At 63.9% G+C, this 53,933-nt stretch carries 59 protein-coding genes and 1 pseudogene (1 of these 60 running past the window's edge); 40 read left to right on the top strand and 20 right to left on the bottom strand.

Translation table 11 applies throughout. The features are described from left to right. The 10 genes from AC2FM3_RS06485 to smpB form a co-directional block, all read left to right on the top strand. Positions 1-60, top strand: partial view of an MFS transporter gene (locus AC2FM3_RS06485; RefSeq protein WP_496680046.1) — the end only. Its footprint begins 1,308 nt before the window's first position; the window shows 60 of its 1,368 coding nt (coding positions 1,309-1,368); its start codon lies off the left edge, out of view; its stop codon occupies positions 58-60. Continuing rightward, positions 57-920, top strand: coding sequence for a penicillin-insensitive murein endopeptidase (gene mepA / locus AC2FM3_RS06480; protein WP_496680045.1), 864 nt, complete (start codon positions 57-59; stop codon positions 918-920). Before AC2FM3_RS06485 ends, mepA begins: the two co-directional genes overlap by 4 nt. Further along, entirely contained in the window at positions 893-1,777 is an 885-nt protein-coding gene (locus AC2FM3_RS06475) for an esterase-like activity of phytase family protein (protein ID WP_496680044.1), read from the top strand. The genes mepA and AC2FM3_RS06475 overlap by 28 nt, the downstream gene beginning before the upstream one ends. Before the next feature lie 91 nt (positions 1,778-1,868). After that, the gene (locus AC2FM3_RS06470; RefSeq protein ID WP_496680043.1) at positions 1,869-2,513 is read left to right on the top strand and encodes a queuosine precursor transporter; all 645 of its coding nucleotides are present in this window, start codon (positions 1,869-1,871) and stop codon (positions 2,511-2,513) included. 263 nt (positions 2,514-2,776) lie between these two features. Beyond that, positions 2,777-3,196 (top strand): alternative ribosome rescue aminoacyl-tRNA hydrolase ArfB, encoded by a 420-nt coding sequence (gene arfB / locus AC2FM3_RS06465; RefSeq protein WP_496680041.1) that lies wholly within the window; start codon positions 2,777-2,779, stop codon positions 3,194-3,196. A gap of 60 nt (positions 3,197-3,256) precedes the next feature. Then, a complete protein-coding gene (locus AC2FM3_RS06460; protein WP_496680039.1) occupies positions 3,257-4,003 on the top strand; it encodes an SDR family oxidoreductase in 747 nt (248 codons plus the stop codon). A gap of 81 nt (positions 4,004-4,084) precedes the next feature. Further along, entirely contained in the window at positions 4,085-5,098 is a 1,014-nt protein-coding gene (locus tag AC2FM3_RS06455; RefSeq protein WP_496680037.1) for a P1 family peptidase, read from the top strand. A 111-nt stretch (positions 5,099-5,209) separates the two neighbouring features. Continuing rightward, positions 5,210-5,623 carry a c-type cytochrome gene (locus AC2FM3_RS06450; protein ID WP_496680036.1) on the top strand — a complete coding sequence of 138 codons (414 nt, stop codon included), beginning with the start codon at positions 5,210-5,212 and terminating at the stop codon, positions 5,621-5,623. A 187-nt stretch (positions 5,624-5,810) separates the two neighbouring features. After that, a complete protein-coding gene (gene idi / locus AC2FM3_RS06445) occupies positions 5,811-6,353 on the top strand; it encodes an isopentenyl-diphosphate Delta-isomerase (protein WP_093964071.1) in 543 nt (180 codons plus the stop codon). Between the two features lie 47 nt (positions 6,354-6,400). Next, positions 6,401-6,883, top strand: coding sequence for an SsrA-binding protein SmpB (gene smpB / locus AC2FM3_RS06440; RefSeq protein ID WP_496680035.1), 483 nt, complete (start codon positions 6,401-6,403; stop codon positions 6,881-6,883). Positions 6,884-6,911: 28 nt separating this feature from the next. Here the strand turns inward: smpB and glpK are convergent, their stop codons facing one another. The 3 genes from glpK to panB all read right to left on the bottom strand — a co-directional run bounded on the left by glpK (position 6,912) and on the right by panB (position 10,149). After that, positions 6,912-8,390, bottom strand: a complete 1,479-nt coding sequence (gene glpK, locus AC2FM3_RS06435; RefSeq protein ID WP_496680033.1) for a glycerol kinase GlpK — start codon at positions 8,388-8,390, stop codon at positions 6,912-6,914. A gap of 71 nt (positions 8,391-8,461) precedes the next feature. After that, the gene (gene panC / locus AC2FM3_RS06430; protein WP_496680032.1) at positions 8,462-9,313 is read right to left on the bottom strand and encodes a pantoate--beta-alanine ligase; all 852 of its coding nucleotides are present in this window, start codon (positions 9,311-9,313) and stop codon (positions 8,462-8,464) included. Further along, positions 9,310-10,149, bottom strand: a complete 840-nt coding sequence (panB, locus tag AC2FM3_RS06425; protein ID WP_496680030.1) for a 3-methyl-2-oxobutanoate hydroxymethyltransferase — start codon at positions 10,147-10,149, stop codon at positions 9,310-9,312. The genes panC and panB overlap by 4 nt, the downstream gene beginning before the upstream one ends. 172 nt (positions 10,150-10,321) lie before the next feature. On the opposite strand from panB, the gene AC2FM3_RS06420 reads away from it, so the two are divergent. The 6 genes from AC2FM3_RS06420 to AC2FM3_RS06395 all read left to right on the top strand — a co-directional run bounded on the left by AC2FM3_RS06420 (position 10,322) and on the right by AC2FM3_RS06395 (position 17,831). Continuing rightward, entirely contained in the window at positions 10,322-11,809 is a 1,488-nt protein-coding gene (locus tag AC2FM3_RS06420; RefSeq protein WP_496680029.1) for an ABC transporter substrate-binding protein, read from the top strand. A 61-nt stretch (positions 11,810-11,870) separates the two neighbouring features. Continuing rightward, a complete protein-coding gene (locus AC2FM3_RS06415; RefSeq protein WP_496680028.1) occupies positions 11,871-12,956 on the top strand; it encodes a ligand-gated ion channel in 1,086 nt (361 codons plus the stop codon). Positions 12,957-12,996: 40 nt separating this feature from the next. Next, positions 12,997-13,944, top strand: a complete 948-nt coding sequence (locus AC2FM3_RS06410) for an ABC transporter permease (RefSeq protein ID WP_496680147.1) — start codon at positions 12,997-12,999, stop codon at positions 13,942-13,944. Next, complete coding sequence (locus tag AC2FM3_RS06405) at positions 13,941-14,756, top strand: ABC transporter permease (RefSeq protein ID WP_496680027.1); 816 nt, start codon at positions 13,941-13,943, stop codon at positions 14,754-14,756. Before AC2FM3_RS06410 ends, AC2FM3_RS06405 begins: the two co-directional genes overlap by 4 nt. Continuing rightward, on the top strand, positions 14,753-16,351 hold the full coding sequence (locus AC2FM3_RS06400; RefSeq protein WP_496680026.1) for an ABC transporter ATP-binding protein: 1,599 nt from the start codon (positions 14,753-14,755) through the stop codon (positions 16,349-16,351). Before AC2FM3_RS06405 ends, AC2FM3_RS06400 begins: the two co-directional genes overlap by 4 nt. A gap of 34 nt (positions 16,352-16,385) precedes the next feature. Continuing rightward, positions 16,386-17,831 carry an aldehyde dehydrogenase family protein gene (locus AC2FM3_RS06395; RefSeq protein ID WP_496680025.1) on the top strand — a complete coding sequence of 482 codons (1,446 nt, stop codon included), beginning with the start codon at positions 16,386-16,388 and terminating at the stop codon, positions 17,829-17,831. Between the two features lie 6 nt (positions 17,832-17,837). Here AC2FM3_RS06395 and pncB read toward each other — a convergent pair whose 3' ends face one another. Continuing rightward, positions 17,838-19,130: a nicotinate phosphoribosyltransferase gene (gene pncB, locus AC2FM3_RS06390; protein ID WP_496680024.1), complete on the bottom strand. Its 1,293-nt coding sequence runs from the start codon at positions 19,128-19,130 to the stop codon at positions 17,838-17,840. A 166-nt stretch (positions 19,131-19,296) separates the two neighbouring features. Here pncB and AC2FM3_RS06385 point away from each other — a divergent pair, with 166 nt between their 5' ends. Beyond that, positions 19,297-19,827 carry a hypothetical protein gene (locus AC2FM3_RS06385; RefSeq protein ID WP_496680023.1) on the top strand — a complete coding sequence of 177 codons (531 nt, stop codon included), beginning with the start codon at positions 19,297-19,299 and terminating at the stop codon, positions 19,825-19,827. Here AC2FM3_RS06385 and pncA read toward each other — a convergent pair whose 3' ends face one another. After that, the gene (pncA, locus tag AC2FM3_RS06380) at positions 19,828-20,421 is read right to left on the bottom strand and encodes a bifunctional nicotinamidase/pyrazinamidase (protein ID WP_496680022.1); all 594 of its coding nucleotides are present in this window, start codon (positions 20,419-20,421) and stop codon (positions 19,828-19,830) included. Positions 20,422-20,517: 96 nt separating this feature from the next. Between pncA and trhO the strand changes: the two genes are divergently transcribed. Both trhO and AC2FM3_RS06370 read left to right on the top strand, forming a co-directional pair. After that, the gene (gene trhO, locus AC2FM3_RS06375; protein WP_496680021.1) at positions 20,518-21,423 is read left to right on the top strand and encodes an oxygen-dependent tRNA uridine(34) hydroxylase TrhO; all 906 of its coding nucleotides are present in this window, start codon (positions 20,518-20,520) and stop codon (positions 21,421-21,423) included. 74 nt (positions 21,424-21,497) lie between these two features. Further along, positions 21,498-22,010 (top strand): potassium channel family protein, encoded by a 513-nt coding sequence (locus tag AC2FM3_RS06370; protein WP_496680019.1) that lies wholly within the window; start codon positions 21,498-21,500, stop codon positions 22,008-22,010. Positions 22,011-22,013: 3 nt separating this feature from the next. Here the strand turns inward: AC2FM3_RS06370 and AC2FM3_RS06365 are convergent, their stop codons facing one another. Next, a complete protein-coding gene (locus tag AC2FM3_RS06365; RefSeq protein ID WP_496680018.1) occupies positions 22,014-22,343 on the bottom strand; it encodes a hypothetical protein in 330 nt (109 codons plus the stop codon). A 190-nt stretch (positions 22,344-22,533) separates the two neighbouring features. Between AC2FM3_RS06365 and betB the strand changes: the two genes are divergently transcribed. The 3 genes from betB to AC2FM3_RS06350 all read left to right on the top strand — a co-directional run bounded on the left by betB (position 22,534) and on the right by AC2FM3_RS06350 (position 27,920). After that, complete coding sequence (betB, locus tag AC2FM3_RS06360; RefSeq protein ID WP_496680016.1) at positions 22,534-23,988, top strand: betaine-aldehyde dehydrogenase; 1,455 nt, start codon at positions 22,534-22,536, stop codon at positions 23,986-23,988. 141 nt (positions 23,989-24,129) lie between these two features. Next, on the top strand, positions 24,130-26,574 hold the full coding sequence (locus tag AC2FM3_RS06355) for a GcvT family protein (protein WP_496680015.1): 2,445 nt from the start codon (positions 24,130-24,132) through the stop codon (positions 26,572-26,574). After that, positions 26,571-27,920, top strand: coding sequence for an MmgE/PrpD family protein (locus AC2FM3_RS06350; protein ID WP_496680013.1), 1,350 nt, complete (start codon positions 26,571-26,573; stop codon positions 27,918-27,920). The genes AC2FM3_RS06355 and AC2FM3_RS06350 overlap by 4 nt, the downstream gene beginning before the upstream one ends. An 18-nt stretch (positions 27,921-27,938) precedes the next feature. Here AC2FM3_RS06350 and thpR read toward each other — a convergent pair whose 3' ends face one another. The 6 genes from thpR to AC2FM3_RS06320 all read right to left on the bottom strand — a co-directional run bounded on the left by thpR (position 27,939) and on the right by AC2FM3_RS06320 (position 33,326). Continuing rightward, the gene (thpR, locus tag AC2FM3_RS06345; RefSeq protein ID WP_496680012.1) at positions 27,939-28,454 is read right to left on the bottom strand and encodes an RNA 2',3'-cyclic phosphodiesterase; all 516 of its coding nucleotides are present in this window, start codon (positions 28,452-28,454) and stop codon (positions 27,939-27,941) included. A 125-nt stretch (positions 28,455-28,579) separates the two neighbouring features. Then, positions 28,580-30,730, bottom strand: coding sequence for a coiled-coil domain-containing protein (locus AC2FM3_RS06340; RefSeq protein ID WP_496680011.1), 2,151 nt, complete (start codon positions 30,728-30,730; stop codon positions 28,580-28,582). After that, on the bottom strand, positions 30,727-31,596 hold the full coding sequence (gene motA, locus AC2FM3_RS06335) for a flagellar motor stator protein MotA (protein ID WP_496680009.1): 870 nt from the start codon (positions 31,594-31,596) through the stop codon (positions 30,727-30,729). The genes AC2FM3_RS06340 and motA overlap by 4 nt, the downstream gene beginning before the upstream one ends. A 45-nt stretch (positions 31,597-31,641) precedes the next feature. Then, positions 31,642-32,220: a MotE family protein gene (locus AC2FM3_RS06330; protein ID WP_496680008.1), complete on the bottom strand. Its 579-nt coding sequence runs from the start codon at positions 32,218-32,220 to the stop codon at positions 31,642-31,644. After that, on the bottom strand, positions 32,217-32,828 hold the full coding sequence (locus AC2FM3_RS06325) for a hypothetical protein (protein WP_496680007.1): 612 nt from the start codon (positions 32,826-32,828) through the stop codon (positions 32,217-32,219). Before AC2FM3_RS06325 ends, AC2FM3_RS06330 begins: the two co-directional genes overlap by 4 nt. A gap of 9 nt (positions 32,829-32,837) precedes the next feature. Continuing rightward, entirely contained in the window at positions 32,838-33,326 is a 489-nt protein-coding gene (locus AC2FM3_RS06320) for a flagellar basal body-associated FliL family protein (RefSeq protein ID WP_496680006.1), read from the bottom strand. 119 nt (positions 33,327-33,445) lie between these two features. Here AC2FM3_RS06320 and fliF point away from each other — a divergent pair, with 119 nt between their 5' ends. The 4 genes from fliF to fliP are packed head-to-tail and all read left to right on the top strand — an operon-like array spanning position 33,446 to position 36,642. Further along, complete coding sequence (fliF, locus tag AC2FM3_RS06315; protein ID WP_496680004.1) at positions 33,446-35,038, top strand: flagellar basal-body MS-ring/collar protein FliF; 1,593 nt, start codon at positions 33,446-33,448, stop codon at positions 35,036-35,038. After that, positions 35,038-35,634: a FliH/SctL family protein gene (locus tag AC2FM3_RS06310; protein WP_496680002.1), complete on the top strand. Its 597-nt coding sequence runs from the start codon at positions 35,038-35,040 to the stop codon at positions 35,632-35,634. Before fliF ends, AC2FM3_RS06310 begins: the two co-directional genes overlap by 1 nt. Continuing rightward, entirely contained in the window at positions 35,627-35,914 is a 288-nt protein-coding gene (locus tag AC2FM3_RS06305) for a FliM/FliN family flagellar motor switch protein (RefSeq protein WP_490361532.1), read from the top strand. Before AC2FM3_RS06310 ends, AC2FM3_RS06305 begins: the two co-directional genes overlap by 8 nt. Beyond that, the gene (gene fliP / locus AC2FM3_RS06300) at positions 35,911-36,642 is read left to right on the top strand and encodes a flagellar type III secretion system pore protein FliP (RefSeq protein WP_496680000.1); all 732 of its coding nucleotides are present in this window, start codon (positions 35,911-35,913) and stop codon (positions 36,640-36,642) included. Before AC2FM3_RS06305 ends, fliP begins: the two co-directional genes overlap by 4 nt. 9 nt (positions 36,643-36,651) lie before the next feature. Here fliP and AC2FM3_RS06295 read toward each other — a convergent pair whose 3' ends face one another. Together AC2FM3_RS06295 and AC2FM3_RS06290 are read right to left on the bottom strand one after the other, a co-directional pair. Beyond that, positions 36,652-38,091, bottom strand: coding sequence for a sensor histidine kinase (locus AC2FM3_RS06295; RefSeq protein ID WP_496679999.1), 1,440 nt, complete (start codon positions 38,089-38,091; stop codon positions 36,652-36,654). After that, positions 38,088-38,825, bottom strand: a complete 738-nt coding sequence (locus tag AC2FM3_RS06290; RefSeq protein ID WP_496679997.1) for a response regulator transcription factor — start codon at positions 38,823-38,825, stop codon at positions 38,088-38,090. The genes AC2FM3_RS06295 and AC2FM3_RS06290 overlap by 4 nt, the downstream gene beginning before the upstream one ends. Positions 38,826-39,046: 221 nt before the next feature. Between AC2FM3_RS06290 and AC2FM3_RS06285 the strand changes: the two genes are divergently transcribed. The 4 genes from AC2FM3_RS06285 to AC2FM3_RS06270 are packed head-to-tail and all read left to right on the top strand — an operon-like array spanning position 39,047 to position 43,209. Beyond that, a complete protein-coding gene (locus AC2FM3_RS06285) occupies positions 39,047-40,291 on the top strand; it encodes an ABC transporter substrate-binding protein (protein ID WP_496679995.1) in 1,245 nt (414 codons plus the stop codon). A gap of 58 nt (positions 40,292-40,349) precedes the next feature. Next, the gene (locus AC2FM3_RS06280) at positions 40,350-41,222 is read left to right on the top strand and encodes a carbohydrate ABC transporter permease (RefSeq protein WP_496679993.1); all 873 of its coding nucleotides are present in this window, start codon (positions 40,350-40,352) and stop codon (positions 41,220-41,222) included. Continuing rightward, a complete protein-coding gene (locus AC2FM3_RS06275) occupies positions 41,215-42,108 on the top strand; it encodes a carbohydrate ABC transporter permease (protein WP_496679991.1) in 894 nt (297 codons plus the stop codon). Before AC2FM3_RS06280 ends, AC2FM3_RS06275 begins: the two co-directional genes overlap by 8 nt. Before the next feature lie 3 nt (positions 42,109-42,111). Then, on the top strand, positions 42,112-43,209 hold the full coding sequence (locus AC2FM3_RS06270; protein WP_496679989.1) for an ABC transporter ATP-binding protein: 1,098 nt from the start codon (positions 42,112-42,114) through the stop codon (positions 43,207-43,209). A 71-nt stretch (positions 43,210-43,280) separates the two neighbouring features. Here AC2FM3_RS06270 and AC2FM3_RS06265 read toward each other — a convergent pair whose 3' ends face one another. After that, positions 43,281-43,889 carry an MlaC/ttg2D family ABC transporter substrate-binding protein gene (locus tag AC2FM3_RS06265; RefSeq protein WP_496679988.1) on the bottom strand — a complete coding sequence of 203 codons (609 nt, stop codon included), beginning with the start codon at positions 43,887-43,889 and terminating at the stop codon, positions 43,281-43,283. After that, on the bottom strand, positions 43,879-44,706 hold the full coding sequence (locus AC2FM3_RS06260) for an MlaA family lipoprotein (RefSeq protein ID WP_496679987.1): 828 nt from the start codon (positions 44,704-44,706) through the stop codon (positions 43,879-43,881). Before AC2FM3_RS06260 ends, AC2FM3_RS06265 begins: the two co-directional genes overlap by 11 nt. Positions 44,707-44,990: 284 nt before the next feature. Between AC2FM3_RS06260 and AC2FM3_RS06255 the strand changes: the two genes are divergently transcribed. The 4 genes from AC2FM3_RS06255 to AC2FM3_RS06240 are packed head-to-tail and all read left to right on the top strand — an operon-like array spanning position 44,991 to position 47,736. After that, a complete protein-coding gene (locus tag AC2FM3_RS06255; protein ID WP_496679985.1) occupies positions 44,991-45,446 on the top strand; it encodes a RidA family protein in 456 nt (151 codons plus the stop codon). Then, complete coding sequence (locus tag AC2FM3_RS06250; RefSeq protein ID WP_496679984.1) at positions 45,443-46,210, top strand: glycerophosphodiester phosphodiesterase family protein; 768 nt, start codon at positions 45,443-45,445, stop codon at positions 46,208-46,210. Before AC2FM3_RS06255 ends, AC2FM3_RS06250 begins: the two co-directional genes overlap by 4 nt. 48 nt (positions 46,211-46,258) lie before the next feature. Next, positions 46,259-47,446 carry a GNAT family N-acetyltransferase gene (locus AC2FM3_RS06245; RefSeq protein ID WP_496679982.1) on the top strand — a complete coding sequence of 396 codons (1,188 nt, stop codon included), beginning with the start codon at positions 46,259-46,261 and terminating at the stop codon, positions 47,444-47,446. After that, entirely contained in the window at positions 47,443-47,736 is a 294-nt protein-coding gene (locus AC2FM3_RS06240; protein ID WP_496679980.1) for a 4a-hydroxytetrahydrobiopterin dehydratase, read from the top strand. The genes AC2FM3_RS06245 and AC2FM3_RS06240 overlap by 4 nt, the downstream gene beginning before the upstream one ends. On the opposite strand, the gene AC2FM3_RS06235 is transcribed toward AC2FM3_RS06240, so the two are convergent. Together AC2FM3_RS06235 and AC2FM3_RS06230 are read right to left on the bottom strand one after the other, a co-directional pair. Then, entirely contained in the window at positions 47,733-48,053 is a 321-nt protein-coding gene (locus tag AC2FM3_RS06235; protein ID WP_496679979.1) for a hypothetical protein, read from the bottom strand. The genes AC2FM3_RS06240 and AC2FM3_RS06235 overlap by 4 nt on opposite strands. 77 nt (positions 48,054-48,130) lie before the next feature. Continuing rightward, a complete protein-coding gene (locus tag AC2FM3_RS06230) occupies positions 48,131-48,616 on the bottom strand; it encodes a peroxiredoxin (protein ID WP_496680145.1) in 486 nt (161 codons plus the stop codon). Positions 48,617-48,715: 99 nt separating this feature from the next. On the opposite strand from AC2FM3_RS06230, the gene AC2FM3_RS06225 reads away from it, so the two are divergent. Genes AC2FM3_RS06225 through AC2FM3_RS06215 form a run of 3 tightly spaced genes read left to right on the top strand, consistent with a single transcriptional unit; the run spans position 48,716 to position 50,699 of the window. Beyond that, positions 48,716-49,927: an NAD(P)/FAD-dependent oxidoreductase gene (locus AC2FM3_RS06225; RefSeq protein WP_496679977.1), complete on the top strand. Its 1,212-nt coding sequence runs from the start codon at positions 48,716-48,718 to the stop codon at positions 49,925-49,927. Beyond that, positions 49,924-50,475: a 16S rRNA (guanine(966)-N(2))-methyltransferase RsmD gene (gene rsmD, locus AC2FM3_RS06220; protein WP_496679975.1), complete on the top strand. Its 552-nt coding sequence runs from the start codon at positions 49,924-49,926 to the stop codon at positions 50,473-50,475. Before AC2FM3_RS06225 ends, rsmD begins: the two co-directional genes overlap by 4 nt. A 47-nt stretch (positions 50,476-50,522) precedes the next feature. After that, positions 50,523-50,699: a hypothetical protein gene (locus tag AC2FM3_RS06215; protein WP_496679973.1), complete on the top strand. Its 177-nt coding sequence runs from the start codon at positions 50,523-50,525 to the stop codon at positions 50,697-50,699. On the opposite strand, the gene map is transcribed toward AC2FM3_RS06215, so the two are convergent. Together map and sfsA are read right to left on the bottom strand one after the other, a co-directional pair. Then, complete coding sequence (gene map / locus AC2FM3_RS06210) at positions 50,693-51,499, bottom strand: type I methionyl aminopeptidase (protein ID WP_496679971.1); 807 nt, start codon at positions 51,497-51,499, stop codon at positions 50,693-50,695. The genes AC2FM3_RS06215 and map overlap by 7 nt on opposite strands. Positions 51,500-51,583: 84 nt before the next feature. After that, positions 51,584-52,276: a DNA/RNA nuclease SfsA gene (gene sfsA / locus AC2FM3_RS06205; protein ID WP_496679970.1), complete on the bottom strand. Its 693-nt coding sequence runs from the start codon at positions 52,274-52,276 to the stop codon at positions 51,584-51,586. A gap of 50 nt (positions 52,277-52,326) precedes the next feature. Between sfsA and AC2FM3_RS06200 the strand changes: the two genes are divergently transcribed. The 3 genes and pseudogenes from AC2FM3_RS06200 to AC2FM3_RS06190 all read left to right on the top strand — a co-directional run. After that, on the top strand, positions 52,327-53,049 hold the full coding sequence (locus AC2FM3_RS06200; protein ID WP_496679968.1) for a competence/damage-inducible protein A: 723 nt from the start codon (positions 52,327-52,329) through the stop codon (positions 53,047-53,049). Then, the gene (locus AC2FM3_RS06195) at positions 53,046-53,756 is read left to right on the top strand and encodes a GNAT family N-acetyltransferase (RefSeq protein ID WP_496679967.1); all 711 of its coding nucleotides are present in this window, start codon (positions 53,046-53,048) and stop codon (positions 53,754-53,756) included. The genes AC2FM3_RS06200 and AC2FM3_RS06195 overlap by 4 nt, the downstream gene beginning before the upstream one ends. Positions 53,757-53,787: 31 nt before the next feature. Then, positions 53,788-53,933 (top strand): annotated as a pseudogene (locus tag AC2FM3_RS06190) (peroxidase-related enzyme); the annotation flags it as partial.

Raw genomic sequence — 53,933 nt, 5'->3', positions numbered from 1 at the left:
TTTATTCTGGGATTGTTCCTAATGCGCTGGGTCAAACCGGAAGGGGATCAGAGCAGATGATTTCATTACGTTTTTTGGTATTTTTGGCAGGAATTGCGCTAGCCGGGGCGGCCGGGGCCCAACCGCTGGCCAAGCAGTTGTTCGGGGCTCAGAAGTACAGTTCGCAACAAAAACCGGCCGCTTTCGGCAGTTATTCGCGCGGATGCGCGGCCGGATCTGTGCAACTGCCCGAGACCGGACCCACCTGGCAGGCGATGCGTCTGTCGCGCAACCGCAACTGGGGCCATCCGCAATCCATCGACTTCGTGCAGGACCTCAGCCGTTTTGCGGCAAAGCAACCGGGATGGAACGGGCTGTATATCGGGGATATCAGCCAGCCGCGGGGCGGGCCGATGACCTCGGGCCACCGCAGCCACCAGCTGGGCCTGGACATCGACATTTGGATGCTGCCCGGTGACAACATGCGCCTGTCGCGCAAGGCGCGCGAGAATATCTCGTCAATCTCCTTGCGCCGCGCGAACGGCGCCTATGTGAATGGCAACTGGACAAAACAGCACCACGCCATCCTGCGCGAGGCGGCCAAGGACAAACGCGTGGCCCGCATTTTCGTGTTTCCGGGTGCCAAGGTGCAGATGTGCAAGGACGAGACCGGCAACCGTGCCTATCTGCGCAAGATTCGACCCTGGTGGGGGCATCATTATCACTTCCACGTTCGGCTGAACTGCCCGCGCGGTTCGCGCGGTTGCGTCAATCAGGATCCGCCTCCCAAGGGCGACGGCTGCGCTGAGGCCGAACAGTGGGTGCGCAACATCTTGAACCCGCCGCCGCCCGACCCCAACGCGCCACCACCGAAGAAACGGCGTGAATATGTTCTGGCGGATCTGCCCCAGCAATGCGCCGCCGTCTTGCAGTCCAACTGATCGCCAGCCTGTTTCTGGCCGGTTCCGCCTGGGCGGTCGAAGTCAAATCGGCCGAATATCTGGGCAGCTTTGCATGGCGCGCCAGCCATGACTGGTTCGGCGGTTTCTCTGCCATCCATGTCTCGGAGGATGGGCAGCAGGCCTGGGTGCTGAGCGACCGGGCCATGCTGGTATCGGCCCGCCTCGACCGGGATGGCGATCGGATCGCCGGGGTGCGCATCGTGTCTCATGACCCGCTGAAGTCCAGCCGCGGGCGGGCGCTGCGCGGCGGTGTCGGCGATTCCGAGGGTCTGGCGCTGGCGCCCGACGATAGCTTCTACATCTCGTTCGAAGGTGTGCATCGCGTGGCCCACTACGCAACGCCAAAGGCCCGCGGCCGCGTTCTGCCGCGACCTGCTGAGTTCGACGGGCTGGAGCGGAACGGTTCGTTCGAAGGGCTGGCCATCGACGCGCAGGGCCGCCTGTACACGATGCCCGAGAAAAGCCGCACGGCAAATGGCGACATCCCGGTCTATCGTTGGAACGGGCGCGCCTGGTCCGCGCCCTTCGTCCTGACGCAACGGGGCCGCTTTCTTCCGGTGGCCGCCGATTTCGGCCCTGACGGGCGGTTCTACGTGCTGGAACGCGCGGTGGCTCTGATCGGGTTCCGGTCGCGGCTGCGTCGATGGCAGGTCGACGGTGATACACCCACGGCCGAAGAAACCCTGTTTCAGACGGAAACCGGAACCCATGACAACCTCGAGGGGCTGTCCGTCTGGCGCGACGGGCAGGGGCGGTTGCGGGCCACGATGATCTCGGACGACAATTTTCTGGCCCTGCAGCGCACCGAACTGGTCGAATATCTGCTGCCGGATTGACATGGGCCGATCCCGGGTCTAGAAGCGCGGCTTGCCTTGGGAAACCCCCGGGGCCAAGTCGCCGCTACCTTGTCAAAACGGGCATCAGAACATGCAACGCAGCTTTATCCCCGGCATTCTTGCCATGGCCGCCATCGTCGTGGCCTCGAACATCCTGGTCCAGTTCCTGATCTTTGACGGGCTGCTGACCTGGGGTGCCTTCACCTATCCGCTGGCCTTTCTGGTCACCGACATCATGAACCGCGTCTATGGCGCGGGTCCGGCCCGCAAGGTCGTGTTTGCCGGCTTCGTCACCGGCGTGATCTGCTCGCTGATCGGCAGCCAGATCATGCTGCAGGGCGACGGGTTTACCTACGCCGCCGTGCCGTTGCGCATCGCCGTGGCTTCGGGAACCGCGTTCCTGATCGCGCAGCTGACCGACGTCACCGTGTTCAACGCCATGCGCGAAGGCCGCTGGTGGCGCGCGCCGTTGGTGTCCACACTGGTCGGATCGGCGCTGGATACCGCGATCTTCTTCACCATCGCCTTCTCGGCCTCGGTGACCTTCTTCGGTGCCGAAGCGGATGCGGCCATCAACTGGGCGTGGGAGCCCGTGCCCTTCATGCTGTCGGGCCCCGAGGCGCCCCTGTGGGTGACGCTGGCCTTTGCCGACTGGCTGGTGAAGCTGTCGCTGGCCCTGGTCGCGCTGATCCCCTTCAAGGTGATCGTCGCGCGCCTGACCGCACAGCCCGCGTAAAAAAACGCTTTGAGAATGGCACAAGTTGTGTCACCATCCTTTTCAACCGCAACAGATAGAAAAGGAGGTGATCCAGTGTCGAGAAAGAGATTGGAGAGAGGTGTCGGAACAACCGGGGGGACCGCCTGCTAGGGCAGCCCTTGGCGGAGCGCGCGCTCCGGCTGGTCGATTGATCTAACCGACCCGACCTCCTGAACTTTCGAAGGGCCGTCCCGCCGGGGCGGCCCTTTCTGTTTTCGGGTGACGCCTGTAAGGTCACGCCCATGCTGCGCATCACCGATGATATAACCCTGTACGATTGGGAAATGACCGAGAGCTTCATCCGCGCCTCGGGTCCCGGTGGGCAGAACGTCAACAAGGTCTCGACTGCGGTCGAGCTGAGGTTCGAGGCCGCGCGCTCGCCCTCGCTGCCCGACCCGGTCAAGGCGCGGCTGAGACGGCTGGCCGGGCGGCGCTGGACCAAGGATGGCGCGATCATCATCCAATGCAACGAGACCCGCAGCCAGGCCCGCAACCGCGAGATCGCCCGCGCCCGTCTGGCCGAGTTGATCGGCAAGGCGCTGGTCAAACCCAAGCGACGGATCGCGACGAAACCCACCTACGGCTCGGTCAAGCGCCGGCTGGCGGCAAAGAAGGCCCGGTCCGACGTCAAGGCGCTGCGCGGCAAGGTGGCGGAAGATTGATCTGGCATCTTTCTCTGCCGTTGCTAGTCTGACCGCGACAGGCGGCAGGGAGGCAAGGCCATGAGGCTGGAGGGAAAAACCGCAATCGTGACCGGCGGCGCATCCGGGTTCGGGGCCGGGATCGTGCAGAAATTCCTGACCGAGGGCGCACGGGTGATGATCGCCGACATCAACGGGGATGCCGCGCGTCACATGGCGGGAACGCTGGGTCCACTGGCCGATCACCGCCAGGTGGATGTCTCCGATGGCGACTCGGTCCAGGCGATGGCGGATGCGGCGCTGGGACTCTACGGCCATCTGGACATCCTGGTGAACAATGCCGGTGTGACCCACCTGCCGACGCCGCTGGAGGAGGTCAGCGAAGAAGATTTCGACCGCGTCTATCTTGTGAACATGAAGTCGGTCTTTCTGACCGCGCGGACGCTGGTGCCGCATATGAAATCGCGCGGGTCGGGGGCGATCCTGAACGTCGCCTCGACCGCCGGATTGTCGCCGCGCCCGAACCTGAACTGGTACAACGCCTCAAAGGGCTGGATGATCACCGCGACCAAGACCATGGCGGTCGAGCTGGCCCCGTCCGGTGTGCGCGTGAATGCGATCTGCCCGGTGGCGGGGGAAACGCCGCTTTTGAAATCCTTCATGGGCGAGGACACGCCCGAAATCCGCGCCAGGTTCCTGTCGACCATCCCGTTGGGCCGGTTCTCGACCCCGCTGGACATGGGCAACGCCGCCTGTTTCCTGTGCTCGGACGAGGCCAGCATGATCACCGGCGCCGCGCTTGAGGTGGACGGCGGCCGCTGCATCTGACGCCCCTTCATCTGGCCCAAAATATCCCCGCCGGAGGCAGCGCGCACCGGCGCGCTTTCCCGCAGTAAAGGACAAACCCAAATGACCCCCGGACCCAGAAACCTGATCACCGACATACCCGGCCTGCTGGTGGGCAACGCTCAGGACGCGGCCCTGAAATCGGGTGTCACCGTCCTGACCGGAGATCAGCCCCTGCGGGCCTCGGTGCATGTGATGGGGGGCGCCCCCGGCACGCGCGAGACCGATCTGCTGGCGGCCGACAAAACCGTCGATCGCGTGGATGCGATCGTGCTTTCGGGTGGCTCGGCCTTCGGGCTGGATGCCTGTTCGGGCGTGATGGACGGGCTGCATGCCCAAGGTCGTGGGTTTCAGGTAGGGTCGGCCGTGGTGCCGATCGTACCCGGTGCGATTCTGTTCGACCTTCTGAACGGCGGCGACAAGGCGTGGGGTGAAAACCCGTACCGCGCTTTGGGCCGGGCCGCATTTGACGCCGCAGCGGACACGTTCGATCTGGGCAGCGCCGGGGCCGGAACCGGCGCGCTGACGGCCATGTGCAAGGGCGGGCTGGGCTCGGCCTCGGCGATTTTGCCGGGCGGCGTGACCGTGGGTGCGCTGGTTGCGGCCAACCCGTTGGGCAGCGTCACCACCCCGAGCGACCAGCATTTTTGGGCCGCCCCGTTCGAGATCGGGGCCGAGTTCGGCGGGCTGGGGCCGGATGCGGCGTCCGGTCTGGGGGTTCCCGCGCCCAGCCGCAAGGCCCGGGCAATGGGCCATCCCCCGCCCGACAAGGCCAACACGACCATCGCCATCGTCGCCACTGATGCGGCCCTGACCAAACCGCAGTGCCAGCGCATGGCTGTGGCCGCCCATGACGGTATCGCCCGCGCCATCCTGCCCGCCCACACGCCGGGCGACGGTGACTTGGTGTTCGGCGTCAGCACGGGGCGGACCCCTTCGGCCGATGTTGATCTGGCTCTGCTGGGCCACGCCGCTGCCCTGTGCCTGACCCGCGCCATAGCGCGCGCGGTCTACCATGCGAAACCGGCGCCGGGCGACCTTCTGCCGTGCTGGTCGGACCTGAAAAGCACGCCTTGAAAATAGCCCTTTCGAATGCGTCAGGTCACCGCCGCGCGTCAAATTGCGCATTGACTTCGCGCGGGTTTGATACTGGTTAAAGGGCAGCCAATTCTTATCGGAGCAACGCCAATGAAACGTATCATCGCGACTGCCATCGTCGGCCTGCTGGCCGTGCCGGCCCTGGCCGAAGGCGACGCCGAAGCCGGCGCCAAGACCTTCAACAAGTGCAAGTCCTGCCACATGATCGCAACACCCGAGGGCGAGACGATCGTCAAGGGCGGCAAGACCGGGCCGAACCTGTACGGTATCGCGGGCCGTACCGCCGGCGCCGAGGAAGGCTTCAAATACGGCGCCAGCCTGGTTGCGGCCGGTGAAAAAGGCCTGGTCTGGGACGAGGAAAGCTTCGTCGCCTATGTTCAGGACCCCAAGGCGTTCCTGAAAGATTACCTGGGTGAAACCTCGGCCAAGTCGAAGATGACCTTCAAGTTGAAAAAGGGTGGCGAAGACGTCTTTGCCTATCTGCAAAGCGTTTCGGCCGAATAAGCCGCACTTGCCAAAAAACCGGAACAAGTACAAAAGGCCGCAGCCCTGCGGCCTTTCGTGCGCTTGATTGAAACGTCGATCATCGCCAGATTCGTCGCAGACCAACAACGCTGCGCCCGACCCGCCAGCGCATCGCGCCCAGTCGCCGATGCCGCCAGAGCGACGCAGTCACATCAGGAGAGGACAGATGGGAATCATGATCCCGGCTTGGGTTCATGGCGAGCTGACACCCGTGGACAAGCTGGAAGCCCACGAAAAGGGGCTCAAGCACAAGGCGGTCTCGGTCTTCGTCGTGCGGGGCACCGAGATTCTGATGCAGCGTCGCGCGCTGGGCAAATATCACACGCCCGGCCTGTGGGCGAATACCTGTTGCACCCATCCCGACTGGGACGAAAACTCCTCGGACTGCGCCGTACGCCGTCTGCGTGAGGAGTTGGGCATCACCGGGCTGTATCCTGAATACCGGCACCGGCTGGAATATCATGCGGATGTCGGAAACGGGATGGTCGAGAACGAGGTCGTGGACGTGTTCTTGGCGCATGTGCGCGGGCCGCTGAAGATCGAGCCCAATCCCGACGAGGTGATGGAGATCCGCTGGATCGACTATCACGATCTGCTGGCCGAAGTGCGCCGTCATCCCGAACGGTTCACCCCGTGGCTGAAGATCTACCTGCACAACCACGCTGACACGATCTTTGGCCCCGACCTGATCATCTCGGCCAAATCCTAACGCGCCCATCTTGCAAGGGCTGACGAAGCCGCATACATCACGGCGTCATGGCCAAGCAAAAGCAGAAGACAGACCCCAATTACAAGGTGATCGCCGAAAACCGGCGGGCCCGCTTTGATTACGCGATCGAAGAGGATATCGAGTGCGGCATCGTGCTGGAAGGGTCCGAGGTCAAGTCTCTGCGCGCGGGCGGGGCGAACATCGCCGAAAGTTATGCCGCTGTCGAGGATGGCGAACTGTGGTTGATCAACAGCTACATCGCGCCATACGAGCAGGCCAAGGCGTTCAAGCACGACGAGCGCCGCCGGCGCAAGTTGCTGGTCTCCCGCAAGGAACTGTCGAACCTGTGGGCCGCCACCCAGCGCAAGGGCATGACGCTGGTGCCGCTGGTTCTGTATTTCAACCACAAGGGCCGGGCCAAACTGAAGATCGGCATCGCCAAGGGCAAGAAGATCCACGACAAGCGCGAAACTCAGGCCAAGCGCGACTGGTCGCGCCAGAAACAGCGTCTGCTGAAGGATCACGGCTGACCCGGGCTGCGCCGCGGGTCAGAGTGGATCAGAACGCCATGGTGGCCTGCACCGCCCGTTTCCAGCGCGCATAGGCCGCTTCGCGGTCAGCCTCGGGCAGGATCGGTTCGAACCGTTGGTCCAGCGCCCAGGTGTCGGCAAATCCGGCCTGATCGGGATAGATCCCGGCCTTCATCCCCGCCAGCCAGGCCGCGCCCAGCGCCGTGGTTTCCTGCATGACCGGCCGGTCGACCGGCGCGCCCAGGATGTCCGACAAACCTTGCATCGCCCAGTCGGACGCGCTCATCCCGCCATCGACCCGCAGGATCACGTCCGCGTCGGCGCCCCAATCGCCCTGCATCGCGTGCCACAGGTCGCGGGTCTGGAAGGCGATACTTTCCAGCGTGGCCCGTGCGATCTCGGCCCGACCCGAGTTGCGGGTCAGACCGAACATGGCGCCGCGGCAGTCGGGCTTCCAATAGGGCGCACCCAGCCCGGTGAAGGCGGGCACCAGCACGACATGCTGGTTGGGGTCGGACTGCGCGGCCAGTTCGCCGCTTTGCGGGGCCGAGTCGATGATCTGCAGCGCGTCGCGCAGCCACTGCACCGCCGCGCCCGCGATGAAGATCGAGCCTTCCAGCGCATAGGTCCGCTGACCGTCCAGCTGATAGGCGATGGTGGTCAGCAGGCGGTTTTTCGACTCCACCGTCTGCGTGCCGGTGTTCAGCAGCGCAAAACAGCCCGTGCCATAAGTGGATTTCATCATGCCCGGCTGGAAACAGGCCTGCCCGATCGTGGCGGCCTGCTGGTCACCGGCCACGCCCAGAATCGGGATCGCCCCGCCAAACAGGCTGGTCTGGCCGAAATCGGCCGCGCAGTCGTGCACCTCGGGCAGCATCGACAGCGGCACGTCCAGAAGATCGCAGATCTCGGCGCTCCAGTTGCCCTTGTGGATGTCGAACAACAGGGTGCGCGCGGCGTTGGTGGCGTCGGTGGCGTGGACGCGGCCCTCGGTCAGGCGCCAGATCAGGAAACTGTCGATGGTGCCGAACAGCAGCTCGCGCGCCTCCGCCCGGTCGCGCGCGCCGGGTACGGTGTCCAGTATCCACTTGACCTTGGTGCCCGAGAAATACGGGTCGAGCAGCAGGCCGGTTTGGGCGGTCACGTCATCCTCGCAGCCCGCGTCGCGGAACCGCCGGCAGATCTCGGCGGTGCGGCGGTCCTGCCAGACGATGGCGTTGTGGATGGCCTTGCCGGTCGTCTTGTCCCAGACCACGGTGGTTTCGCGCTGGTTGGTGATGCCGATCCCGGCGATTTGGTCGGCCGAGGCACCGACCTCGTCCATCACCTGCCGGCAGACGTTCAGGACGCTGTCCCAGATTTCCTCGGGGTCGTGCTCGACCCAGCCTTCCTGCGGGAAATACTGGGTGAATTCCTGTTGTGCGGTGCCCACGCGCTGCATCTGCGCGTCGAACAGGATCGCGCGCGAGGACGTGGTGCCCTGATCGATTGCCAGAATATAGGTCATGCCCGTGCTCCCCCTGTCGTCATTTTCAGGGGACATTAGGCGATTGGTCAGGGCCGTTCCAGACCCCAGTTTCAGGCCACCGGCACGTCGATATTGTCGATCAGGCGCACGCCCTCCAGCCAAGCGGTGGCGAACAGGCGCGCGGGGCGGGTGGCGGCGGTCAGCGGCGTAAGCGTTTCGGAGCAGCGCAGGTCGATATACTCCACTTCGGAAAAGCCTGCCGCCAGCAGCGTGTCGCGGGCCGGCCCCACCAGATCCGCGAACGCGGCGCCCTGCGCCAGTTGCCCGGCCATGTCCTGCATCACCGCATGCATCCGCGCCCCGGTCACCAGCCCCTGGTCCGACAGACGCAGGTTGCGTGAGGACATCGCCAGCCCCGAGGGCTCGCGCACGGTGGGGCAACCGATCACTTCGATCGGGATGTCCAGATCGCGGGCCATGCGGCGCACGACCATCAACTGCTGATAGTCCTTTTCGCCGAAATAGGCTCGGTCCGCCTGCGTCTGCAGGAACAGTTTCGCCACGACGGTCGCCACGCCGTCGAAATGTCCGGGGCGGAATTCGCCCTCCATCACGTCGGTGAGGCCGGCGACGGACACAGTGGTGGCGAATCCGTCGGGATAGATCTGGTCCGGGTCGGGGACATAGATCGCGTCGACCCCCAGCGGCGCCAGCTTGGCCGCGTCGTCCTGCTCGGTGCGGGGGTACTTGGCCAGATCCTCGGGATTGTTGAACTGTTTGGGGTTGACGAAGATCGTCACGATCACCCGGTCGCAATCGGCCCGCGCCGCCTGAGCCAGCGACAGGTGCCCCTGATGCAGCGCGCCCATGGTGGGCACCACGCCGATGGTCTGGCCTGCCCGGCACCAGGCCTGGGTCATGGCGCGCAGGTCCGGCAGGGTGCGCAGGATGGGCGCGGTCATGCCTTGCCCCCCTTGGCGGGAGCCTGATCGGCAAACACATGCTCGGCTGCGGGGAAGGTGCGGGCGCGCACCTCGGCGGCGTATTCTGCAATGGCGGCCTCGGCCAGCGGGCCCAGATCGGCATAGCGTTTGACGAATTTCGGCTTGAATGCGGTGAAGAAGCCCAGCATGTCATCGACCACCAGGATCTGACCGTCACAGCCCGCCGAGGCGCCGATGCCAATGGTGGGAATGGGCACCTCGGCGGTGATCCGGTCGGCAAGACCCTGAGGAACCTTCTCGAGCACGACGGAAAACGCCCCGGCCTCGGCCACGGCGCGGGCGTCGGCCAGCACCGCCTCGGCCTGTTCGTCGCGGCCCTGCACCTTGTAGCCGCCCAGCGTGTTGATCGACTGCGGCGTCAGACCCACATGCGCCATCACCGGGATGCCGCGCTTGACGAGAAAGCGGATGGTCTCGGCCATCTCGACCCCGCCTTCCAGCTTGACCGCGCCCGCCCCGGTTTCGGCCATCAACCGGGCCGCGTTGCGGAAGGCCTGCGCGGGACCTTCCTCGTAGCTGGCAAAAGGCATGTCGATGACCATCATCGCCTTCTCCAGCCCGCGGGCGACGGCCTGGCCGTGCAGGATCATCATCTCCATCGTCACGCCAAGGGTCGAGGTCAGCCCATGCAGCACCATGCCGACGCTGTCGCCCACCAGGACGAAATCGCAATGGGCATCCATCAGCCGTGCCATCGGTGTCGTGTAAGCGGTCAGGCTGACCAGTGGCTCGCCGCCCTTTCTTGCTCGGATATCCTCGGCGTTCGGGGCTTTCTTGCGGGCTGTCGCGCTCATCTCGGGTCCTGTGGACAAGTCATGTTGCAGCGCGGCATAGCAGAGAGCGTCTCCGTTTTCAAAGACCGGTTGCGCCAACAATTCCTTGATTGACCTGAGGTTTGGGGGAACAGTGATTGCAGGCGGCCGCGAAATACCGGGCTGCGACGTAAGCATAGGGGAGGGAATTTTCATGACGAAATCAAGGTATCGCGCCTTTGCGTCCGCCTTGGCGGTGGGCGCCAGCCTGTTTGCGACCCAGGGCTGGGCGCAGTCGGACATCACCATCGCCATGCAGCTGGAGCCGCCGCATCTGGACCCGACCAGCGCCGCCGCGCAGGCCATCGACTCGGTGGTCTATGCGAACGTGTTCCAGGGTCTGACCCGCTTCATGGGGGATGGCTCGATCGTGCCGTCGCTGGCCGAAAGCTGGGACATCTCCGAGGACGGCAAGACCTACACCTTCAAGCTGCACAATGGCGTGACCTTTCACGATGGCACCACGATGGATGCCGAGGACGTGAAGTTCAGCCTCGACCGCGCCACCGCCGAGGATAGCGCCAATGCGCAGAAGGCCCTGTTCGCCGGGATCGAGTCCGTCGAGGCCGTGGACCCGCTAACCGTCAAGATCACCCTGACGGAACCGAACGGCAATTTCCTGTTCAACCTGGCGTGGGGCGACGCGGTGATCGTGGCGCCGGAAAGCATCGAGAACATCAAGACCAACCCGATCGGCACCGGCCCCTACACCTTTGCCGAATGGGTGCAGGGCGATCGCGTCGTCTTGCAGCGCAACCCCGATTACTGGGGCGAGCAGCCGGCGCTGGAAAAGGCGACCTTCAAGTTCATCTCGGACCCGACCGCCGCCTTTGCCGCCGTGATGGCCGAGGACGTGGACGTGTTCACCGGCTTCCCGGCCCCCGAAAACCTGCCGCAATTCGAGGCCGATCCGCGGTTCCAGGTGCTGGTCGGCTCGACCGAGGGCGAAACGATCCTGTCCACCAACAACAAGCGGCCACCGTTCGACGATGTTCGCGTGCGCAAGGCACTGGCCCATGCCATCGACCGGCAGGCCATCATCGACGGCGCGATGTTCGGCTACGGCACCCCGATCGGCACCCATTTCGCGCCGCACCACCCGGCCTATGTCGACCTGACCGGCAACTCGGCTTATGACCCAGAACAGTCCACGGCCCTGCTGGCCGAGGCAGGGTTCCCGGACGGGTTCGAGACCACCCTGCACCTGCCGCCGCCTTCCTATGCACGGCGCGGGGGCGAGATCATCGCCGCGCAGCTGGCCGAAGTCGGCATCAAGGCCGAGATCATCAACGTCGAATGGGCGCAGTGGCTGGAAAGCGCGTTCAAGGGCAAGGATTACGGCCTGACCATCGTCAGTCATACCGAGCCGATGGATATCGGCATCTATGCCCGGCCGGACTACTATTTCCAGTATGACAATCCCGAGTTCCAGAAGCTGATGGAAACGCTCAACGCCACGACCGACGAGGCCAAGCGGACCGAGTTGCTGCAGCAGGCGCAGCGGATCATCGCCGAGGATTACGTCAACGGATACCTGTTCCAGCTGGCGGCGCTGAGCGTGGCCAAGGCCGGCGTCAAGGGCCTGTGGGTCAATGCGCCGACGGCGGCGACGGACCTTGCCGCGATTTCCTGGTCCGAGTGACCGCAAAGGCAGGAGGCCCGGGTGCCCGGGCCTCCGCATTCACCCCAAGGTGCTGGTCCGCATGTATTTTTTGCGCCTTTCGCGTATTCTGATCTTCAACTTCGCCCTGCTGCTCGCCGGGCTGTTCCATTCGCCCGGTCCGGCCGGCGCCCAGGATCTGTTGTCCGAAGGCTTTGCGACAAAGGTGGAAATCCCCGACGAACCCTTGCAGGTGGGCATCGGAATCAAGATCGACCAGATCACCGGCGTCGATCAGAAGGCCGAAAACTATGGCGCCGTGGTGGTCATTCGTGGCGAATGGAAAGATCCGGCACTGGCCTTCGATCCGGAAGAAAGAGGGCGAGAGGTTCTGGTGGTCGATCCCAAGAAGCTTGCCGATTACGCGACCACGACCATCGGCACCGTCATTCCCGTCTTCGTCGTCCAGAACCAGCAGTCCAACCGCTGGATCCACGAATCCGTGGCCGCGGTCCATAGCGACGGCCGGGTCATCTATATTGAGAAATCTTCCCTGACGTTGCAGGCACCCCATTTCAACTTTCTGAAATACCCGTTCGACACCCAGGAGTTCCACTTCAAGGTGGAATCGATCCTGCCGTCTGAATTCGTGTCCTTCGTGCCGCTACGCGAATTTTCGGGGCTGGGGGATCAGCTGGGAGAGGAAGAGTGGATCCTTGGCAACGACAGGATGGAGAAGAACCACGTCATCGGCGTATCGGGGCGGATCAGCGACCAGGTGGATCTGGTCTTCGAGGGCAAGCGGCACCTGACCTATTACATCATCCGGGTCTTCCTACCGATGCTGGTTCTGATCACCGTCAGCTGGGCTTTGTTCTTTCTGGATGAATACCGCAAGCGGATCGAGATGTCCGGGGCCAACCTGCTGGTTTTCATCGCCTTCAACTGGGCGATCTCGGCCGACCTGCCCAAACTGGGGTATCTCACCTTCGTCGACTTCATCCTGCAGTGGATGTTTTTGGTCACGGGCGCGATCATTGTCTTCAACGTGGTGCTGCGAAAGATCAAGATTTCGGGGCGCGACGACCTCGCCCGCAAACTCGACAATTACGTTATCAAGTGGATCTATCCGCTGGGCTATGCCGCGATCGTGGGCTGGGCGGTTTATGCCTATCTGCTAGCATCTTAGGCGCTGGACCCAGGGCAAAACCGCGCCTAACGTGGCACTGATGCTTCGCTATGCGTTCAAACGCCTGATTTCGCTGGTTCTCAGCCTTGCGGTCGCCTCGGTGGTCATCTTCGCGGTGATCGAGGTGGCACCCGGCGATCCGGCATCCTTCATGCTGGGGGTGAACGCGCAGCCCGACACGCTGGCGGCCTTGCGCGCCGAGCTTGGCCTGGATGTGCCCAAGATCGAGCGCTATTTCACTTGGGTCGGCGGGATGCTGACCGGCGATTTCGGCACCTCCTACACCTACCGCACACCGGTTTCGACCATGATCGCGGACCGGATGTGGGTGTCTCTGCCGCTGGCGCTCTATGCGCTCACGCTGTCGACGGCCATCGCCTTTCCGGCGGGCATCTATGCGGCCTCGCGGCGCGGCCGGCCCGGGGACATCGCGGTGATGGGCGCCACCCAGCTGGGCATCGCGGTGCCGAATTTCTGGTTCGCGATGATGCTGGTGCTGGTCTTTGCGATCAATCTGCGCCTGTTCAACGCGGGCGGCTTTGCCGGGTGGGAAAACGGCATCTGGACCGGCCTGCATTCGCTGACTCTGCCGGCCATCGCGCTGGCACTGCCGCAGGCGGCGATCCTGGCGCGGGTGATGCGCTCGGCCCTGCTGGACATACTAGGCGAGGATTTCATGCGCACTGCCCGCGCCAAGGGCCTCAGCCGCCGTCAGGCGCTGTGGCGGCACGGGGTGCGCAACGCGCTGATCCCGGTGCTGACGATCATCGGGCTGCAGTTTTCCTTCCTGCTGGCCGGGGCGATCATCATCGAACAGGTCTTCTACCTGCCCGGTCTCGGGCGGCTGGTGTTTCAGGCGATCTCGTCGCGCGACCTGATCGTGGTCGAGTCGGTGGTCATGCTGCTTGTCTTCGCGGTCATCACCGTCAATTTCCTGGTCGATCTGGCCTATGCCGCCGTCGATCCCCGGCTGAGGAGCCGCACATGAGCCGCAACCTGATCCTCGGCGCATGCCTGTCGTCTCTGGTGGTTCTCGCAGCGCTCGTTTCCTTTGTCTGGACGCCCTATGACCACGCCGCACTGAACATTCCTGACAAGCTGCAACAACCCAACGCGCAGCACTGGTTCGGCACCGATCATTTCGGGCGCGATCTGTTCTCGATGATCATGGTGGGCGCGCGCACCTCTATCGCGGTGGCGCTGGTGGCGGTGGGCATCGGCATGGCGCTGGGCGTGCCGCTGGGCCTGACGGCGGCGGCGCGCAAGGGGTCTTGGCTGGACGAGCTGATCATGCGCGGCAACGATCTGGTCTTTGCCTTTCCCTCGCTGGTCATCGCCATCCTGATCACCGCCGTCTTCGGCGCGGGCGCGATCAACGCGATCATCGCGATCGGCATCTTCAACATCCCCGTCTTTGCCCGCATCACCCGCGGCGCGGCCCTGTCCCTGTGGGAGCGCGAGTTTATCCTGGCGGCCCGTGTCGCGGGCAAGGGCGCGGCGCGGATCTCGGCCGAGCACATCCTGCCCAACGTCGCCAACCTTTTGATCGTGCAGGGCACCATTCAGTTCTCTCTGGGTATTCTGGCCGAGGCGGGTCTGTCCTATGTCGGTCTGGGCGCGCAGCCTCCCACGCCCAGCTGGGGCCGGATGCTGGCCGACGCGCAGACAATGGTCAGTTTTGCCCCGCATTTGGCTCTGATTCCGGGGCTGGCGATCATCGTCACGGTGCTGGGGCTGAACCTGATGGGTGACGGGCTGCGCGACTGGCTCGACCCCCGCATCCGGGTGGCGCGCGCATGAGCTTGCTGGAAATCCATAACCTGTCGCTGTCGATCCACGCCGTCGGCATCCTCAAGGACGTAAGCCTGTCCGTCGATCCCGGACAGATCGTGGCCGTCACCGGCGAGAGCGGTTCGGGCAAGTCGATGACGGCGCTGGCGGTGATGCAGCTTTTGCCCAACGGGGCGCGGACATCGGGATCGCTGCAACTGGACGGGCAGGACCTGCTGGGCCTGCCCGAGGCCGAGATGTGCGCCCTGCGCGGGGCGGCGATCGGCATGGTGTTCCAAGAGCCGATGACGGCGCTCAACCCGGTCCAGACCATCGGGGCGCAGGTGATGGAGACCATCCTGATCCACAAGGCGATGCCGCCCGATCAGGCCGAGGCCCGTGCCCGTGAGGTTTTGACCCGCGTCGGCGTGCCGCCCGAGAGGTTCCCGCTGGACCGCTACCCGCATGAACTGTCGGGCGGGCAGCGGCAGCGGGTGGTGATCGCCATGGCCATCTCGCTGCGCCCCCGGCTGCTGATCGCGGACGAGCCGACGACGGCGCTGGACGTGACGACGCAGGCGCAGATCCTCGATCTGCTCAAGGGTCTGGTCACGGAATACGGCATGGGCCTGTTGATGATCACCCATGATCTGGCGGTGGTGGCGGACATGGCCGACCGGATCGTGGTGATGCGCAACGGCGAAGTGGTCGAGGCCGGGCCTACGGGTCAGCTGCTGACCAACATGCAGCATCCCTACACGCGGATGCTGTTCGAGGCCTCGAACCACCAAGTCGAACTGCCCGCCCCGGCGGCCCCGGCGCCTCTGCTTTCGGTCTCGGAGGTGGTGCGCGACTATCGCCTGCCGCGTGCGCGGCTGTTCGAAAAGCCCGGCCATCATCGCGCCGTGGACAATGTGAGTTTCACGCTGAATCGGGGCGAACGCCTTGGGCTTGTGGGCGAGTCCGGTTGCGGAAAATCGACTCTAACACGGGCCATTTTAGGGCTCGAGGAGGTGCAGGGCGGGCAAATTCTGCTGGACGGCCAGCCGGTGTTCACCGGGCACAAACCCAACCTGGCCGTGCGCCGCAAGATGCAGGTGGTGTTCCAGGACCCGTTCGGCAGCTTCAACCCCCGGCACCGGGTTGCCCGCCTGATCACCGAACCTTTTCACCTGCTGGAAACCCCGCCCACCGGGTCGGAACGGCAGGATCGCATCGCCGAGATGCTGACCGCCGTGGGCCTGTCGCCCGACGATGCGTGGAAATACATCCACGAATTCTCGGGCGGGCAGCGCCAGCGCATCGCCATCGCCCGCGCGCTGATTATCCGGCCCGAGCTGATCTTGTTCGACGAGGCCGTCTCGGCGCTGGATGTCTCGGTCCGGGCACGGATCCTCGACCTGCTGGCCGAGCTGTGTGCGACCTATGACCTGACCTACCTGTTCATCAGCCATGACCTAAGCGTGGTGCGCACCATTACCGACCGGGTGATGGTGATGCAGTCGGGTCGGATCGTCGAGCAAGGTGAGACCGAGCGCGTGTTCTCGGACCCGCAGCACCCCTATACGCAAACCCTGATCCAAGCCGTGCCGAAATTGCCCGATTTCGGGCAAGGCGCAGCATGAAACCTCTTTGTTAGAGCCTGTTTTGGAGGCAGATATGCAAAATCCCATCTGGTTTGATTCTACCTTGTGCCTGATCGGCGGCTATTGGGTCGCGAGCGATGACACGCTTGATCTGACCAACCCGTCCGACGGCACGCCGCTCGGCCGAATTGCGCGCGGTGGGGCGCCGCAGATCGATGCCGCCGTGCAGGCCGCGCAGGCCGCGCTGGACGGCGACTGGGGCCGGATGACCGCGCTGGAGCGGGGCCGCATCCTGACCCGTCTTGGACAGTTGGTGCAGGACAGGATCGAGGAGCTTGCGCTGCTCGAAGCGTTGGATGTTGGAAAACCGCTGACCCAGGCGCGCGCCGACGCTCTGGCGCTGGCGCGCTATTGCGAGTTCTACGGCGGTGCGGCGGACAAGGTGATGGGCGAGACCATCCCCTATCTCGACGGCTACACCGTCTATACCCTGCGTGAGCCGCACGGGGTGACCGGCCATATCGTGCCTTGGAACTACCCGATGCAAATCATCGGCCGCTCGGTCGGGGCGGCGCTGGCCATGGGTAATGCCTGCGTTCTGAAACCGGCGGAAGAGGCCTGTCTGACCGCGCTGGCCTTTGCCCATCTGGCAACCGAGGCGGGGCTACCCGCCGGCGCGCTGAACGTGGTTCCCGGCATCGGGGCCGAGGCGGGCGCGGCCCTGTCGGCGCATCCGGGTGTGCATCATATCTCGTTCACCGGATCCGTGGCGACGGGCGCGCTGGTGCAGCAGGCGGCCGGACGCAATGTGGTGCCGGTGACGCTGGAACTGGGCGGGAAATCTCCGCAACTGGTGTTTGATGATGCCGATCTGGAGGCCGCGTTGCCGTTTCTGGTGAATGCGGGCATCCAGAACGCGGGTCAGACCTGCTCGGCCGGGTCGCGTGTTCTGGTTCAGCGCGGCGTCTATGCCGAGGTCAAGGCGCGCATGGCCGCCGCCTATGCCGACCTGACCGTCGGCCCCGCGACCGAGGATCTGCGCGTTGGGCCGCTGATCTCGGATCGGCAGAAGCAGATCGTGACCGGCTTTCTGATGCAGGGAGCCGATCTTGAGATCGCAGCACAGGGCCGAATCGTGGATCACGCGCCGCCGGGCGGGGCCTATGTGCGCCCGACGCTGTTTGGTGACGTGCGGCCCGATCATCCGCTGGCGCAGAGGGAAATATTTGGCCCGGTGCAGGTTCTGATCCCTTTCGACACCGAGGAACAGGCCATTCAAATCGCCAACGGCACCGACTATGGGCTGGTGGCCGGGGTCTGGACGCGGGATGGCGCGCGGCAGATGCGGCTGGCCAAACGACTGCGCGCGGGGCAGGTGTTCATCAACAATTACGGCGCGGGCGGCGGGGTCGAGCTGCCGTTCGGCGGGGTCGGAAAATCGGGCCATGGCCGCGAAAAGGGGTTCGAGGCACTGTACGGTTTTTCCCAGCTGAAAACCGTAGCCGCCCATCACGGCTGAGCCGGGCTAGACGATCACTTCGATCGCTTCTTGTTCGCCCACGCCAAAGACGCGCTTGTAGCGCTCGATCTCGTCTTTCGGCCCCATCGCCTTTTCGGGGTTGTCCGACAGTTTCACCGTCGGCCGCCCATTGGCCGAGACCGCCTTGCACACCAGCGAGAACGGCGCCAGCGCATCCCCCGGCACCAGACCGCGGAAATCGTTGGTCAGCAACGTGCCCCACCCGAACGAGACCTTCACCCGGCCCGCGAATTGGCCGTGCAATTCGCGGATCTTGTCCACATCGAGCCCGTCCGAGAATATGATCCGCTTCTGGCTGGGATCCTCGCCGCGCGATTTCCACCACTCGATGGCGATCTCGGCGCCCTTGGCCGGATCGCCGCTGTCAATGCGGATGCCGGTCCAGCCGGCCAGCCAGTCGGGTGCGCGGTCCAGAAACCCCTTGGTGCCATAGGTGTCGGGCAGGATGATACGCAGGTTGCCGTCATGTTCGTCATGCCAGTCGCTCAGCACGTCATAGGGCGCGCGGGCCAGTTCTTCGTCGGTTTCGGCCAGCGCCGAATAGACCATCGGCAGTTCATGCGCATTGGTGCCGATCGCCTCGACCTCGCGCCGCATGGCGATCAGGCAGTTCGACGTTCCCGTGAAGGCCGGGCCCAGCCCTTCGATCATTGCCTGCACGCACCAGTCCTGCCACAGGAAGGAATGCCGCCGCCGGGTGCCGAAATCTGCGATCCCCAAACCGGGAATGCCGCGCAGCGTTTCGATCTTTTCCCAGACACGGGTCATGGCGCGGGCATAGAGAACCTGAAGCTCGAACCGGCGCATGTCGTTCAGAACCGCGCGTGAGCGGAGCTCCATCAGCACCGCCAGGGCCGGAATCTCCCACAGCATGACCTCGTGCCATTTGCCCTCGAAGGTCAGCTCGTACTGATCGCCGCGGCGTTCGAGGTGATAGGGCGGCAGGCGCAGATTCTCGAACCATTCTATGAAATCGGGGCGGAACATCTGGCGCTTGCCGTAGAAGGTGTTGCCCCGCAGCCAAGTGCTTTCACCCCGGCTGAGGCTGAGCGAGCGGATATGATCGAGCTGTTCGCGCAGCTCGCCCTCGTCGATCAGCTTGGCCAGCGGAACGTGATTCGACCGGTTGATCAGAGAAAACACGACCGTCGTTTGGGGCTTGTTGCGAAACACTGACTGGCACATCAGCAGTTTGTAGAAATCCGTGTCGATCAATGACCGCACGATCGGGTCGATCTTCCATTTGTGATTGTAGACACGGGTCGCGATGTCGACCATGGGGAGCTCCTGCCATTTCCGTTGTTAGATCAATCGGTGCGGTGATTGGCAAGAGTCCCGGATCTGTTAACAATGCCAAGGACAGGTCACAATCCGGGCATAAAGTCCGATCCTTTCGCGATCTAGTGAGGGGGGTGGGATGGGACCAGAAGTTTGTAAGTGGTGAATGAGTCTGACGTACGATTTTGATATTGTAACGATTGCTGAAGAGTCCGAGACGGAAAACCCTGAGGCCGGTGCCCAGGTGGCGGGGCGGCATGTCTATGCCGTGTTTCGCGATATCCGCACGGCGGATGCGCTGCGCCGGGCCTCGCCCAGAATCCGCAGGATTTTCGTGGATGCCGGTTTCAGTCTGGAATCCAGACGAACCGGGCTCGAGCGCGATCTGTACCCGGCAGAAGATGCCGAGGCGCGCGCGCTCATCCTGCGCCGGTTGTTCGACAACATTCGGAACCGGGGCGTTCAGGGCCAGTATTGCGGCACGTTCGACATCCTGGCGTTTTTGCAACATGTACGTCGTGCGCAGCCGCTGCCCCGCAGGCCGGTCCAAGAGAGATCAAAGCCGGCCCGGGCCGGTGCCGACGCGAAGAAGACCGCCCGCCGCTCGATCGTGGGCCGGGTCGGGTTCGCGCTGGGGCTGGCGGTCATCCTGTTCGTCGTGCTGAAATATCTGGCGGCCACCGGGGCGACGCCCTGATCAGAGCAGCGCCACACCTGCCGTTTGCATGGCTTGCTCGGCCGCAGCCAGCGACCCGTCTAGGTCGATCGCCCGGCAGGCGTCGGTTCTGACGGTCACGTCAAAGCCCAGCCGGGCCGCATCCACCGCCGAATAATGCACGCAGAAATCGGTCGCCAGGCCCACCAGCGTCAACCGGTCTATCCCGCGCGTGCGCAGATAGCCTTCCAGCCCGGTGGGGGTGGTCCGGTCGTTTTCGAAGAAGGCCGAATAGCTGTCGATCGCGCTGCGAAAGCCCTTGCGCAGGATCAGGTCGGCATCGGTGCGCAGGTCGGGGTGGAATTCGGCGCCGAGTGTGCCCTGCACGCAATGGTCGGGCCACAGGACCTGTGGGCCATAGGGCATTTCGACCAGATCATAAGGTGCCTTCCCCAGATGGGATGACGCGAACGAGGAATGACCTGCCGGGTGCCAGTCTTGCGTCAGGATCACCGCGTCGAAATCTGGCATCATGGCATTGATCGGGGCAACGATCTCATCCCCGTTGGGAACCGCCAGCGCGCCGCCGGGGCAGAAATCGTTCTGGACATCGATCACGATCAGGGCATGGGTCATGGCAGCCTCCTTTGCGTGTGCTATCGGTAGGGGGGCGGGCGGTGGTCGTCAATGCGGTCTCTTGCGTTGCGGGGGGCCGCGCATTAGATCGCGGCCATGTACACGATCGCCGCACTGTATCACTTCACCCGTTTTGCCGACCCGGACGCCCTGCGCGCGCCGCTGCTGGAGCTGTGCCGCGCGCAGTCGGTCAAGGGCACGCTGCTGCTGGCGCATGAAGGCATCAACGGCACCATCGCCGGCCCCCGCGCCGGGATCGACGCGGTGCTGGCGCATATCCGGGCGCTGCCGGGCTGTGCGAACCTGGAATGGAAAGAGGCCACCGCCAGCCAGCCGCCGTTTGGCAAGATGAAGGTGCGCCTGAAGAAAGAGATCGTGACCATGGGCCAGCCGGATGTCGATCCGCGCGCCCGCACCGGCCATTATGTCGAGCCGCAGGACTGGAACGATCTGATCCGCTCGGATGATGTGGTGGTTATCGACACGCGCAACGACTATGAGGTGTCGATCGGCACATTCGAAGGCGCAATCGACCCTAAAACGGACAGTTTCCGCGATTTTCCCGCTTGGTGGGAGCAGAACAAGCATAGGTTCCACAACAAGCGCGTCGCCATGTTCTGCACCGGCGGCATTCGCTGCGAGAAATCCACCAACTATCTGCTTGGGCAGGGGGTCGAGGATGTCTACCACCTGAAGGGCGGCATCCTGCGCTATCTCGAGGAGGTCCCGCCCGAAGACAGCACCTGGAAGGGTGAATGCTTCGTGTTCGACAACCGCGTGTCGGTGGGGCACGGGCTGGTCGAGGGGCCGCACCAGCTGTGTCATGGCTGCCGCCGCCCGATCCTGCCCCAGGACATGGAGCGCCCTGAATACGAGCATGGCGTGTCTTGCCACCAATGCATCCACGAGACGTCCGAGGCCGACAAGGCGCGGTTCCGCGAACGGCAGAAACAGATCGCGCTGGCGCGGGCGCGAGGCGAAGAGCATCTGGGCGGTCAATAGCGAATCGCGAAAGCGCTTGTGATGGCGGACGCTTCGGTGAAGGATGGCCGAAGCCGAACCGCCGAGGATGACAGATGCCCGCCGACCCAACCACCTTCGAGGACTGGAAGCCCACATTGCTGGCCGCGCTGGGGCTGATTCTGGTCAGCACGATGGCCTGGTATCTGCTGTCGCATCTGAACGAGGCGACCGCGGGCACCACGATCGGGACCGCCACGACGATCGGGCTGGCGTTTTTGCTGGTGTGGCAGACCTGGTACTACATGACTCGGGTCCGCAACCCCAAGCGGCAGCTGCTGCTGATGGGGATCTCGTTCATTCAGGCGGTGCCGTTCCTGTTTGCAGCCGTCTATGGGTCATATGGGTATCACGACCTGTGTGTCGAGGGCGCGCGCCGCCCCAGCGATGTGCTGTATTTCTCGTATGTCACCTTCACTACGGTCGGGTTCGGCGACCTGCGGCCCATCGGCGTCTGCCGGGCCCTGGCCGTGGCCGAGGCCATCACCGGATATATCCTGCTGGGCCTGTTCGTGGCCGCCGCCGTGGGCCTGTACGGCAGCACCCATCGCGCCCGGCGAAACCACTGACGCTTACTTGTTGCGGTCGATCCACTGTGACATGGCACGTTTGTCGCGAAAGCACTCATCCGGGATCGGGCGGCGCTTGCTGCGCGAAATACGTTCGGCAAATGCCACCTGCTTGCCGGTGGGATAGTTTGAAAAGGGCGAGGTATCTTGCGGCTTGTGCGCCGAAATCCAATCGGACATTGACCGTCGGTCACGCTGCGCTTCGACGGGTATCTCGAGCGCGGCCTGACGCGCGATCGCGCGGGCATAGCGCATCTGCCGATCCGTGACCGGCAGTAGGTGATAGTCGTTTGTGGGCTCCATCCGGGCCGTAATCTGCCGGGACCGTTGCATTGTGCAATCCTCCGATCATGTGGAACATAAATGGAACATTAACCAAATTTTTCAAGTTTTCTTGCGGATTCAGCGGCGGAAACTGGCCGATGCCAGTGTTTTATTGACTGACCAATCAACAACCCTTAACTGCGGTTGGAACCCATTTGCCGCTGGCCTGACCGGCGGCCCCGCAAGAAAAGGATCCGCCATGAAATTTCAGCCCACGGCCAGCCATTTCATCGATGGCGAATATGTCGAAGACACCGCAGGCACCCCGATCGACGTGATCTATCCGGCTACGGGCGAGGTCATCGCCCGCCTGCATTCGGCGACGCCGCAGATCATTGAACAGGCTCTAAACAGTGCAAAACGCGCTCAAAAGACCTGGGCGGCGATGACCGGGACCGAGCGCGGCCGCATCCTGCGCCGCGCCGCCGACATCATGCGCGAGCGCAACCGCGAGTTGTCGATCCTCGAAACCCATGACACCGGCAAGCCGTTGCAGGAAACGCTGGTGGCCGATGCGACCTCGGGCGCGGACGCGCTGGAATATTTCGGCGGACTGGCCGGGTCGCTGACCGGCGAGCATATCCCGCTGGGCAGCGGTGATTTCGTCTATACCATCCGCGAGGCGCTGGGCGTCTGCGTCGGCATCGGCGCGTGGAACTACCCCACCCAGATCGCCTGCTGGAAGGGTGCCCCGGCGCTGGCATGTGGCAATGCGATGGTGTTCAAACCCTCGGAAACCACGCCCCTGTCAGCGCTGAAAGTGGCCGAGATCCTGATCGAGGCCGGCGCGCCCAAGGGCATCTACAACGTGGTTCAGGGCTATGGCGATGTGGGCGCCGCGCTGGTCACCGACCCGCGCGTGGCCAAGGTGTCGCTGACCGGATCGGTGCCCACGGGCCGCAAGGTCTATGCCGCCGCCGCCGAGGGCATGAAACACGTCACGATGGAACTGGGCGGCAAGTCGCCCCTGATCGTGTTCGACGACGCCGATATCGAAAACGCCGTCTCGGGTGCGATCCTGGGCAATTTCTATTCCTCGGGCCAGGTCTGTTCCAACGGCACCCGGGTCTTCGTGCAGAAAGGCATCAAAGAGGCCTTTCTGACCCGACTGACCGAACGTCTGGCCAAGGTGAAGATCGGCGACCCGATGGATGAGGCCGTGAATTTCGGCCCGATGGTCAGCGAGAACCAGATGAACATCGTTCTGGGCTATATCGAGAAGGGCAAGGCCGAGGGCGCACGGCTGGTCCATGGCGGCGCGCGGCTGGATCGCCCGGGCTTCTACCTTCAGCCAACGGTCTTTGCCGACGTGACCGACGACATGACCATCGCCCGCGAGGAAATCTTCGGCCCCGTCATGTCGGTGCTGGATTTCGAAACCGAAGACGAGGTGATGGCCCGCGCCAACGCCACCGAGTTCGGCCTGGCCGCCGGCGTGTTCACAAACGACCTGACCCGCGCCCATCGCGTGGTGGCCGGGTTCGAGGCAGGCACCTGCTACATCAACACCTACAACCTCGCCCCGGTCGAGGCGCCGTTCGGCGGGTCGAAAATGTCGGGCGTCGGGCGCGAGAACTCGAAGCTGGCGATCAACCACTATTCGGAAATGAAAACCGTCTATGTCTCGATGAACGACGTCGAGGCGCCTTACTAGACGATCCCAAACCGGGATTCCGTCCAACTTGCCCTGTTCCCGACATTTGGGGTCGGGAACAGAGCATACGGTGTGCGGGTCCTGTGGCTGACTTCTGAAGCAGAGGGGTGACGCGTCCCCGCCATTCAGGAGAAAAGCCCAATGAGAACCCATGCACAGGCCGTCGTGATCGGAGGGGGCCTTGTCGGTTGTTCGATCCTCTACCATCTTGCCAAGCTGGGCTGGACCGACGTGATCCTGCTGGAACGGGACGAGCTGACCAGCGGTTCAACGTGGCACGCGGCGGCCAATATCCATGGGCTGCACGACAACAACAACGTCACCCGCATCCAGCACTACACGATGAACCTGTACAAGCAGCTGGAAAAGGAAACCGGGCAGGGCTGCGGCGTGTTCCAGCCGGGATCGCTGTATCTGGCCCAGACCGAAGCGCGCGAGCACCAACTGCGTTTGCAAGAGGCCAAGGCGCGGTTTTACGGCCTGAACTTCTATGAAATCAGCCGCGAACAGGCGATGGAGCTGCACCCACTGGCGCAGTTCGACGACATCCGTTGCATCATGTACGAACCCGACGGCGGCAACGTGGACCCCTCGGGCGTAACCCATGCCTATGCCGCCGGAGCGCGCGCGCTGGGGGCCGAGATTCAGCGGTTTTGCCCTGTAATAGGGACTGAACAGCAGCCTGACGGCTCGTGGATCGTGCGAACGGAAAAGGGCGACATCCACACGCAATGGGTGGTCAACGCAGCGGGGTTGTGGGGGCGCGAGGTGGCGTCGCTGGCCGGGCTGGAGCTGCCGCTGCAACCGACCGAACACCAGTATTTCGTGACCGAAGCGATTGACGAGGTGGCAGCTCTCGGCCGCCGGCTGCCCTCGATCGCCGACCGCGACGGCGAATATTACTTCCGGCAGGAAGGCAACGGGTTGCTGATCGGCGCCTATGAGAAAGACATGCGTTTCTGGGCCGAGGACGGCACGCCGCTGGATTTCGCCCATGACCTGTTTCCCGACGATTTGGACCGGATCATGGAGAACGTGATCCGCGCGACCGAGCGTGTGCCGGTGGCCGCGACCGCAGGCGTGAAACGGGTGATCAACGGCCCGATGATCTGGTCGCCGGATTCCAACGCCATCTGGGGGCCGGTGCCCGAGCTGCGCAACTATTTCTGCTGCACCGGTATTATCCCCGGATTCTCGCAATCGGGCGGGCTGGGGCTGTTGGCCGCGCAATGGATGATCGAGGGCGAGCCGCAATACGACATGTTCGCCTGGGATCTGGCGCGGTTCGGCGACTGGGCCGACAAGAACTTCACCAAGGCGCGGGTCGCGGACCAATATTCCCACCGCTTTGCCATCCATTTCCCGAACGAGGAACGCAGCGCCGGCCGCCCCGCTCGTGTGCGCCCTGCCTACGAGATGCAGAAGCAGATGGGCGCGGTCTTCGGCCTGAATTGCGGCTGGGAACACCCGCTGTGGTTTGCCGATCAGCCTGGAACAATCGAGACCACCGGCTTCACCCGCCAGAATTGGTTCGAACCGGTGGGCCAGGAGGCCCGGTTGCTGCGCGAGAGCGTGGGCGTGATCGACATCTCGAACTTTGCCAACTACGTCATCAAGGGGCCGGGCGCGCATGACTGGCTCGACCGGCTGGTGGCCAACCGAGTTCCGACCGAGGTGGGACGTTCGTGCCTGACCCCGCTGATCTCGGTGCGCGGTGGCGTGGCGGGGGATTTCACCATCACCAAGACCGCCGAGGACGAATACATGATAATCGGCTCGGGCATGGCCGAACGCTATCACCAGCGGTTCTTCAACATGGTGGACCTGCCCGAGGGCACCACCTTCGAAGTCGCCACCAACCGCATCGCAGGCTTCAACGTCGCTGGCCCGAAATCGCGCGAGGCCTTGCAACGGCTGACCAACGCCGACCTGTCGAATGAGGCGTTCCGCTTCATGCGCACGGCCACGATCGAGGTTGCCGGGGTCACTTGCCTGGCCATCCGCGTCAGCTTTACCGGCGATCTGGGGTGGGAGCTGCACTGCGCCGAAGAGGACCAAATCAGACTCTATTCTGCGCTTCTGGATGCTGCCCGCGCTTGCGGTGGTGGGCCGGTCGGCAGCCGGGCTCTGGGCGCATTGCGGATCGAAAAGGGTTATGGCTCGTGGGGTCGTGAGTATTCTCAGGAGTACTGGCCGCACGAGGTCGGTCTGGATGGGTTGATCAAGCCAGACAAGGATTTCCTGCACAAGGAGGCCTGGCTGGCGATCAAGGACAATCCCGCGCGCGAGGTGCTGTCGATTTTCGAGGTCAATGTCACCCACGATGCCGATGCCAGCGGGGGCGAGCCGATCTTTACCCCAGATGGTACGCCCGTCGGGCGCGTCACCTCGGGTGCCTATGGCTACACAGTCGGCAAGTCGCTGGCCATCGGATACGCCAACCCTGATGTCGCCCAGCCGGGTGACGAGGTGCATGTCTTCATCTTGGGTAAGCCGCACAGGGCACGGATCTTGCATGCGCCTCCGTTCGACCCCAAGGGCTTGCGATTGCGTGACCAAAAACCGGTGATGGAGGGCGCCAAGTGACCGAAACCTTCGCCCGCGTTGCCGAGTTTGTTCTAAACCGCCCGGCGGATAAAATGCCCGACAGCGCGCGCGAAGCGGCGGCCCTGATGCTGCTGGATACTTTGGGCATCGTGATTGCCTCGACCCCGATGGAGGCCGGCGTTATCGCCCGCGACACTGCGGCATTGCTGTACGGAACGACCGATCATGCGTTCTCGGCGCGGATGCTGTGCGATGGGCGCCGGGTCAGTCTGGCGGGCGCAGCTTACGCGGCCGCCACGCAGACTGACAATCTCGACGGGCACGACGGCTACAACCCGACCAAGGGGCATATCGGTGTCGTGGCAATACCCGCGCTGTGCGCATTGGCCGAGCACTGCCCTGACCTGTCCGGAACCGATGCCTTGGCGGCCGTCATCACCGGCTACGAAATCGCGGGCCGCGCGGGTATCACGTTGCACGCCACCGTCAGTGACTATCACACCTCGGGGGCGTGGAACGCACTGGGCGTCGCGGCGATGGCGGCCCGCTTGCGGGGCCATTCATCCGACCAGTTGCGCCAAGGCCTTGGCATTGCCGAATATCACGGCCCCCGCAGCCAGATGATGCGCGAGATCGCCAACCCAACCATGCTGCATGACGGCTCGGGCTGGGGCGCGCTGGTGGGAATGTCGGCGGCAATTCTGGCCGAGCGCGGCTTTACCGGCGCACCTGCCATCACCATCGAGGAGGACCGCGCCGCACCCTATTGGCAGGACCTCGGCACGTTTTGGCAGATGGAACATCAATATGTGAAACCCTATCCGATCTGCCGCTGGGCCCATGCCGCCATAGACGGGCTGCGCACGGTGATGCACACGCACGGTCTGACCCATGACCGGATCGCCCATGTTGATATCAATACCTTTCATGAGGCATGCCAGCTGTTTTCCGGCGTGCCGCAGACGACGTCTCAGGCTCAGTACTCGCTGCCCTTCGCCGTTGCGGTGCAAGCGGTGCACGGCCGGATCGGAGTGGAACACTTGATGGGGTCGGGGCTAGCTGACACGGACGTGGTCGGGTTCATGTCACGAATTTCGGTTCGAACATGCGATCGGCACTCGGCCCGGTTTCCAGCCGGACGCTGGGCGGACGTCTCGGTCACGACACGCGACGGCCGGTTGTTGCACTCGGGGGACACGCATGCCCGGGGTGGCCCCGAAGCGCCGATGTCGCGCCAGGATGTCATTGGCAAATTCCTGGAATTCGCGACGCCGCAGATGGGGGGCGATGCCAAGACGCTGGCCGAGGCTGTTCTCGACCTGGTCGACCCCGATGCGCGGTTCAACCGAGTTGCCAGCTTTCTCTACCCGGGCCTTGACCGGTAACGCCCGCCCCGCCCGATGTCAGGTGTCGGGCAGCAGGGGATAGTCGGCAAGCCGATCATACCGCGATCCCTGCGGAGTCAGGGTCGAGGAGAAAAGCGCGAACCGGTCTACCGGCATGTCTGGCGCATCCGGCAAGAACCCGGAAAAACCCTTGAGCAGAGCCGGATTCGCGCCGCGCTGGATGGTGATGTGCGGCCGAAATCTGCGCCGCGGTACGTCGATGCCCGCCCTTCGCGCCAGTTGCAGAGTTTTCGTCTGCAATTCCTGCAAGGACGGGTTTTTCGCAACGGCCAAGTGTATGGTGTTTCCAAACATTCCCAAACCGTCGAACCGGATGCAAAAGGCAGGGTGCTGAACGCGCTCCAATTCAACATGCAGAACGGAAAGTTGTTCTTCCGGCGTGTCCCCCAGAAAAGCCAGTGTGACATGCAGATTCTCTGCCACAACCGGGCGACCTCCGGAAAAGCCGGATTGTAGGACGCGGCAGAACCGCACCAGATCCGGCGTTGCGGGAATGGCCAGAAAACTGCGCATTTCGTCCAGACCTGACAGGCCGGTTCGGGGCCTGTCTCATGGGTTTGTATTTCGGTCAGCCCATCTTGAGCTGGCGGACGAACTTTGCAAGCCTCGGCGCGACGCCCATGGTCGGTTCAAGGTCGTCATTCTGCGTCCGTTTCGACAAGAGCCAGCAGATCTCGGATTTTTTCGCGCGTTCCGGTGCTGGTCTCCAACAGTTCACGCGCGTCCTTCAAGGGCGATTCCGGTGACCGTTCCGCCGCGTTATCCAGTTCAGCGATCAAGGCCATCAACCGGCCCACTCGACCGTCCGAAAGGTTGATCTGCGCCCTTGGCGAACCCGCAAACCACGACAGCCGGGCGGCCTCGACATCCTCTCCCAACTCGGTCAGGATCCCTGCGGCTTCCTCAAATTCGCCCAGCTCGGTCAGTGCCGCGGCCCGCAGACGCTGGGTCCGCTCGGATCGGTCGTCTGCCAGTTCTTCCAGCGCCTGTCGCGGCTGGCCTTCCATCATCGCGACGCGGGCGCGCAGCCATGCTCGGTCGCGCTGGCGGGTCCGGTCTTGCCCTTTGTCGACCAGCCGCCGGACTTGCGAGGAAAAACCCAGATCGGCATATCGCTCGGCCAGGGCCAGGGCGGTGTCGGTGCTGAGGCGTTGAACCAGCGACGGATCCATCGCGAAGGTCATGCGGACGAAAGTACCGTCATCCGCCCGTTCTGCCATCAACTGCAGGATACGGTTCTGAGTGCCATCCCAATCGGCGTCCCCCACATGAGCCGTGGAAAGCCGGAATGCCGGTTCAAACTCGTTGAACAGGCTCAGCGCTACGGCATGGCTGCGAGCCATGACGGGCCCGAGTTCCGAGTTCTTCAGTTCAACGGCATAGGCCCCGGCAAGATCCAGCTGTCTTTGGGTGATCGCGCCACGGTCGGCCCATTGCTGCTCGATCAGCCTTGCCAGAGCCAACGGAGCTTCGACCCGCGCCTTGGGATCCTCGATCACCCTGCTCAGCAACGTTCTGCTGCTTTGCGCGTCTTCCGCGGCTGAGGCGACTTGGGCCTTTGCCAAGTTGGTTTCGGCGCTGACTTCTGGCTCGATGCGCTCCACCGAGCGCAGAATCCTGCGGGCAGCCTCCAGTTCTTCGGCCTTCGTGAAGACCTGCGCCAATCTGGGACCAAGATGGCGCCGCAGATGTTCGGGCAACCGTTGGAACGATTGCTCGACTGTTTCCGGCCGAGCCTCGGGCTGCAACTCTCCTTGGGCGAGCGCGGCCCAAAGCGCTATTGCACCGTCACAACGTTGCAACCCCTCGAATGGTGGCGGCCCGTCGGATGGAAGCGCATCGATGACCGTCGCAATGCCGGCAACCCACTCTGCTTCCTCGGGAACCTGGGAGAGCAGGCCCAACGTTTGTACCGCTTCGGCTCCGAAGCCGAAATAGGTCAGGACCTCGGCAAGCCTGATCACGGCGTCTGGATCGATGCGATCGAACTCTTGGAACAGGGCGCGGCGTAGGTCTGCCACCTGCTGATGGAACGGACGGCCATCTGTCCAGGACTCGAAGTCCAATGCGGCGTCCGAGATGCAGGCCGGCCCAGGTTCCAGAATTGGCAATGGTAAATTCGCCATGAAGCCCAACTCGTCCAAAACCGAGGTTATCGCCAGGTTTGGTGACAGGTCGGACCCAAGCAAAGTCGGCGGAGGCGGCGTCGAGGCGCGCGGCCCGACGCCCGACAGGTCGAGATCGACGATCTCGCGGTCGGCACTCTGCAGGAAGCGGGTGGCTAGACGGTCTTCGATGTCTTGCCGGCTCAGGCGCAGTAAAGGTTCGGCCAGATGGGTCAAAGGCAGGTCTTTGGCCGGTGTCGCCTGGTCCACGCGGGGAAGAACCGGTGGCGGGATATCGAGATCGGGCAAGGGCAGCGCCTTCCCCGGAGCGATGTCCACCACGACCATCGTGTCCTTGAACAGAAAAGCGGTTGCCGCACAGTCGCAGCCGAATTCCATTTCCAGCGGCGCGCCCGGCTGCGCTTGCGTGAGGCCCGAAAGCCGGTTGCCCGACAGGCGTGTAAATACCGATTTCATGTCGAACACCACGTCGGTCAGGGCCAGCGAAAGGGTGGCCCCCTTCTTGCGATGTGTCAGCCGCCAGGAGGTTCCGGTCGGAACTTGCACCACCAGCCGGGTATAGCCATCATGTTCGCCCGATCGCACCGGAATGGTGGTTTGCGCCACTGCTCCTCCGGTCGCGAAGCCCAGAAAAGCAAATACCAGAGCCAGCCTTCGCATCATGCCGCCGCCTGCTTGATTTCCTTTAGTGCTTCTTCCAGTTCAGTGAAATTCGGCCGGTTGTGGGTCGGCGTGTTCTGCCGTCCGACCTCGATACACATCGCCGCGTTGTGGTTGTGAAGGTTGGCGACCAAAACTTCCTTGATCAGTTGGTAGAAATGGTTGTCTTCCTCGACGACCGCTTTCAGCTTTCCGGCGAACGGGCCGACCAGGCCATAAGCCAAAAACACCCCTAGGAAGGTCCCGACCAATGCGCCCCCGATCAACTTGCCCAGAACCTCCGGCGGCTGGTCGATCGACCCCATGGTCTTGATCACACCCAGAACCGCAGCAACGATTCCCAAGGCCGGCAGGCCGTCGGCAACCGTCTGAAGAGCGTGGCTGGAATGCATGGCATGGTGAAAATTGGCTTCCATGCGTTTCTCCAGAACCTCTTCGACCTGGTGCGGGTCATCATAGTTCATCGCCGCAGACCGCAAGGTGTCGCAGATCAGGTCGACGGCTTCCTTGTCGGCCTGAATCTTGGGATACGCCGCGAACAGAGAGGAGTTTTCCGGATCCTCGATATGCCCCTCGACCTCGACCGGGTTGGACCGGGCCAGCCGGATCAGTGAAAACAAAAGGCACAACAGGTCCCGATAGTCTTCGGGTTTCCATTTTGGGCCCTTGAACACCTTTCCCAGATCCTTGACCGTATGCTTGACCGCGGACATGTCGTTGCTGATCAGGAAAGCGCCGACAGCGGCCCCACCGATCATCATCATCTCGAAAGGCAGGGATTTCAGGATGATGGCCATCTTGCCGCCGGCGGCAAGATAACCGCCGAAAACCATCGCAAAAATGACGACAATACCAAGAATTCCAATCATGCTTGCTCTCCGACAGGGCGATATTTCGAGTGGCGGGGCAACGGCCTACTCCGTAGGTGCGTTGGCATTGCGGCCTGCCAAGACGACACTGATCGTATAGGCCACCTGAGGGTTCAGCCCGGCCATGATGCCGGCGGCCGTATCCGAGGGCATGCGCGCCAGGAAACCCGCGGCGAATACAGGGTCCATCGTTTCGAACAACTTTGCGGCGTCCTTCGGCTTCATGTTCTGGTAGACATCGGTCAGACGCGCCAGATCCCGCTCGGCCGCCTGGTCGGCAACGGCCAGAGTTTCCCGCAGCGACTCTTCGGCCTTCCGCAGATCGGCGAGGCGCTGTGCGATCGTCTTTTCCGCAATCTCGACTACCTTTTCCTTCTCGCGCAGCATGTTCTCCCGCTGTCGGAGCGCGGTTTCCCGCTGCGACAGCTCGGCCAGAAGCGCGTTCAAGTCCGAGGCTTGGGGTTGTGGATCGTGGTGCTCGGCCGCAGCTTTGGGTGCGCGGGCAAGGGCGGGCCCCGCCTCAAGCCCCAATCGGATGACGGCGGACCCGATCATCAAGGCGGAGATCAGGGTCAATACCCCTCCGCGCGCCCGCGGTTGCGCGTGTTGCGGGGCGGAGGTCATTGTCGCGCCTCGCCGCGTTGAGTCGTATGACGGAAGAACAGGACGCCTTTGGGCATCGCCTTTGCCTCCTCGGCGCCCTTCTCCGAACCGCCCCTTGCGTCAGGCTCGTCGTTCGGCTCGGTATCACCTTCGCCCGAGGCGTCTTTCGCTGTCTCTTCACCTGCGCTCGCGCCATTTTCTGTTTCGCCGCTTCCTGCGTCGGCTACGCCCGCTTCGGACTCGTTGAATTCCGGTTCGGCCGGTGCCGTGGGCGGTTCGTCAGGTCGAACCAGGTCGTCAGGTTGCGGCGGTTCGTTCTTTTTTTCGGTATCCGAGCCAGTCGCGGGCACCACATCGTGCATCGAGGCCATGATCAGCTCTAGCCGTTTGGCAACCGATTCCGCGCGTTCGGTCAGGCCTTGCAGTCGCTGCCCAGACTGATCCGAGGCCGCTCGCGCCGCGTCCAGGGATTTTCTCAGCTCTTCCGCCTGGGCGGACAGCACGGAAACCGCCCCGCCGACCCCTTTCTCAAGGTCGGTGAACCGCTTGAGGCGCCGGGCCAGAACGAAACAGTACAAGCCCGCCCCAAGCGCGCCTGCCGCCAGAAGAATGTCCGCAATCAGCTCCAATTTCGCCTCCTAGTTCAACACGAATTCCATGACCAGAACGTCACGCACCCGGCCCTCGCCCACGACCATGCCGATGCGCCGCAGCAAGTGACCGCGAATCCGCACCAACGCCAGCGAGTCCTCGAGGTCCGACAGATCGACTGCGCGCAGATAGCTGTTCATGACATCCACGATTCGGGGTTTCATCGCCTCGACTTCCGAGGCGTATCCGGCCTCGACCTCGAGCTGAGCATGGAATTTCAGGTGCCGCGAATCGCCGGTGGTTACCGCAACGATGACCTCCGGCAGGTCGATGAACTGAACGTTCGGCGCCGCATGGCCGGCGGGGGACTTTTCCGCCGTTTCTTCATGCGAATCTCGGCCCAGCGGCAACAGCCCTGAACTGGTCATAAAGTACCCGCCGGCAGCGCCAGCCAAGGCCAGCACGAGCCCAACGATCAGCCCTGCTTTACCCGATTTTTCAGGGACTTCTGCCTGTTCTGCAGTCGCGTCCGTCATGGCGTCCTCATTCTTGCGTTCGGACACCGTCATAACCCTGCAGGGACTAACCGATTGTTAAGGGCAATCGTCCAAACAAGGGACGAGCCGCACAGAATGTCGGCGAGTCGGAGGTGAGCGTGCAGCAGATCGGAACTGTCTGGGCAAGTTTGGACAGGCGCAAGCAAATCATCGTGGCGGGCGCCGCGATCCTGGTATTCCTGAGTGTTCTGGCCATGTCGCGGCTGGTGACTTCTCCATCGCTGACCCTGTTGTATGCCGGGCTGGAAAGCGGCGCGGCGGGCGACATCGTTCGCGCACTGGATCAACGCGGCGTCGCATATGAGATCCGGGGCGGTTCGATCTATGTGCCAGCCTCCCAGCGGGATGAACTGCGCATGACGCTGGCGTCCGAGGGCCTGCCGGCCAATGGCAATCGGGGCTATGAACTGCTCGATTCGCTCAGCGGGTTCGGCACCACGTCGCAGATGTTTGACGCCGCCTATTGGCGCGCGAAAGAGGGTGAACTGGCCCGCACCATCGTCAGCAGTCCCCATGTCAGCCAGGCGCGGGTGCATATCGCGAACGGGTCGTCCAACCCGTTCCAGCGGTCGGTCGCCCCCACGGCCTCGGTCTATCTTGTGCCGGCTGGCGCCCGGGTGACGGCCGAGCAGGCCAAGGCAATCCGATTCCTGGTCGCCTCGGCGGTGACCGGATTGGCGCCCGAGGATGTTGCGGTGATCGATTCCAACGGCGCGGTCGTCGGCCCGCAAGAGGCCACGGTCGCTGCCGATACGGCCGACGACAAGGCCAAGCAGCTGCGCGAGCGGGTGTTGCGCCTAGTCGAGGCGCGTGTCGGGCCCGGAAATGGCGTGGTCGAGGTGAGCGTCGATACCGTGACCGAGACCGAGTCGATCCGCGAGCGGCGGTTCGATCCCAAGGGCCGCGTTGCCATCAGCACCGATATCGAGGAACGCTCGGACAGCTCGCGCAACCAGTCTTCGGACGTCACCGTGGCGTCGAACCTGCCGGATGGCGATGCCGCCGGCGGGGACGAATCGAACTCGACCGCGACCCAGACCCGCGAGCGTGTGAACTACGAGGTGTCCGAGACCGAATTGGAAGTGCATCGCGCCCCGGGGGCGATCAAGCGCCTGACCGTGGCGGTCATGGTAAACGGCACGCGCACGGTGGATGCGTCGGGAGCGTCGGTGTTCCAGCCGATGCCCGACACCGAGCTTGAGGCCCTGCGCGAACTGGTGGCCTCGGCGGTCGGCTTCGATGCCGAACGCGGGGACGTGATCACGCTCAAGTCGATGGAATTGCCGCAGGTGGAGCCGCAGGGAACCCTGGCCACGGCCTCGATCTGGCAGAACATTCATCTGGACACGATGTCGTTGATCCAGATGGCGGTATTGGCGATCGTGTCGCTGGTGATGGGGCTGTTCGTGATCCGTCCGATCCTGACCACCGCTCCGGTCGCGGCATTGCCGCCGGCGGCCGAGCGGTCGACGGCACCGGATGCCCAATATCTGGTCGGCGAGATCGCCGACGGCCAGGATCAGGATTTCGCGCCGCTTGCCCCGGCCGCCGACCAAGGTGCGGTCCCCGCAATTGCGCAAGCCACGTCCGAGGATGCGGTCGCGCGTCTGCGCAGCATGATCGGCGACAAGCAGGAGGAAACGGTCGAAATCCTGCGCAGCTGGCTTGAGGAAAGCGAGGAGAAGGTGTGATGTCGATAGCCCATCTGCTCGAGGATTTCACCGCCCAGGCCGAAGGCGCCCCGATGCGCCTTCTGGACGAGGAAGCGTTGGAGGAAGAACGGTTCGCAGCCTTTGAAAAGGGATACGGGGCCGGCTGGGAGGACGCGTTGCAGGCTCAGGGGCAGGGCCGGGCTGCCCTGACCGAAGAGTTGCGCGCCGCCTTCGCGGACCTGTCTTTCAGCTATCACGAGGCGCTGACCCGCATGACCTTGTCGCTCGAGCCGATGTTCCAGTCGCTCGTGCAGGTGGTTCTGCCGCAGGCCATCGATCAGGGTTTTGCCGCGCGCGTAGTCGAACAGTTGTGCGAACTGTCACGTGAACAGGTCGCCCAGCCGGTGCACCTGGTCGTGCCTCCGGGCGCGGCCGAGGACGTCTCGGCGCTGTTGCCCGGCGGCATCGACCCCGCACCCAAGGTGGTCGAGGACCCGGCACTGCAGCCTGGACAGGCGCGGTTGCAGGTCGGCACGGCCCGCGCCGAGGTCGATTGCGCGGCGCTGTTGGAGACGATCGCCGCAGCGTTCAACGCGTATGTATTCGAGGCAAAAGAGGCTTTGGCAAATGAGTGAAAACCCGCCCCCCAAACCGGAAAAACACAACCCGTTCGAGACGGTGCCGATCGAAGTGACCGTCTCGGTCGGCCGGGCGCGTCCGTTGGTTCGCGACCTGCTGAACATGGGCGAAAACGCGGTTCTGACGCTGGACAAACGTGTCGAGGATCCGGTCGACCTGTATGTCGGCGATCAACTGGTTGCGCGTGGTCTGCTGGAAGAGATGGAGGGGGAGCATGCCGGCCAGCTTGCCGTGCGCCTGACCGAGATATCGGATTTCAAGACCGGGCTGGGATGATGCACCGCAGATTCTGGCTGATCCTCGCGGTGGTGTTGCTGGCGCCGGCACTGGCTTCGGCCCAGGAGCTGTCGCTGTCTCTGGGCGAGGGCGGCTCGATATCGGCGCGCACGATCCAGTTGATTCTTCTGATCACCGTGCTCAGCCTGGCGCCTGGGCTGGCGATCATGGTCACCTGTTTTCCGTTTCTCGTGACGGTTTTGGCAATTCTGCGGCAGGGGATCGGGCTGCAACAGTCGCCGCCCAACATGCTGATCGTCAGCCTGGCGATGTTCCTGACCTATTTCATCATGGAACCGGTTTTCACACAGGCCTGGGACGACGGAATCCGGCCGATGGTCGAGGAAACGATGGACGTCGAGCCTGCGTTGGAGCGTGCGCTGGTGCCGTTTCGCGAGTTTATGGCCGCGCGGCTGGATGCCGATACGTTCCGGGCGATGGCTGCCCTGCGGCCGAATGGCGAAACGTTGGAGCTGTCGCCGCAGGCGCCTCTGTCGGTGCTGATGCCGTCCTTCATGCTGTCCGAGATCGCCCGCGCGTTTCAGATGGGGTTCCTGATCTTCCTGCCGTTCCTGATCATCGATCTGGTGGTAGCCGCGGTGCTGATGTCGATGGGTATGATGATGGTTCCCCCGGCTACGGTGTCGCTTCCGTTCAAGCTGGCGTTCTTCGTCATCGCCGACGGGTGGTCGTTGATCGCGGGAGCGCTGGTGCGCAGCTACTCGTGAGGCGGAGCGTCACCTCAGGATCGTGAACCGGGCGCGCAACCCCTGTTCGCCGGCCTCGAACCGCAGGGAGCCGCCGTGTTGTTCGGCCACAGTCGCGACGATGGTCAGGCCAAGGCCGAACCCGTCCGACGAGCCGGTGTTGGACCCGCGCCGGAAAGGGGCCATCAGCGCCTCGATATCGGTGACCGTCAGGTCGGTGCCCTTGTCCTCGACGATGACCGTGGCGGTTTCGGCATCGGTCTCCAGCGCAACCCTGGCGTGCCGACCGTATTTCAGCGCGTTGTCGATCAGGTTGGTCAGCGCCCGCCGCAGCGAGATCGGGCGGGCCATCACCAGGATGCGCCGGCTCTCCGGCAGGCTGGCGTGGCCGCGCCGGGACATGAACAAAGAGGAGGCGCCTTCGACTTCGACCGGGGCGATCTGCTGCAGATTCACCGGCAGGTCCATGTCCTGGTAATCGGCCACCAGCGACTCGACCAGCGAGGTCAGTGAGATCTGCCGCGGTTCCTCGACGCTCAACTCCGACCGGGTATAGGTCAGCACGCTTTCGATCATCCCGGTCATCTGGTCGACGTCCGATTCCAGCTTTTCGCGCAGGTCGGGGTCGGGGATCAAGGCCGCGCGCAGCCGCACCCGCGCGGCAGGGGTGCCCAGATCGTGGCTGACCCCCGACAGGACCGTGGCGCGTTTTTCCAGCTGTGCGCGTTCATCCTGAAGATAGTCGTTCACGGCCGAGACGATGTCGCGCAGCTCGGCCGGGCCGGCAATGTCATAGCTTTGGGGACCGCCATGCCGGCGCCGGTCGCGCAGCGCCTGTGCGAAGCGGGCGAAACTGTCGGTGGCATTGCCGATCGATGTGAGGATGGCGGCCAAGGCTACGACCGCCGCCAGGATCGCCGGCAAGCGCAGATCGGTCGGCGCGGCACCGCACCCCCAGACCCGTGTTCCGTCCACCTGCTGCCAAGCACCGCGGCCGTACCGGGCGATCAGGACCGGTTCGCTGCAATAGGTGGCCAGCAGCCGGGTCAGGTTTCCCATTTTCTGCGGACCGGTCTGATCGCTGCCTGAAACGATGTCGGACACCGGATAGACCAGCCGGTCGGACATCACGGCCAGTGTCAATTCGCGCCCACCCAGCGGCGCGGAACTGTCGGTCAGGATCGACAGGTTGGTTACGAAGCGCCGCTCCTGCAGGCCAGGCAGCTGTTCGAACTCGCCGGCCTCTGCCAGCCGTGCGGCCTGCGGAGACAGCGGCGTGGTCTTGATGTCGGGCAGGGCGCCGCGCCCGGTACGCAAATTTTCGTAGACGGCAAACCCGGCTGCGTAGGCCCGGGTCAGGTAACGGTCCCAGTTGCGGGCCGAAGCAAACCACAGCCCGGCCGCCAGCAACCCGGCGGCGAAGGCACTGATGGCCCAGACCCAGCCGAGACTGCGCAGGCGCAGGGTCATGCCTCGTCTTCCACGGCCACGTCGCAGGCAAAGACGTATCCCACCCCGCGCGCGGTGCGCAGCATCTGGGGATCCTTGGGGTTGGCCTCGATCTTGGAGCGCAAACGCCCGACCAGAACATCGATGGCGCGGCCCTGAGCCTCGGGCTTGTCGCCGCTGCCGGTCACGTCCAGCGCAGCGGCGATCTCGTCGCGGGTCAGGGGGATGTGGGGATTGGCCAACAGCACCTTGAGCAGCGCGGTTTCCCGCTGCGAAAGGGACACTTGATAGCCGTCGGGGGCATGCACCTCGTCGCGTTTTCCGTCATAGACCCAGCCGCCGAAGCGGAACGTACGGATCCTTCGGCGATAGGCCAGAGACGGCGTGCGCCGCGCGCGCTGCATCACCGCCCGCACGCGCGCCAGTAGCAGCTGCGGGTTGAACGGCTTGGCGATGTAGTCATCGGCGCCCACTTCGTAGCCGGCCATGCGCTGGTGATCGGCCGACAGGGCCGACACGAAGATGATCGGGACGTCTTGTTCTCGGCGCAGGCGGGCACAGATCTCGACCCCGTTCTCGTCACCCAGCATCACGTCCAGCAGGATCAGGTCGATGCGGCCCGATTTCAGGTGCGCACGCACCTGGTCCTCGGTTGCGGCCGGCAGGGCGATGAACCCGTTCTGCTGAAAGAACTGGGTCAGCATCGACCGGATCTCCGGATCGTCGTCGACAACCAGCAAACGTGGAATGCTCACGTTCGTCCTCCCTGAGTTTCCCTACGACGCTGCCCTCAATTGTAACGGACTGCAACGGATTCAAGATCAACGTAACATGCTGTAACAAAAGCCGGGAAAAATTGCCTCCGGCGCCGGGTTCGGGCCAGATTTTCCGTTGCCTGATGACGGTTTGTTTCCGGTAATATTCGGCATCGCCGCCCAAACGGCGGTATGACATAGGTTCTGGGAGGATACCGAACATGAAACGTTTTGCATTCGCCACGGCGTCGTCGCTGGCCGTTCTGGCCGCGTCCTCGGTCATGGCCGAGCCGCAGGCCGAAGTTCTGCACTGGTGGACATCGGGGGGCGAGGCCAAGTCGGTCGCCGTTCTGCAGGAGGAATTCGCGGCCAATGGCGGCACCTGGACGGACATGCCCGTCGCGGGCGGTGGCGGCGACGCGGCAATGACCGCGCTGCGCGCCCGGGTTCTGGCCGGCAACGCGCCGACCGCGGTTCAACTTAAGGGCCCGGCGATCCAAGAATGGTACGAAGAAGGCGTTCTGGCCGACATCTCGAACGTGGCCGAGGCCGAGGGCTGGGACAAGGTTCTGCCCGCTTCGATCGCGGCGCACATGAAGTGCGAGGGCACCTGGTGTGCAGCGCCGGTGAACGTGCACCGGGTCGACTGGATTTGGGCCAATGCCGACGTGCTGGCGGCCAATGGCATCGAGATGCCGACCACTTGGGACGAATTCAACGCCGCCGCCGAGAAGCTGCAGGCCGCGGGTGTGATCCCGCTGGCCCACGGCGGCCAGGCCTGGCAGGACGCGACCGTGTTCGAAACGGTCGTTCTGGGCCTTGGCGGCCCCGAGTTCTACAACAAGGCGCTGGTCGAGCTGGACGCCGAGGCGCTGACCTCGGACACGATGGTCAAGGTGTTTGACCAGATGCGCACTCTGCGTGGTTTCGTTGACGAGAACTTCTCGGGCCGCGACTGGAACCTGGCCACCGCCATGGTCATGAACGGCGAGGCCGCCTTCCAGATCATGGGTGACTGGGCCAAGGGCGAATTCCTGGCTGCAGGCAAGGAACCGGGCAAGGATTTCCTGTGCGCCTCGACCCCCGGCGACGGATATCTGTACAACGTAGACAGCTTTGCCATGTTTGACGTGGAAGGTGACGACAAGCGCGCCGGGCAGGAATTGCTGGCCAAGCTGATCGTCGCGCCCAAGTTCCAGGAAGTGTTCAACCTGAACAAGGGGTCGATCCCGGCCCGGACCGACGTATCGCTGGACAAGTTCGACATGTGCGCCAACATCTCGGCCGAAGACATGACGACCTCGTCCGAGAACGGCTCGCTGCTGCCGTCCTATGCCCACGGTATGGCGCTGCGCGGGTCGCAGGCCGGTGCGATCACCGACGTGGTGACCGCGCATTTCAACTCGGACATGTCCTCGCAAGAGGCCGTGCAACAACTGGCTGACGCAGTGGCCAACAGCTACTGATCTCCAACCCGCCCTGCCCCCATGCACGGGCAGGGCACCTTTCTCCCCGGAGGCTCAAATGTCGGAATGGCTGGAAAACCACCTGCCCAAGGTGGTGCTGGCACCCTCGTTCATCGCCGTATTGATCTTTGTCTACGGTTTCATCGGATGGACGGCCTGGGTATCGCTGACCCGCTCGAAATTGCTGCCGAAATACGAGATCAAGGGCTTCGTGCAATACGAACGCCTGTTCGACTCGCCCCGCTGGGACACGGCAATCAACAACCTGTACATCTTTGGCGCGCTGTTCATCGTGATCGCGATGGTGCTGGGCCTGGCGCTGGCCATCCTGCTGGATCAGAAGATCCGCGTCGAAGGGTTCATCCGCACGATCTACCTGTACCCGATGGCGCTGTCGATGATCGTCACCGGCACCGCGTGGAAATGGATCCTGAACCCCGGTCTGGGGATTGAAGCCACCGTTCGGGGCTGGGGGTTTGAAAACTTCACCTTCGACTGGCTGGTGAACCCCGATTTCGCGATTTATACGATCGTGATGGCGGCGGTCTGGCAAAGCTCGGGCTTCGTGATGGCGCTGTTCCTGGCCGGGCTGCGCTCGGTCGATGGCGAGATCATCAAGGCCGCGCAGGTCGACGGCATCCCCACCTGGCGGATCTACACGGCAATCATCATCCCGTCGATGGCGCCGATCTTCCTGTCGGCCTTCATCGTGCTAGCCCACCTTGCGATCAAGAGTTTTGACCTGGTCATCGCCCTGACCGGCGGCGGCCCCGGCTATGCCACCGATCTGCCGGCCACCTACATGTACGCCATGGCGTTTTCGCGGGGCGACATCGGCCAGGCGGCGGCGTCGGCGATGATCATGATGCTGGTCGTCTTTGCGATCGTGGTTCCTTACCTTTACTCAGAACTGAGGGCGAAAAATGACTGATCTGTCGATGCCCCGAACCCGTGCGCAGGGCACGGCCGGCAAGACCGCGCTGCGCTGGCTGCTGTATGTCCTGCTGGGCCTGTTCGCGCTGTATTACCTGATGCCGCTGTTCGTGATGGTCACGACCTCGCTGAAAAGCCTCGAGGAGATCCGCACCGGCAGCCTGATCGCACTGCCCCGCGACGTCACGCTCGAGGCGTGGAAAACCGCCTGGTCCAGTGCCTGCACTGGGATTCAGTGCGAAGGGTTGCGGCCCTATTTCTGGAACTCGGTGCTGATCGCGGTGCCGGCGGTGATCCTGTCGACCCTGCTGGGCGCGCTGAACGGGTATGTCGTGGCGCAGTGGCGGTTCCGCGGGGCCAACATCATCTTTTCGCTGATGCTGTTTGGCTGCTTCATCCCGTTCCAGGTTGTGCTGCTGCCGATGGCGCGGCTGCTGGGGCTGATGGGGCTTGCGGGCACCATTCCGGGCCTGATCTTCGTCCACGTGATCTATGGGCTGGGCTTCACCACGCTGTTTTTCCGCAATTACTATGTCACCATTCCGGCCGAGCTGACCAAGGCGGCGCGGGTGGATGGGGCCGGGTTCCTGCGGATCTTTTGGTCGATCTTCCTGCCGCTGTCGCTGCCCATCATAGTGGTGACGGTGATCTGGCAGTTCACCCAGATCTGGAACGACTTCCTGTTCGGCGTTTCGTTCAGCCAAGCGGGCACGCAGCCCGTGACCGTGGCACTCAACAACATCGTCAACTCAACCACCGGCGTCAAAGAATACAACGTCGACATGGCAGCCGCGATCATCGCGGGGTTGCCGACGCTGCTCGTCTATGTCGTTGCCGGCAAGTATTTCATCCGCGGCCTGACCGCCGGTTCCGTGAAGGGATAACCCATGGCTCCCATCCTCGATATCAAAAACCTGTACAAGAATTACGGCGCAACCGAGATTCTCAAGGACATCAACATCTCGATCGAACCGGGCGATTTCCTGGTGCTGGTCGGGCCGTCGGGCTGCGGCAAGTCGACCCTGCTGAACTGCATCGCCGGGCTCGAGCCGATCTCGGGCGGGACGCTGTCGATCGGCGGCAAGGACATGACCCATGTCAGCCCCAAGGACCGCGACATCGCGATGGTGTTCCAGTCTTACGCCCTGTACCCGACCATGTCGGTGGCCAAGAACATCACCTTCGGCATGAAGGTGCGCGGGGTCGATCAGGCGACACAAGACGCCAAGCTGAAAGAGGTCGCCGCGCTTCTGCAGATCGAGCCGTTGCTGAACCGTCGCCCCAGCCAATTGTCGGGTGGCCAGCGGCAACGTGTGGCGATGGGCCGGGCGCTGGTGCGCGACCCCAAGCTGTTCCTGTTCGACGAACCGTTGTCGAACCTCGACGCCAAGCTGCGGGTCGAGATGCGGACCGAGATCAAGAAGCTGCATCAGACGCTGGATGCCTCGATCGTCTATGTGACCCATGATCAGATCGAAGCGATGACCCTGGCCACCAAGATCGTGGTGTTGAAGGGCGGCGTGGTGCAGCAGATCGGCACCCCGGCCGAGATCTACAACCGCCCCGCCAACCTGTTCGTGGCCGATTTCATGGGGTCGCCGGCAATGAATTTGATCCCGGCGCGGGTCCAGCGCAACGGGACCGGCACGCAGGTCGCAATCGCGCGTGCGGGGGGCGATCCGATCGTGCTGACGGACACGCGCGATCTGCACCTGCCTGAAGAGGTGATCCTGGGCCTGCGCCCCGAGGACATCGCCGAGGCCGGGTTCCGCGCCGGCGCCGGCGTGCAGGAGGCTGCCTGCCTGGTCGATATGGTCGAGCCGGCGGGGGCGGACACCTATGTCGTTTCGGAACTGGGCGGCAAACAAGTGACCGCGCGTCTGCATGCCGAAACCAGCGCCAGGGCCGGGCAGATGCTGAACCTGGCCTTTGACATGAGCAAGGTGTCGTATTTCGCCAAGGACACGGGCGAGCGGCTGAACTGAGCCGCTTATTCGGGCACGAAAATGCCGCGCATACCGGATGCGCGGCATTTTTGCGGTTCGGTCCGGCGGGGTCAGCCGGTGGTTTTCAGGTCGCGGATCAACTGATCCAGATTACCCTTGCGGGCATCCAGCATCGCGCCGATCTCGGTGCGCTCGGTCAGCAGCAGGTTCACCCCTTCGATGAACATGTTGTAAAACTTGTCGCGGCCCGATTTGTCCGACACCAGGAAGGTTACCTCGAACGGGGCTTCGCCGCGCAGCTTGACGGTGCTGCGCACCTCGTATCCGGCCTTGATCTTGCGGGCCGATTTCACAGTGACCTGACCGCCGATGAACTCGCGGAACCGGCGGCCATATTTGCGCGAGATATAGCCCTGGAACGCTTTGGTGAATTCGCGCAGTTGCGCTTGGCTGGCGCTGCGCGCATCCGCCCCCAGCGCATAGCGCGCCATGATCGGCACATCGGCGTATTGCACGAAGATCTTCTCGAAATCGCGCAGCATCGCGCTTTCGGATTTGCCCGATTCGATGACGCGGTTGATCTCGGCCACCACCTTATCGACCAAGACCTTGGCCGATGCCTCGGTCAGGGCCAGCGCGGGCAGGGGAAGGGTGGCTGCCGCCACGCCGGCCAGGGCGGTGGAGACGAAACCGCGGCGGGTCAATGTTTCATTCGGCATAGGGGTCCTCGTAGGGGTCAAGATAGGCGTCCGCGGCCGGATCGCCATCAAGGTCGGCATAGGGGTCCGAGTACAGATCCAGATAGGTATCTTCATCGTCGCGTGCCAGTTCGAACCGGCGGTTCTGCAGATAGATCAGGCGCGCCTGCGCATAGCTGTCGGCGCTTTCATAGAGGATAGAATCGACAGTGTCCGAGAACCTGCCCCGATCGCCCATACGGCGCACGACCTCGGCATAGAGGCCTAGGTTGTCGGCTGGGCGGGTCGGCGCCAGGTCGATCGGGTTGGTGAACAGGTTCACCACCACGCCGACCGCGTCGCGCGTGGTGGACGGGCCGTAGAAGGGCAGCTCGACATAGGCGCCCTCGCCGAAACCCCAGACATGCAAGGTTTCGCCGAAATCGGTATCGACCTGCGGCAGGTTCAGCTCGTCCGCCGGTTTGGACAGGCCGAACCCACCGACAGTTGAGTTGATCACGAAGCGCAGCAGGGCGTTTCCGGACTGTTTCAGATTGCCCTGAAGCAGGTAATCGACGGCCTGCCCGGGCAAGGTGATGTTCTCGGCGAAGTTGTTGAAACTGGTCACCATCGGGTCGGGCACGATCTTGACATAGCCCTTGGACGCCGGGCGGAACAGAAATCGGTCCACGCCCAGGTTGAACTTGTGTATGCCCCGATTGGTTTTTTCGTAGGGGTCGAAAACCTCGCCCCGCGTCGCGGCATCCTGTGGCTGGCTGGCGCAAGCCGACAGCACCGCCAAAAACGCGGCAAGGGCGACATGTCTGAAACGGATCCGGCTCGACACGGTCTCATTCACTCCCGTTCGCCCGGATGTAAGGCAACCGGACACTCAATCAATACTCTTGGCCTGTTCGCACCGGCCCAATTCTCCGGCAGATAGTTGCTTTCTGCCCGAAATGAAACTCCTAGCGTGTTACCTGCGCACATCCGCAAGGTAAAGTGGCCGGCGTTCAACACCTCGGGGACAAGAGAAAACGCGCCGTTTCGCAGACTGGCGGGGAAATGACGGTTTTGCGTCTTTTCGCGAATCCCGTTCCCGGTTAGCGTCCCGAAAACAGACCGGAAGTTGAGGACAAGAACATGAGCATCGCGGCAAAACTGGAATCCATGGGCGTGACCCTGCCGGACGCCCCGGCGCCGGCGGCCAATTACGTGCCGTTCGTGCGGGTAGGCAACATCGTTTATGTCTCGGGCCAGATCTCGAAGGACGATGCGTTGATCACCGGCAAGCTGGGCGCCGATATGGATGTCGCGGCCGGTGCGGCGGCGGCCCGGGTCTGTGCCATCAACCTGCTGGCCCAGGTCAAGGCGGCCTGCGGCGGGGACATCGACAAGCTGGTGCGTGTGATCAAGCTGACCGGTTTCGTGAACTCGACCGCCGATTTCACCGACCAGCCGCAGGTGATCAACGGCGCGTCCGATTTCCTGGTCGAGGCGCTGGGCGAGGCGGGCCGCCATTCGCGTTCGGCCGTCAGCGCCGCGTCGCTGCCGCTGGGCGTCGCGGTTGAGATCGAAGGGATTTTCGAGATCCAATGACACCGTCTCTGCCTCGTGTGTTCATGGGCGCGCCGATTGCGCATCGGGCGCTGCATGACATTCGCCAGACCCGCCCGGAAAACAGCCGGGCGGCCATCCGGGCCGCCATTGCTGCGGGCTACGGGATCGAGATTGACCTGCAGATGACGTCGGACGGCCATGCCATGGTTTTCCACGACTATGACCTGACGCGCCTGACCGGCCAGTCCGGCGCGATCCAGCAGATCACCCGGGCCGAGGCCGCGGACCTTCCGCTGCTGCACGGGGACGAGGGGATCCCCTCGCTTGAGGAAGTTCTGCAACTGGTGGCGGGCCGCGTGCCGTTGCTGATCGAGTTCAAGGATCAGCACGGTGCGATGGGGCCTTTGGACGGGCGGCTGGAACGGGATGCGGTCGCGCTGCTGAAGTCCTATGACGGTCCGGTCGCGCTGATGTCGTTCAACCCCAACTCCGTGGCCGAGCTGGCCCGGCTGGCGCCGGAGATTCCGCGTGGGCTGACGACCTGTTCCTACAAGCCCGAAGTCGAGCATCTGCCGGCCGAGGTCTGCGACCACCTGCGCGACATCCCCGATTTCAACCGGGTTGGCGCCAGCTTCATCAGCCACGAGGTGCAGGACCTGGCCCGACCCCGCGTCGCCGAGTTGAAGGCGCAAGGCGTGCCGATCCTGTGCTGGACGGTGCGCTCGGCCGAACAGGAGGCCGAGGCGCGAAAGGTGGCCGACAACGTGACCTTCGAAAACTATCTGGCCGCCATTCCGGGTTGAACCCGGCTGCCGGCGTCACAGATAGTTCAGGGGGACGCAGGAGGGCACATGGACCAGTCACAGATCGAGATCCGGGTTCTGTCGACGCTGGATCAGATCCCGGCGGCCGAATGGGACAGTTGCGCCTGCCCCGAGGCCGCCGACGGCACCCGCCCGCTGGACCCGTTCACCACGCACCGGTTCCTGCGCGCGCTGGAAGACAGCGGATCGGTCGGGCGGGGCACAGGCTGGCAGCCGCAATACCTGACCGCCTATCTGGACGGCCTGCTGATCGGGGCCGCGCCGATGTATGCCAAGTCGCACAGCCAGGGCGAATACATCTTCGATCACAGTTGGGCCCATGCCTATGAAAATGCGGGCGGGCGGTATTACCCCAAATTGCAGATCGCGGTGCCGTTCACCCCGGCCACCGGACGGCGGTTCCTGACGCGGCCCGGCTATGACGGGATCGCCATTTCGGCGCTGGTGCAGGGGGCGGTGCAACTGGCCGCCGACAACCGCCTGTCTTCGCTGCACGTCACCTTCTGCACCCAGGCCGAGGCGCTGGCCGGGCAGCAGATGGGCCTGCTGGCGCGCGATTCGCAGCAGTTTCACTGGCTGAACGATGGCTATGCCGATTTCGACGATTTCCTCGCCGCCCTGTCCTCGCGCAAGCGCAAGAACATCCGCAAGGAAAGGGCGCAGGCCAACGCCTTCGGCGGCGAGATCCGAACCCTGACCGGCGCCGATCTGCGCCCCGAACACTGGGACGCGTTCTGGGAATTCTATCAGGATACCGGCGCGCGCAAGTGGGGCTCGCCCTATCTGACGCGGCAATTCTTTGACATCGTTCACGAAACCATGGCCGATGACGTCGCGCTGGTGCTGGCCGAGCGGGGCGGATACCCGGTGGCCGGCGCGCTGAACTTCATCGGGCGCAAAACCTTGTTCGGGCGCTATTGGGGCTGCACCGAACATCACCCCTGCCTGCATTTCGAACTGTGCTACTATAGGGCGATCGACTTTGCCATCGCGCAGGGGCTGGCCCGCGTCGAAGCTGGCGCGCAAGGCGAACACAAGCTGGCGCGCGGCTATCTGCCCACGCGCACGCACAGCCTGCACTGGATCGCCGATCCCGGCTTCGCGGACGCCGTCGCGCGGTACCTCGAGGCCGAAGCTCGCGCGGTAGGGGAAGAGATCGAGATTCTGACGGATTACGGCCCGTTCAGAAAAGCCAACCCGGAGGAACGGCAATGAGCGAACTTCTGTCCACCGAGACCCGCGGCCCGCTGCTGGACCCGCTGTTCAGGAACGGCTGGACCATGGTCGAGGACCGCGACGCGATCACCAAGACCTTCATCTTCGACGATTTCGTCGATGCCTTTGGCTGGATGACCAAGGTGGCTATCTTTGCCGAAAAGTGGAACCACCACCCCGAATGGTCCAACGTCTATCGCACGGTCGAGGTGGTTCTGACCACCCATGACGTGGGCGGCCTGTCGTCTCAGGACGCCAAGCTGGCGCGCAAGATGGACAGCCTGCTCTAGCCGCGGTCGCCGCGCGACCCCATTCCGCCGGCCAGCAGGGCAACCTCACCCAGCCGCTGGAACTCGGCCGGGGTCACGGTGCCATCGCTGACATCTATTTCGCGCGGAATACCTGTGGTGCGGTTGCCCACCATCCGAACGCTGCGCGCGGCCGGATTGATGTCGAGGCAGCGCGTCTGATAGCAGGTCAGACCCGATGTGTTGATCTGGATGCGGGCCTGCCCGTCGAGGCCGGTAACGACAGGAGACTGAGGCACCTCGCAGGCGGTCAGAGCGACCATGGCGCCGATCCCAGCCAGTGTTTTCATGTAGGCCATCAAGATCCTCCTTGCCGTTTATCCGGCCATTTGCAAACGCCCGGGCGGGCGCCTGCGGTTGGGTTTCCTTTTAGCGGTCAGATAACCGCCAGCAGGCCTTCTCCGGCCGAAATCTCGCAGGCACCGGGGCTTTCCTCGAGGTTCAGCGCCACGACCTTGCCGTCTTCGACCAGCATCGCATAGCGCTTGGAGCGCGCGATCAGGCCGGCGGGCGGGGCGTCGAAATCCATGCTGATCGCCTTTGTGAATTCCGAGGCCGGATCGGCCAGCATGGTCAGCCCTGCCGCGGTCGCACCCGTGGCCTCGCCCCAGGCCTTCATCACGAAGGGGTCGTTGACCGACACGCAGATGATCTCGTCAACGCCCTTGGCCGCGAACTGGTCCTTGGTGCGCATGAAGCTGGGGACATGGGCCGAGTGGCAGGTGGGGGTGAACGCGCCGGGCACGGCAAAGATCACCACCTTGCGGCCCTTGACCTTGCTGGAGAGCCGCACCTCTTCCGGTCCGTTTTCGCCCATCTGGATCAGGGTTGCTTCGGGCAGGGTGTCGCCGGTTGAAATCATCTTCATGCTCCTGTCGTTTGAAATTGCAAACTCGCTCCTTGCCGCAATATAGGTGGGCGGGTGGCACAAGCCACGGGAAATCGACAGGGGGCGGACCAGATGAGCCATATCGTCGTGATCGGAGCCGGACAGGCGGGGTCGTCACTGGTGGCCGGGCTACGCAAGGGCGGGTTTGACGGGGCGATCACCCTGATCGGGGCTGAGCCCGTGCTGCCCTATCAGCGCCCGCCGCTGTCCAAGGCCTACCTGCTGGGCGAGATGGAGCTGGAACGGCTCTACCTGCGCCCCGAGAGTTTCTATGCCGAAAACAACATTACCCTGCGGCTGGGTCAGCAGGTGACGGCGATCGACCCGGCCGCCAAGACCGTGACCATCGGCGACGAGGTGATCTCCTACGACCAGCTTGCCCTGACCACCGGTTCGCATCCGCGCTGCCTGCCCGCCGCGATCGGCGGAGACTTGGAGGGCGTGCATGTGGTGCGCACGCTGGCCGATGTGGACGTGATGGCCCCCGCCGTGATCGAAGGCGCTCGGGCGCTGATCGTGGGCGGCGGCTATATCGGGCTCGAGGCCGCAGCCGTCTGTGCCAAGCGCGGCGTGCAGGTGACGCTGGTCGAGATGGCCGACCGCATCCTGCAGCGTGTCGCCGCGCCCGAGACCAGCGACTATTTCCGCGCGCTGCACGGCACCCATGGCGTGGACATCCGAGAAGGCGTCGGGCTGGAACGGATCACCGGTGAGAATGGCAAGGTCACCGGCGCGGTGCTTGGCGACGGGACGGAACTGGCGGTTGATTTCGTGGTGGTTGGCGTGGGCATCACCCCGGCCACCGAACTGGCCGAGATGGCCGGCCTTGCCATCGAGAATGGCATCAAGACCGACGCGCAGGGCCGCACCTCTGCCCCCGATATCTGGGCGGCGGGCGATTGTGCCTCGTTCCCCTACAAGGGCCGACGCATCCGTCTGGAAAGCGTGCCCAATGCGATCGACCAGGCCGAGGTGGTGGCGCAGAACATGCTGGGCGCGGGCAAGGATTACGTGGCCACGCCCTGGTTCTGGTCGGACCAGTATGACGTGAAGCTGCAGATCGCCGGGCTGAACACGGGCTATGACCACGTCGTCACCCGCAAGGGCGAGGGGGCGACCACCTCGTTCTGGTATTACCGGGGCGATCAGTTGCTGGCGGTGGACGCGATGAACGACCCGCGCGCCTACATGGTCGGCAAGCGCCTGATCGACGCGGGCAAGACCGCCGATCCGGCGGTGGTGGCCGACCCCGCAGCGGATCTGAAGCCGCTGCTCAAGGCGTGAGGATCATCGCCGGAGATTTCCGGGGCCGGGCGCTGGCCTCGGTCGGCAAGGGGGACGCGGGTGCGCATCTGCGCCCCACCACCGACCGGGTGCGCGAAAGCCTGTTCAACGTGCTGAACCACCTGGTCGACTTCGATAGGCTGCGGGTGCTGGACCTGTTCGCCGGCACTGGTGCCTTGGGGCTCGAGGCGCTGTCGCGCGGTGCGGCGCATGTCACCTTGGTTGATGATGGGCGGGTGGCGCAGGGGCTGATCCGCAAGAATATCGACCTGACCCGCAGCGCCGACCGCACCGCACTGATCCGCCGCGACGCGACACGGCTGGGCGACAATCCCGGGGAACCTTTCGACCTAATCTTCCTCGATCCGCCCTATGGCAAGGGAATGGGCCAAAAGGCGCTTGCCGCGGCGCTCAAGGGCGGCTGGCTGGCCGATGACGCGCTGGTGGTCTGGGAAGAGAACGCCCTGATGGCCCCGCTCGAGGGCTTCACGCTGCACGATGCGCGCAAATACGGCGACACCCATATCTCGCTGATGTGGCGGGGCTGAACCGCCCTTTTTTGGACCCGGGGCCGCGCCGTGCTATGTTGCGGGTCATGGACCACGCCATGCCCATTTTCCCGCTGGTTCCCGCGCAAAGCGCCGAGGCCACGACCGGACCCGAACCCAAACCGCGCCGCGCGCCCGTCTTCATCCAGGACGCGGTGACGCCATGGGGGCAAGAGACGCTGTTGCTCGCCCTATGGCGCGCGCAGCAGGATCAAGATCAGTAGGTCGGGTGGAACTTGCCGCCCGGTGACAGGGTAAAGATCTCGACCCCGTCCGCGGTCACACCCACTGAATGCTCGAACTGCGCCGACAGCGACTTGTCGCGGGTCACGGCCGTCCAGTCATCGGCTAGGGTCTTGGTCTCGGGGCGGCCCAAGTTCACCATCGGCTCGATGGTGAAGAACATGCCCTCTTCCAGAACCGCGCCGGTGCCCGGGCGGCCGTAATGCAGCACGTTCGGCGGCGCGTGGAACACCCGGCCCAGCCCGTGCCCGCAGAAATCGCGCACCACGCTCATGCGGTGCGATTCAACGTAGGACTGGATGGCATGGCCGATATCACCAAAGGTGTTGCCCGGCTTGACCATCTCGATCCCTTTGAACAGGGCGTCATGAGTCACCTGGATCAGCCGCTCGGCCTTTCGCGGCAGCTTGCCTGCCACATACATGCGGCTGGTGTCTCCGAACCAGCCATCGACGATCACCGTCACGTCGATGTTCAGGATGTCGCCATCCTTCAGCTTCTTCTCGCCCGGGATCCCGTGGCAGACCACGTGGTTCACGCTGATGCAGCTGGCGTGCTGATAGCCCTTGTAGCCGATGGTGGCCGACTTGGCGCCGGCATCCTCGACCATCCGGGTGATGATCCGGTCGATCTCGCCCGTGGTCTGGCCCGGAAAGACATGCTCGGCGATGTCATCCAGAATCCGCGCCGCAACCGCCCCTGCCGCGTGCATGCCGGCAAAGTCAGCCTGTTCGTAAATGCGGATGCCGTCCTTCGTCAGGCGGCCACGATGTTCCTTCATCAACGCGGGGCTCCAATTGTTGCGCGCGATACCCTCTTTACGCTGCTTGTGCAGAAAGTGCCAGAGGGCGCACGGTCGCGAGCGTCAGAGTTTGTTGCCGATCCAGACGCCTTTGGGCGTGATTTGGGTCGCATAGACCAGCCGTTCAACCCCTTTCGCTGCCGCAGCGTCAAATTGCGCCGCATAGGCCGGGTCGATATCGGCGGCCAGCTCGAACCGCGCGCAGTCGGTGCGCTGCACCAGATACAGCATGACGGCTCGGTGCCCGGCCTCCGCCATCGCCGCCAGTTCGCCCAGATGCTTGGTGCCGCGTGCGGTCACGCTGTCGGGAAATTCGGCCAGACCGGGCTGGCGCGACAGGGTCACGCTTTTCACTTCGACATAGGCGTCCGGCAATCCCGCCTCGGTCAGCAGGAAATCGACGCGGCTGTTTTCGCCGTATTTCACCTCGGGCCGGACGGTGCCATAGGCGGCCAGTTCGGGGATCTCGCCCGCCTCAAGCGCGGGCCGCAGCGCGCGATTGGGCACCGAGGTATCGACCCCGGTGAAATGGCCGTTCTCGTGCTCGACCAGCCGCCAGCCGAATTTCAGTTTCTTCCTGGGGTCGTCATTGGGTTCCAGCCAGATTTTCATGCCCGGCTCGGCCAGTCCCATCATCGAACCGGGATTGGCGCAATGGGCCGTCACCTCGCGCCCGTCCTCCAGTACGCAATCGGCCAGAAAGCGTTTGTAGCGGCGGATCAGGCGGGCGGGAACAAGAGGGGTTTGAAAGCGCATGGTTACGGGCCTATACCTGCCTCAAATGTCGATCAAGAGGAGAGCGCGCCATGCCCAACCCAACCGCCGCAATGCTGGTGATCGGGGATGAAATCCTGTCGGGCCGCACCCGCGACGCGAACATGCACTTTCTGGCGCAGGAATTGACCAAGCATGGCATCGACCTGAAAGAGGTCCGCATCGTCAGCGATGACGCCGAGGCCATCGAAACCGCCGTCAAGGCGCTGTCGCAGGCCTATGACCATGTGTTCACCAGCGGGGGCATCGGCCCGACCCATGACGACATCACCGCCGATTGCATCGCCCGCGCCTTCGGGGCCCATATCGACGTGCGCGATGATGCCCGTGCCCTGCTGCAGGCGCACTACGACCAGGCCGGGTTGGAGCTGAACGCCGCACGGCTGCGCATGGCGCGCATCCCCGATGGCGCGACGCTGATCGACAACCCGGTCTCGACCGCGCCGGGATTTACCCTGGGCAACGTCCACGTGATGGCCGGGGTGCCCTCGGTGTTCCGGGCGATGGTGGCCAGCGTGCTGCCCACCCTGACCGGAGGCAAGCCATTGTTGTCGCAGACCCTGCGCGTAGACCGGGGAGAGGGCGACATCGCCACCAATCTGTCGGCCCTGGCGCAGGATTTCGACGACCTGTCGATCGGTTGCTACCCGTTTCAGATCAACGGCGTGTTCGGCGCCAACGTGGTGGTGCGCGGCACCGACGGCGCCCGTATCGACGCCGCCATCACCCGCCTGGCAAGGGAGCTTGACCTGTGAGGCCCGACTGGGCCGCCGTCGTCGACGGCACATGGCCCGCCGCGCGGTACACGCAACTGGGTCCTTTCCTGCTGCGCGAAGGGCTGGGGGGCGGCTCGCGCGTGTCCGCGGCCAGCCGTATCGGCCCGGTCACCCCGCCGGATATCGACGCGGCCGAGGCGGCCATGCAGGCGATGGGCCAGAAACGCATCTTTTGCCTGCGCCCGGGTGATGAGGCACTGGACGAAATGCTGGCTGCGCGGGGCTATGAGATCCTCGATCCGGTCAACATCTATGCCTGCCCGGTCGCGCGGCTGACCGAGCAGCCGGTGCCGCCGGTGACCGTCTTTACCCTGTGGGAGCCGCTGGCCATCATGCGCGAGATCTGGGCGCAGGGGGGCATCGGCCCCGAACGCCTTGCGGTGATGGAGCGCGCCTCCGGCCCCAAGACCGGCCTGTTGCTGCGCCACCGCGATCAGCCGGCGGGCACCGCCTTCGTGGCCATCCATGACGGCATCGCCATGCTGCATGCGCTCGAGATCGTGCCGGCCCATCGCCGGCAGGGGCTGGGCCGCTGGGCGATGCGCGCCGCGGCCTTTTGGGCGCTGGACAATGGCGCCCATACCCTTAGCGTGATCTGCACCAAGGCGAATGAGGGGGCCAACGCGCTCTACCGCTCTCTGGGGATGGAACACGTCGGAGAGTACCATTACCGCCAGCTGGTCTAAGAGGAGAACGACTGCAGTGACCGACACCGACATGCCCACCGCGCTGAACCTGCCGATGGTGGACCCGCTGCCGCTTGAAACGCAGAAGTACTTTGACATCTGCACCGAAAAGCTGGGCATGATTCCCAACGTGCTGAAGGCCTATGCCTTTGACATCGACAAGCTGAATGCCTTCAC

It is taken from the genome of Ruegeria sp. BHSB172 (genome assembly GCF_059613165.1).
The sequence above is the reverse complement of the archived record's forward strand: the minus strand, read 5'-3'. Positions and strand labels throughout refer to the sequence as shown.

What these genes read in the sequence shown, in the direction of transcription:
- fliP (WP_496680000.1), top strand. Translation starts at nt 35,911, where the DNA reads ATGATGCACCGCAGATTCTGGCTGATCCTCGCGGTGGTGTTGCTGGCG.
- glpK (WP_496680033.1), bottom strand. Translation starts at nt 8,390, where the DNA reads ATGACCTATATTCTGGCAATCGATCAGGGCACCACGTCCTCGCGCGCG.
- AC2FM3_RS06275 (WP_496679991.1), top strand. Translation starts at nt 41,215, where the DNA reads ATGACTGATCTGTCGATGCCCCGAACCCGTGCGCAGGGCACGGCCGGC.
- AC2FM3_RS06225 (WP_496679977.1), top strand. Translation starts at nt 48,716, where the DNA reads ATGAGCCATATCGTCGTGATCGGAGCCGGACAGGCGGGGTCGTCACTG.
- AC2FM3_RS06365 (WP_496680018.1), bottom strand. Translation starts at nt 22,343, where the DNA reads ATGCAACGGTCCCGGCAGATTACGGCCCGGATGGAGCCCACAAACGAC.
- AC2FM3_RS06340 (WP_496680011.1), bottom strand. Translation starts at nt 30,730, where the DNA reads ATGATGCGAAGGCTGGCTCTGGTATTTGCTTTTCTGGGCTTCGCGACC.
- sfsA (WP_496679970.1), bottom strand. Translation starts at nt 52,276, where the DNA reads ATGCGCTTTCAAACCCCTCTTGTTCCCGCCCGCCTGATCCGCCGCTAC.
- AC2FM3_RS06415 (WP_496680028.1), top strand. Translation starts at nt 11,871, where the DNA reads ATGTATTTTTTGCGCCTTTCGCGTATTCTGATCTTCAACTTCGCCCTG.
- AC2FM3_RS06265 (WP_496679988.1), bottom strand. Translation starts at nt 43,889, where the DNA reads ATGCCGAATGAAACATTGACCCGCCGCGGTTTCGTCTCCACCGCCCTG.
- thpR (WP_496680012.1), bottom strand. Translation starts at nt 28,454, where the DNA reads ATGCGCAGTTTTCTGGCCATTCCCGCAACGCCGGATCTGGTGCGGTTC.
- AC2FM3_RS06245 (WP_496679982.1), top strand. Translation starts at nt 46,259, where the DNA reads ATGGACCAGTCACAGATCGAGATCCGGGTTCTGTCGACGCTGGATCAG.
- AC2FM3_RS06230 (WP_496680145.1), bottom strand. Translation starts at nt 48,616, where the DNA reads ATGATTTCAACCGGCGACACCCTGCCCGAAGCAACCCTGATCCAGATG.
- AC2FM3_RS06385 (WP_496680023.1), top strand. Translation starts at nt 19,297, where the DNA reads ATGAGTCTGACGTACGATTTTGATATTGTAACGATTGCTGAAGAGTCC.
- AC2FM3_RS06235 (WP_496679979.1), bottom strand. Translation starts at nt 48,053, where the DNA reads ATGGCCTACATGAAAACACTGGCTGGGATCGGCGCCATGGTCGCTCTG.
- AC2FM3_RS06250 (WP_496679984.1), top strand. Translation starts at nt 45,443, where the DNA reads ATGACACCGTCTCTGCCTCGTGTGTTCATGGGCGCGCCGATTGCGCAT.
- AC2FM3_RS06285 (WP_496679995.1), top strand. Translation starts at nt 39,047, where the DNA reads ATGAAACGTTTTGCATTCGCCACGGCGTCGTCGCTGGCCGTTCTGGCC.
- map (WP_496679971.1), bottom strand. Translation starts at nt 51,499, where the DNA reads ATGAAGGAACATCGTGGCCGCCTGACGAAGGACGGCATCCGCATTTAC.
- betB (WP_496680016.1), top strand. Translation starts at nt 22,534, where the DNA reads ATGAAATTTCAGCCCACGGCCAGCCATTTCATCGATGGCGAATATGTC.
- AC2FM3_RS06455 (WP_496680037.1), top strand. Translation starts at nt 4,085, where the DNA reads ATGACCCCCGGACCCAGAAACCTGATCACCGACATACCCGGCCTGCTG.
- AC2FM3_RS06370 (WP_496680019.1), top strand. Translation starts at nt 21,498, where the DNA reads ATGCCCGCCGACCCAACCACCTTCGAGGACTGGAAGCCCACATTGCTG.
- AC2FM3_RS06320 (WP_496680006.1), bottom strand. Translation starts at nt 33,326, where the DNA reads ATGACGGACGCGACTGCAGAACAGGCAGAAGTCCCTGAAAAATCGGGT.
- AC2FM3_RS06270 (WP_496679989.1), top strand. Translation starts at nt 42,112, where the DNA reads ATGGCTCCCATCCTCGATATCAAAAACCTGTACAAGAATTACGGCGCA.
- AC2FM3_RS06280 (WP_496679993.1), top strand. Translation starts at nt 40,350, where the DNA reads ATGTCGGAATGGCTGGAAAACCACCTGCCCAAGGTGGTGCTGGCACCC.
- mepA (WP_496680045.1), top strand. Translation starts at nt 57, where the DNA reads ATGATTTCATTACGTTTTTTGGTATTTTTGGCAGGAATTGCGCTAGCC.
- panB (WP_496680030.1), bottom strand. Translation starts at nt 10,149, where the DNA reads ATGAGCGCGACAGCCCGCAAGAAAGCCCCGAACGCCGAGGATATCCGA.
- AC2FM3_RS06395 (WP_496680025.1), top strand. Translation starts at nt 16,386, where the DNA reads ATGCAAAATCCCATCTGGTTTGATTCTACCTTGTGCCTGATCGGCGGC.
- motA (WP_496680009.1), bottom strand. Translation starts at nt 31,596, where the DNA reads ATGATTGGAATTCTTGGTATTGTCGTCATTTTTGCGATGGTTTTCGGC.
- AC2FM3_RS06420 (WP_496680029.1), top strand. Translation starts at nt 10,322, where the DNA reads ATGACGAAATCAAGGTATCGCGCCTTTGCGTCCGCCTTGGCGGTGGGC.
- AC2FM3_RS06330 (WP_496680008.1), bottom strand. Translation starts at nt 32,220, where the DNA reads ATGACCTCCGCCCCGCAACACGCGCAACCGCGGGCGCGCGGAGGGGTA.
- AC2FM3_RS06470 (WP_496680043.1), top strand. Translation starts at nt 1,869, where the DNA reads ATGCAACGCAGCTTTATCCCCGGCATTCTTGCCATGGCCGCCATCGTC.
- panC (WP_496680032.1), bottom strand. Translation starts at nt 9,313, where the DNA reads ATGACCGCGCCCATCCTGCGCACCCTGCCGGACCTGCGCGCCATGACC.
- AC2FM3_RS06240 (WP_496679980.1), top strand. Translation starts at nt 47,443, where the DNA reads ATGAGCGAACTTCTGTCCACCGAGACCCGCGGCCCGCTGCTGGACCCG.
- AC2FM3_RS06355 (WP_496680015.1), top strand. Translation starts at nt 24,130, where the DNA reads ATGAGAACCCATGCACAGGCCGTCGTGATCGGAGGGGGCCTTGTCGGT.
- AC2FM3_RS06305 (WP_490361532.1), top strand. Translation starts at nt 35,627, where the DNA reads ATGAGTGAAAACCCGCCCCCCAAACCGGAAAAACACAACCCGTTCGAG.
- AC2FM3_RS06410 (WP_496680147.1), top strand. Translation starts at nt 12,997, where the DNA reads ATGCTTCGCTATGCGTTCAAACGCCTGATTTCGCTGGTTCTCAGCCTT.
- AC2FM3_RS06475 (WP_496680044.1), top strand. Translation starts at nt 893, where the DNA reads ATGCGCCGCCGTCTTGCAGTCCAACTGATCGCCAGCCTGTTTCTGGCC.
- pncA (WP_496680022.1), bottom strand. Translation starts at nt 20,421, where the DNA reads ATGACCCATGCCCTGATCGTGATCGATGTCCAGAACGATTTCTGCCCC.
- AC2FM3_RS06460 (WP_496680039.1), top strand. Translation starts at nt 3,257, where the DNA reads ATGAGGCTGGAGGGAAAAACCGCAATCGTGACCGGCGGCGCATCCGGG.
- AC2FM3_RS06450 (WP_496680036.1), top strand. Translation starts at nt 5,210, where the DNA reads ATGAAACGTATCATCGCGACTGCCATCGTCGGCCTGCTGGCCGTGCCG.
- idi (WP_093964071.1), top strand. Translation starts at nt 5,811, where the DNA reads ATGGGAATCATGATCCCGGCTTGGGTTCATGGCGAGCTGACACCCGTG.
- pncB (WP_496680024.1), bottom strand. Translation starts at nt 19,130, where the DNA reads ATGGTCGACATCGCGACCCGTGTCTACAATCACAAATGGAAGATCGAC.
- AC2FM3_RS06310 (WP_496680002.1), top strand. Translation starts at nt 35,038, where the DNA reads ATGTCGATAGCCCATCTGCTCGAGGATTTCACCGCCCAGGCCGAAGGC.
- AC2FM3_RS06400 (WP_496680026.1), top strand. Translation starts at nt 14,753, where the DNA reads ATGAGCTTGCTGGAAATCCATAACCTGTCGCTGTCGATCCACGCCGTC.
- smpB (WP_496680035.1), top strand. Translation starts at nt 6,401, where the DNA reads ATGGCCAAGCAAAAGCAGAAGACAGACCCCAATTACAAGGTGATCGCC.
- AC2FM3_RS06405 (WP_496680027.1), top strand. Translation starts at nt 13,941, where the DNA reads ATGAGCCGCAACCTGATCCTCGGCGCATGCCTGTCGTCTCTGGTGGTT.
- AC2FM3_RS06295 (WP_496679999.1), bottom strand. Translation starts at nt 38,091, where the DNA reads ATGACCCTGCGCCTGCGCAGTCTCGGCTGGGTCTGGGCCATCAGTGCC.
- AC2FM3_RS06255 (WP_496679985.1), top strand. Translation starts at nt 44,991, where the DNA reads ATGAGCATCGCGGCAAAACTGGAATCCATGGGCGTGACCCTGCCGGAC.
- trhO (WP_496680021.1), top strand. Translation starts at nt 20,518, where the DNA reads ATGTACACGATCGCCGCACTGTATCACTTCACCCGTTTTGCCGACCCG.
- AC2FM3_RS06200 (WP_496679968.1), top strand. Translation starts at nt 52,327, where the DNA reads ATGCCCAACCCAACCGCCGCAATGCTGGTGATCGGGGATGAAATCCTG.
- arfB (WP_496680041.1), top strand. Translation starts at nt 2,777, where the DNA reads ATGCTGCGCATCACCGATGATATAACCCTGTACGATTGGGAAATGACC.
- AC2FM3_RS06215 (WP_496679973.1), top strand. Translation starts at nt 50,523, where the DNA reads ATGGACCACGCCATGCCCATTTTCCCGCTGGTTCCCGCGCAAAGCGCC.